Genomic DNA, 57,671 nt, shown 5'->3' with positions numbered 1-57,671 from the left:
ACCGGAAAGATTGGTGAAGATCCGGGCTACGATCCGCTACAGTTTATGCTTGATGAAGCGCATAAGCGGGGAATGAAAGTACACGCCTGGTTTAACCCCTACCGCGTATCAGTAAACACCAAACCAGCAACGGTGGCGCAGTTAAATGCGACGGTGACGTCAAATCCGGCGAGCGTGTTTGTGCTGCATCGCGACTGGGTGCGCATCTCTGGAGACCGTTTTGTTCTTGATCCCGGCATTCCTGACGTCCGGGACTGGATCACCAGTATCGTGGCGGAAGTGGTCACACGTTATCCCATCGATGGCGTACAGTTTGATGACTATTTCTATACCGAAACGCCTGGCTCCACGCTTAACGACAATTCCACCTTTGCCCGATATGGTCAGGCGTTTGCCTCAAAAGCGGACTGGCGGCGACACAATACGCAACTGCTGATTGAGCAGGTATCCCGCACGGTCAAAAACCTGAAACCGGATGTTGAATTTGGCGTCAGCCCCGCTGGCGTATGGCGTAACCGTTCGCATGATCCGGCAGGTTCGGATACGAGGGGCGCGGCGGCGTATGATGAATCCTATGCCGATACTCGCCGCTGGGTGCAACTGGGATTACTGGATTACATTGCGCCGCAGCTCTACTGGCCCTTTGCGCGTGACGCGGCCCGTTATGATGTGCTGGCGAAATGGTGGGCGGATGTGGTGAAACCCACGAATACCCATCTCTATATTGGCGTGGCGTTGTATAAAGTCGGCGAACCGTCAAAGAATGAGCCGGACTGGATGATTAATGGCGGCGTCCCGGAGCTTAAGAAGCAACTCGATCTGAATGAATCCGTCTCACAAATCAAAGGCACAATCCTGTTCAGAGAAAGCTATCTTGATCGACCGCAAACCCAGCAAGCGGTGAACTATCTGAAAAGCCGGTGGGGAAGCTAACCTCCCCACACCCTCTTGTTCCGTAAGACTGACTCAGCCGTCATCCCTTCAGGCGGCTGATATTCCCATCAATTTGCTTTTGGATATAGTTCAGCGTGTCGCCCGTGATTTGCCCCGGGTAGAGGTCGGTAGCAATTGCGCTGAACGTCGCCGCAACGTCGCAAATAGTCGCGATGATCTCCACGACTCTGGTGGCTGGCAATTCGGCTTCCTGTTCGCCCAGCGCCTGAAGATGCTTTCTTTCAATATCCAGTGCTTCACCCATCACATCCATCTGATGATAGCCGCCAGGCCCATCGCAATAGGTCACATCATAGGCGGGCGCCAGGGTCCATTGTCCATCTGTGGACATCAGATAAGCGAAGTTCTTAGGATGATCGTCCCGGTTGTTGAACACGACATTAAAGACCACTCGCTCGAAGGCAAGCGCTTTTTCCCGAATATCGTTGGTGCATATTTGCGTCGCACGTAAAAAACTTCGGTAGTCGAGCGAACCAGGCGTCTGGTAATTCGCGCCAGTGAAAGCGGCCAGACTTTGCATGGGCACACGCATCCCTTGTTCACGATCAAAACGGCGGGTGGCGAATGCCGCTTGCCCTTCCGGCAAGGCGAAATACGTAACGTCAGGCGTCTGGATGCCGCATTTGCGCAGACACGCTGAATAGACGGCTTCAATGGCGCAGACCTCGGCATGTTCCTGTCTGGCCGGGAATTTGACCAGCCAGCTTTCCGCGCCGGCTAACGGCGAGGTTGTGAATTTTGACGTGACAGTGTCACGATAGAGTAATGCTTTTGGCCGTGCCCCCTGTGGTGAACCGCCCATCTGCAATAATTTTTGCAGGAACTCCCCGCCTTCTCCGCTCAGAACCTCCTGCACCTCTGCGGCCAGCTGCACCAGCGGGATCTCTTCTTGCGAGGTAAGTTCGGCCTCAGCCTGTACCGGCTGGAATGTCATTGCCCCCATTGCGTTGCCGCCTACCCAGGTGAGCCGCTCCAGGGGGCCAATTCGGGCGGCATTGAGTCCTCTGCGTTTGAATAAGCGATCCATCAGCAGCATTCCCCAGCCATCAGGCAGAGCGTCGTAAACCGGCCCTGGAAGATGTAATTGATGAGCCGGAAAGTCCCTGCGTAATCGCGGCCCCTCAAGCGGTAATGTTAAGCGGGACAGCTCAAAACCTTTGCGAACGGCCTCGTCACTGTATTCAAAGGCGATGACTGGCCGACCGGTCAATGCCGTTGATGAGACCAGTTTGCCCCAGAGCCATCGTTCCCCCCATCCTTCATAGAAGACGTCTATCTGCTCAGGCATCGCTATTTTTCCTCTTCACCCGCTGACGCGTCGCGCTCTTCTCATAACGTAAGATATCATCCAGGCTATCAATTTTGGGCTTGAACAGCGCTTTCAACGCGTCGCCATAACCTAATACCACCGCCACTCTGACCAGATTCTCGAAGCCCACATTTTTGCCTGCTTCAAGGTTTGAAACCGTATTGACGCCAACCCCCGCCCGGGCGGCCACGTCAGCCTGAGTCATCTGTTTTGCCAGGCGTTCTTTGCGTAACCGGTCGCACAGCAGCGTAACAATCTCGGCTGGAGAACTAAGGGTTAAATCCATCATAGTGTCCCTTATCGCAATATTTCTGACGTAATACACAATATTATAGAGTTAATGTGCAACGAAGGCAAAAAGCATAAACCACTATATAATGGAGTTATTGGCTATTCATGGAGATAAAACACTAAATAATGGATTTAGTTATCTGACTGACACAAGCAGAACGTCTGCAATTTGCAGACGTTCTGTGAGGGAGAGAGAAAATTATGCCGCAGTGGGTTCAGGCAATCTGAATGAAGAGACCAGCAGCGCCAGTTGTTCAGCCTCCTCTTTCAGGACCTGGGTTCGCGCAGCGGCATCATCAATCAGCGACGCGTTCTGCTGAACCGTACTGTCCATTTCGGTTACTGCCAGCGTGACCTCAGAGACACCTTTACGCTGTTCTTCACCCGCCACGCGAATTTCACCCATCAGTTGTCTGACCTGACGCACGTTGCCGACCAACTCGCCAAGACGATCCCCGGCGTTATGGATCTGCTGACTGCTGCTGTCTACGTGTGAGACCGACTCATCGATTAACGCCTTGATCTCCTGCGCGGCAGTGGCGCTGCGTTGTGCCAGCGTGCGCACTTCAGAGGCGACGACGGCAAATCCGCGACCGGCATCGCCCGCTCGTGCGGCTTCCACCGCCGCATTCAGCGCGAGAATGTTGGTCTGAAACGCGATGCTGTCGATAACGGCGACAATTTCCACCATCCTGCCGGACGACGCGCTGACGTTATCCATCGTGGAAATCACGCCCTGCATGACATCGCCACAGCGGTTAGCCGTTTGCGCCGTGTTTTCGGAAAGCTCATCGGCTAACTGTGTATTCCCGGTATTTTGATGAACGGTCGCATTTAATTGCTCCATCGCCGACGCGCTTTCCTCCAGCGCCGCTGCCTGCTGCGTTACGCGGGAGGATAACTCCATATTACTGTCAGCCAGACTGACGGCGTTATTCGCAACCACCACGCTACTGCTGCGAACGGTAATCAGGATTGCGGATATTTTATCCACAAAGAGGTTAAAGGCCTGAGCAATATCGGAAATCTCATCTTTACCCCGGACGTCCAGGCGGCGAGTCAGATCGCCTTCGCCCTGGGCGATATCATCCAGCGCGCGACGCGTATCGTCCAGACGAGAGATAAGACGGCGCACCACCAGCCAGGAGCCCACCAGCAGAATGGCCATGATCGGAATCAGCACTTCCAGTACATCCTTCATCATCACTTTTGCCAGTCCGACAACGCGTTCTTCAGGCGTCACCAGCCCAACGATCCACCCGGTATCCGCCATCGGGAAAAGCATCACCCGGGAAGGCCCGTCCAGTATGCCGTCGTGTGCAAGGGGAATGGTGGCGACATCGGCCGAGGCATTCAGCGTTTTCAGCGATCCGGCTACCGGGGCGAGCCAGTCAGAGGCTTTGACCAGGTCAGTAAACGTTTTAAACTGCGCGTGATCGGCCTGCGGGAAATAGAGGATTTGCCCCTGTTTATCCACCACAAAGGCATAACCGCCTGTGCTGTTCCCCTGCTGTTGCATAAAGGTGGCGACGTTATCCAGTCGGATATCGGTTGTGGCGACGCCGGCAAATTTCCCTGCCAGTTGATAAGGAATGCTACAGGTCACCATGTTAACCCCGGAAATCGTATCCTGGTAAACATCAGACCAGACGCAGCTGTTCTGTGAGTGCCCTTTCGCCTGGAGGTACCAGCTTTCGTTATGATAACCGCTTCCACCGGCAACGTTGTAGTCGTCGGAAAAGATCAATTTCCCTTCTGCATCACGCGCCCAGAAGAAACTGCGTCGTTCAATGCCGGGCGTAAAGGCATCCGGCTCCGGCCAGATGCCGCCGCCGGTAATGATAGAATCATTCTGTTCGCCAATAAGATGCGGAACGACATGCTGGTATAGCGATTCGTCGTTTGGCAGCACTTCGGCAAGGCGCGACAGGCTTACCGTTTCACCTTCAATACGCGATAAAACAGTACCTAACTGGCGAGTCAGTCCTTGCCCTGTCTCCTCTATCAGGGCGGAGTTGATCTCAACAACGCGCGGCTGACCGCGCCAGAGCATAATGGCAACAATAACCAGCGTGGTCACTGCAAGCAGCGCAATCCCCCCAATCGTCAGACGGGTGGAAATGCGTGATGGATACCAGACCATACAAACCCCTTATGTAAACGACTCTCTTTTATTCAGTATCGGCACGCAAATTTATATCTTTATGTGGTTTTATGGTTCGTTAATAAATATTAATATGTCCTTAAATGTGACGTTGTCACTAATAACAAAATCCTGCACTTTCACCTGATTTAAATAGCGTGATAAGTTTATTTTGAATATTATTTTCAATGCGTTGTTTTAATCACTTACGCGCCAGGCCTTGTGTTCTCCTGGTTGTGCCGCACTTCATAAGTCAGGGGGTTTTACGCTTCACCGCCTTCATACGTTGCTACAAACCTGTCTGTTATAAAAGAATAATTAATATCGCGTTGTATTTTAATGCGTAAAATGAACAGATTACTTGCCTGATGAATATTTATTAAATCTACAAAAATAATACACTGTTCTTTCCGCTGATAAATAATGTGTCTCGCGCTTTTATATTTTTCTGCTATCCACGCTGGCGTTTGCCATTTTTGACCCTGCAATTTCTGGCATCACAATGTGATCCCTGCGACGGATTCGACACATTCATGCCCTCTCTGACGATCGCTGCACCAAAAGTGAACTAATCTGCACAAATGTTGATCATTCGTTAATTAAATATCACCTTAATTTAACAAAAAAAGACGGCGATGCCGTGGTTTCCAGGTTGGCATGCGTCCTGCATTGTTAATTCAGTAACAGCGGAACGCTCTCTGACAGCTCACTAACAGCGAGACGGTAATGACATCAAAACCTGAGTTATTTGCCCGAATTGAGAAGAGTTTTAGCCAGCATACGCCCAGCGAAAAGCGCGTTGCAGGCTGGCTGTTAGCGCACGCGGCGCAGATACCGTTTGAAACGGCAGACGGTATCGCCAGAGCGACAGGCACCAGCGGCATCACGGTTGGACGTTATTTACGGAAGCTTGGTTTTCGTAATCTTGAGGATGCGAAAGCCAGCCTGCGGGGACTGCCATCCGTGCCCTATCAGCCCTGGGGGATGAATGAACGCCTTGACTCCTGGCAACAGCAGCAGCGGCTGCCCGACAGAGCGCGTCAGTCGCTGTCGCTGGAAATTGATGCCATCACCCACGTCTATCAGCTGGCGCAAAGTGAAACGTTCTTGCGCATCGCTCAGCAACTGGCGCATGCGGAGGCCGTGTATGTTCTGGGGATTCAGTCCACGCGCGGCATTGCTAACGCCTTTTTCAGCCATCTGGAATACCTGCGGCCCAAAGTCAGTTATTCCGAAGGGCTATCCGGGAGCTGGGTTGAGTCGCTGAATTCCGGGTTCGCACGGCCATATGTGGTGATCACGGATACCCGCGCCTATTCCGCCGCTGCCCGTCAGTATTGTCGCGTTGCCAGCGAGCGGCGCATTCCGCTGGCGTTAATCACCGATGTCTGGTGTCCGTGGGCCAGAGACTACGCAATCGACTTATTGCAGGTAAAAACCGACACCGGGCACTTCTGGGATTCACTCGCTCCCGTGAGCTGCCTGTTCAACTTATTGCTGTCAGGCGTGGTGGATCAACTGGGCGATACGCTTGCTGAACGGCTGCGAACCAATCGCCAGCTGCAACAAGAGTTTGGTCAATTCGAACAATAAACAGGAAACGTGCTATGTCAGAAACCCCTGAACTGGTCGATCTGTCAGTGATTTTCCCCTCGCTGCATATCGATCTCAAATACGCCACCGCCGATAACCTCACCGGCGCGCCCATTTACCGGGAGGCCCGTTGCCTGTTGCATACGGATGCCGTCACCGCGCTGGCGAAAAGTATCAGCATCGCGCAGCTGGCAGGGTTGTCTCTGGTGGTATACGACGCCTATCGTCCGCAGCAGGCGCAGTCGGTTCTGTGGCATGTCTGTCCCGATCCGCAATACGTGGTGGATGTGGCCATCGGTTCAAACCATAGCCGTGGTACGGCAATTGACGTCACTCTGATGGATGAGCATGGCAACGTGCTTGATATGGGAGCCGGTTTTGATGAAATGCACGATCGCTCGCACTCGTATCACCCTTCTGTTCCACCCGCAGCGCAACGTAATCGATTGTTATTGAACGCTATTATGTTTGGTGGTGGTTTTGTCGGCATCAGCAGTGAATGGTGGCATTTCGAATTGCCGGACGCGGCCAGCTACCCCTTGCTCGACGACTGCATTGCCTGTTTCCCGGCATCACGCACAACAACACAACCCTCCCTGTAAATGATGGAGCACGGTCATGAAGACAACACACGCTTTAACTTCGCTGTTTCGTCCCGCCCTGATTGCCGTGGCACTGGCTGTTGCCCTGCCCGCCGCTCAGGCGGCTGTACCCAAAGATATGCTGGTGATTGGTAAAGCGGCCGATCCGCAAACGCTTGATCCTGCCGTCACTATTGATAACAACGACTGGACGGTGACCTACCCGTCTTATCAACGCCTTGTGCAGTACAAAACCGAGGGAGGTAAAGGTTCCACGGAGGTTGAAGGCGATCTGGCGAGCGACTGGAAGGCCTCTGACGATCAGAAAGAGTGGACGTTTACCCTTAATAAAGATGCCCGATTCGCTGATGGCTCGCCCGTTACGGCAGATGCGGTGCAACAATCTTTTGCGCGTCTGCTGAAAATTGGACAAGGCCCGGCAGAAGCCTTTCCAAAAGATTTGAAAGTCGAAGCCGTCGATGACTATACGGTGAAATTTACGCTGAGCCAGCCGTTTGCGCCCTTCCTGTACACGCTGGCGAATGACGGCGCCTCCATTATTAACCCGGCGGTTCTGAAAGAACATGCCGCAGATGATGCGCGCGGTTTTCTGGCGCAGAACACCGCAGGTTCCGGCCCGTTTATGCTGAAAAGCTGGCAGAAAGGACAGCAGCTGATTCTGGTGCCGAATCCGCATTATGCGGGAGCCAAACCTGCCTTTAAGCGCGTGTCGGTAAAAATCATTGGTGAGAGCGCTTCCCGCCGCCTGCAATTGTCGCGGGGAGACATCGACATTGCCGATGCTCTCCCGGTAGACCAGCTCAACGCGTTAAAACAGGAAGGGAAAGTCAACGTGGCGGATTACCCTTCGCTGCGCGTGACTTATCTCTATCTGAACAACAGTAAAGCGCCGCTGAATCAGGTGGATTTGCGCCGGGCCATTTCATGGTCAACGGACTATCAAGGCATGGTGACGGGTATCCTCAGCGGTAACGGCAAGCAGATGCGCGGCCCGATTCCTGAAGGTATGTGGGGCTATGACGCAAAGGCAATGCAGTACAGTTTTGATGAAGCGAAAGCCAAAGCCGCCTGGGAGCAAGTCGCGACCAAGCCCGATGGCCTGAGCTTCCTCTACTCTGATAACGATCCAAACTGGGAGCCGATTGCGCTTTCCACGCAGGCCAGTCTCAGCAAGCTGGGCATTAAGGTGAAGCTGGAAAAACTGGCGAATGCCACCATGCGCGACCGGATTGGCAAAGGTGATTACGACATTGCCATCGGCAACTGGAGCCCGGACTTCGCCGACCCGTACATGTTCATGAACTACTGGTTTGAGTCTGATAAGAAAGGCCTGCCGGGTAACCGTTCGTTTTATGAAAACGCCGGGGTCGATAAACTTCTGCGCAGCGCGCTGACCACCACCGATCAGGCGGCCAGAACGAAGGATTACCAGCAGGCGCAAACCATCGTGATTGATGAGGCCGCCTACGTCTATCTCTTCCAGAAAAACTACCAACTGGCGATGAACAAAGAGGTCAAAGGCTTTGTCTTCAACCCCATGCTGGAACAGGTCTTTAATATTGGCGCCATGAGTAAATAAGCCACGTTGATGCGGGGCCGTTATGGCTCCGCAAGGGGAAGCCTATGACGTTCTGGAGCATTTTACGCCAGCGATGCTGGGGACTTATTCTGGTGGTCGCCGGTGTTTGCGTAATTACGTTTATTATTTCTCACCTGATTCCTGGCGACCCTGCGCGACTGCTGGCCGGCGATCGCGCCAGCGATGAGATTGTCGAAAACATTCGCCAGCAGCTGGGGCTGGATCAGCCGCTGTATGTGCAATTTTTTCGCTATGTCAGCGACGTTTTTCACGGTGATCTGGGCACGTCTATACGCACTGGCCGCCCGGTAATGGAAGAGTTGCGCGTGTTTTTCCCCGCCACGCTTGAACTGGCCTTCTGTTCCCTGCTGCTGGCGTTGGTGATCGGGATCCCGCTGGGGATTTTATCCGCCGTATGGCGAAACCGCTGGCTGGACCATCTGGTGCGGCTGATGGCGATAACCGGCATCTCCACCCCGGCGTTCTGGCTGGGGCTGGGCGTTATTGTTCTGTTTTACGGACATCTGCAAATTCTGCCCGGCGGCGGAAGGCTTGATGACTGGCTGGACCCGCCCGCCCACGTTACCGGGTTCTACCTGATTGACGCGCTGCTGGAGGGAAATGGCGAGGTCTTTTTCAACGCGTTACAACACCTTATTTTACCGGCGCTGACTCTGGCGTTTGTCCACCTGGGAATTGTCGCCCGTCAGATTCGTTCCGCCATGCTGGAGCAACTCAGCGAGGACTACATTCGCACCGCGCGTGCCAGCGGTCTGCCTGGCTGGTACATCGTGCTCCGCTATGCCTTGCCTAACGCCCTGATTCCGTCGATTACCGTTCTGGGGCTGGCGCTGGGCGATTTGCTGTATGGCGCCGTGCTTACCGAGACGGTCTTTGCCTGGCCGGGAATGGGGGCCTGGGTGGTCACCTCTATTCAGGCGCTGGATTTTCCGGCGGTGATGGGATTCGCCGTAGTGGTCTCTTTGGCTTATGTGCTGGTAAACCTGGTCGTCGATTTACTCTATTTGTGGATCGATCCCCGAATCGGTCGCGGAGGTGCTGAATGATGTTAACGCAAGAGACGCCCGCCCCGTCGCAGACCGCCCGCCGCCGGATCGACTGGGCAAAACTCTTCTGGCTGATGAAAAGCAGCCCGCTGACGCTGACTGGCGGCGTGATTATCATCCTGATGTTGCTACTGATGGTGCTGTCGCCCTGGATAACGCCTTACGATCCCAATGCCATCGATTTGACCGCGCGCCTGCTTGCGCCCTCTGCGACGCACTGGTTCGGCACTGACGAAGTGGGACGCGATCTGTTCAGCCGCGTACTGGTCGGCAGCCAGCAATCCATTGTCGCCGGGCTGGTCGTCGTGGGGATTGCCGGTGGAATCGGCTCCTTGCTTGGCTGTCTTTCCGGCGTCATGGGCGGGCGCGCCGACGCCATTATTATGCGCCTGATGGATATTATGCTGTCGATTCCTTCGCTGGTGCTGACGATGGCGCTGGCCGCCGCGCTGGGGCCAAGCCTGTTTAACGCCATGATGGCGATCGCCATTGTCCGTATTCCTTTTTATGTGCGCCTGGCGCGAGGGCAAACGCTGGTCGTGCGCCAGTTTACCTATGTACAGGCTGCCCGAACGTATGGCGCTTCCCGCTGGCACCTTATCAGCTGGCATATCTTACGTAATTCGCTGCCGCCGCTTATCGTGCAGGCGTCGCTGGATATTGGCAGCGCGATCCTGATGGCCGCCACGCTGGGTTTTATTGGCCTTGGCGCACAACAGCCCACCGCTGAATGGGGCGCAATGGTGGCTATTGGTCGTAACTATGTCCTCGACCAGTGGTGGTATTGCGCCTTTCCTGGGGCGGCGATCCTGATTACCGCTGTCGGGTTTAACCTGTTTGGCGATGGTATTCGCGATCTGCTTGACCCTAAAGCCGGAGGAAAACAGTCATGACCCAACCCGTGCTGGAAATTGAGGATTTACACCTGAGCTTTCCGGGTTACAAAGCCGATGTTCACGCCCTTAACCACGTATCGTTGCGTATCGACCGGGGCGAAATCGTCGGCGTGGTCGGCGAGTCCGGGTCAGGTAAATCCGTCACCGCCATGCTGGCAATGCGGCTGCTGCCGGAAGGCAGCTATCACATTCATCAGGGCCGCGTATCGCTGCTGGGCGAGGACGTGCTGAATGCCAGCGAAAAGCAGATGCGTAAATGGCGCGGCGCGCGCGTGTCGATGATCTTCCAGGAGCCAATGACGGCGCTGAATCCCACCCGGCGCATTGGGCAACAAATGGTGGAAGTCATTCGCCATCATCAGGCGGTGAGCCGCCAGGCGGCGCGGGAGAAAGCCATCGCCCTGCTGGAAGAGATGCAAATTCCTGATGCGGCGCAGGTTATGGCGCGATTTCCGTTTGAGCTTTCCGGCGGGATGCGCCAGCGGGTGATGATCGCGCTGGCATTCTCCTGCGAGCCGGAGCTGATTATTGCTGACGAACCCACTACCGCGCTGGACGTCACGGTGCAGCTACAGGTTCTGCGTTTGCTGAAACTAAAAGCGCGAGCCAGCGGTACTGCGGTGCTGTTTATCAGCCATGACATGGCGGTGGTATCGCAGTTGTGCGATCGGCTGTATGTCATGTACGCCGGAAGCGTGATTGAGAGCGGCCCCACGCAGACGGTTATTCGCCGCCCCACGCATCCCTATTCCATTGGTTTGTTGAAATGCGCGCCGGAGCACGGCGAACCTCGCGCGCCGCTGCCCGCAATTCCAGGGACGGTGCCTAACCTGACCTGCCTGCCAACCGGATGCGCCTTCCGCGAACGCTGTTTTGCCGCCGGGACGCTGTGCGAGGCTGTCCCGGCGCTGGAGAATCATGGCGAACCTGAACAACAATCCGCCTGCTGGTATCCACAACAGGAGATGACGCATGTCTGACATATTGCTCTCGTTACGGGATGTCCATATCACCTTCCCCGCCCGTAAAAACTGGTTGGGCCGGGTGACGGAGCGCGTACATGCCCTGAACGGTATGGATTTGCAGATTCGCCAGGGAGAAACGCTTGGCATCGTGGGGGAATCCGGCTGCGGGAAAAGTACGCTGGCGCAACTGCTGATGGGAATGTTAAAACCCAGCCACGGCGAGTGCTCGCGGCCTGGCGTTGCGCGCACCGGCGCCAACAGCGGGATGCAGATGGTCTTTCAGGACCCGCTCTCTTCGCTGGACCCCCGATTACCCGTCTGGCGGATTATCACCGAGCCCGTCTGGCTCCAGAAGCATAACAGCGAACGCGAGCGGCGGACGCTGGCGGAAGAACTGGCCTTACAGGTTGGCATCCGGCCTGAGTACCTCGACAGGCTTCCCCATGCGTTTTCCGGCGGACAACGCCAGCGCATCGCCATTGCCCGCGCCTTATCGTCCGAGCCGGACGTTATCGTGCTTGATGAACCAACTTCCGCGCTGGATATCTCCGTGCAGGCGCAGATCCTTAATCTTCTGGTTGCGCTACAGACGCGCCGTAAACTGACGTATGTGTTGATTTCACACAACGTGTCGGTTGTGCGATACATGAGCGATCGGGTGGCGGTGATGTATCTCGGGCAAATTGTTGAACTGGGCGACGCGCAACAGGTGTTGACCACGCCTGCGCATCCCTATACCCGGCTGTTGCTGGATTCCGTGCCGAAAACGGGGGCGCCGCTGGCAGAAGACCTGGTGCTGCGCAAAACGGAATTACCGGGGAACCGCCACCTGCCGCAAGGGTGTTATTTTCGCGATCGCTGTCCGCTGGCAACCCGTGGCTGTGAAAAACCGCAGGCATTATTGACGCGGGGATCGGAGAGCGACGTTCGCTGCTGGCGAGCGGTGGAGTAAGAGCCAGACAATCGCCCGGTGGCGCTGTCGCTTACCGGGCCTACAGGGTGTTGTGGGGCCGACCCGACGCTCAATCACCGGGCCGTTGAGATTGATGCCGTTATGACGTCAACTGATAATCCAGCGTGATTTCCGCTTTCAGCACCTGCGAAACCGGGCATCCGGCTTTCGCTTTCTGAATAATGCCGTCAAAGGTGGACGCATCAATGCCGGGTACGGCCACTTCACTGTGCAACGCAATTTTCGTGATCGCAAAACCCGCGTCGACTTTATCCAGCGAGACATCGGCTGTCGTGTCGATTGACGATGGGGTAAAACCCGCCTCGCCCAGCATCAGCGAAAGCGCCATCGAGAAACAGGCCGCGTGGGCTGCGCCGATCAACTCTTCCGGGTTGGTTCCTTTTACGCCTTCAAAGCGTGTATTAAAGCCATAGGGTTGTTGATTCAACACGCCGCTTTCGGTCGATACCGTACCTTTTCCACCTTTAATATCGCCTTCCCAGTGTGCCTGACCTTTCTTATGGATTGTCATTCTTGCTCTCCTGTTGGCTCAAAACAGAAAGTATAGACCAACTCTGTTACACGCGTTCGGTCGCCTTCCCGGGAAAACCTGCTATGCTGTACCAGCAACCTAAGGGGTTACGTTTCTTTCGCAATTGCGAATTTGTCCTTAAAACTAGCAACAGGATTGAGGAGTTAAAATGAAATCGAACCGTCAGGCCCGTCATATTCTTGGACTGGACCATAAAATTTCCAACCAACGCAAGCTCGTGACCGAAGGCGACAAAGTCAGCGTGGTCAACAACCCTACTGGCAGAAAACGTCACGCTGACAGCCAAAAGTAAGCGCCCTGTTCTGATATGACGATAAACACCATTGCAACCGCAATGGTGTTTTTGCTTACAAAAGCCTGGATTCATTCACAATGCTTTATACTCTTTGCCCGACGCCCTGGTGAAAACCTAAGTACGCCCATAAAACAGCACCAGGAACGGATATTCGAAAAAGAGTGAGTGACATGGAAACCAAAATCAAGAAACAGCGTTCCCTTTATATTCCTTACGCTGGCCCTGTGCTGCTGGAATTTCCTCTCCTGAATAAAGGAAGCGCTTTCAGTATAGAAGAACGCCGTAACTTCAACCTGCTGGGGTTACTGCCGGAAGTGGTCGAATCGATTGAAGAACAGGCGGAGCGCGCCTGGATCCAGTATCAGGGATTCAAAACGGAAATCGATAAACATATCTATCTGCGCAACATTCAGGATACCAACGAAACCCTGTTCTACCGACTGGTGCAAAACCATCTCGATGAGATGATGCCGGTTATCTATACCCCAACGGTGGGCGCCGCCTGTGAGCGCTTCTCTGAGATCTACCGTCGCGCGCGCGGCGTGTTCATCTCTTATCAGAACCGCCACAACATGGACGATATCCTGCAAAACGTGCCTAACCACAATATCAAAGTGATTGTGGTGACGGACGGGGAACGCATCCTCGGTCTTGGCGACCAGGGCATTGGCGGAATGGGGATTCCAATCGGTAAACTGTCGCTGTACACCGCCTGTGGCGGCATCAGCCCGGCCTATACCCTACCGGTGGTGCTGGACGTCGGCACCAACAATCAGCAGTTGCTGAACGATCCGCTCTATATGGGCTGGCGTAACCCGCGCATCACCGATGACGAATACTATGAATTCGTCGATGAGTTTATTCAGGCGGTGAAACAGCGCTGGCCGGACGTCTTGCTGCAATTCGAAGATTTCGCGCAGAAAAACGCGATGCCGCTGCTTAATCGCTATCGCGATGAAATCTGCTCTTTCAACGATGATATTCAGGGAACGGCGGCCGTGACCGTCGGTACTCTGATTGCCGCCAGCCGTGCGGCGGGCAGCCAGTTGAGCGAGCAGAAAATCGTCTTCCTTGGCGCAGGTTCTGCCGGTTGCGGGATTGCTGAACAGATCATCGCGCAAACCCAACGCGAAGGACTCAGCGAAGAAGCCGCTCGCCAGAAAGTGTTTATGGTGGATCGCTTTGGTCTGTTGACGGACCAGATGCCTAACCTGCTCTCATTCCAGACGAAGCTGGTGCAAAAACGCGAGAACCTGCAACACTGGGACAGCGAAAGCGAAGTGCTCTCCCTGCTTGATGTCGTGCGCAACGTGAAGCCGGACATTCTGATCGGCGTGTCGGGGCAAACCGGGCTCTTTACTGAAGAGATCATTCGCGAGATGCACAAGCACTGCCCACGTCCGATCGTGATGCCGCTGTCTAACCCGACGTCCCGCGTTGAAGCCACGCCTCAGGACATCATCGCCTGGACCGAAGGCAATGCGCTGGTCGCGACCGGCAGTCCTTTCGCGCCGGTGGCCTGGAAAGATAAAATTTACCCTATTGCGCAATGTAATAACGCCTACATCTTCCCGGGGATCGGCCTGGGCGTGATTGCGTCCGGCGCGTCGCGTATTACCGACGAAATGCTGATGTCGGCAAGCGAAACGCTGGCGAAATACTCTCCGCTGGTGCTCAACGGCGAAGGTCTGGTATTGCCGGAGCTGAAAGATATTCAGACCGTGTCGCGAGCGATTGCCTTTGCCGTGGGTAAAATGGCGCAGCAACAGGGCGTGGCGGTAAAAACGTCCGCAGAAGCGCTACAGCAAGCCATCGACGAGAATTTCTGGCAAGCGGAATACCGCGATTACCGCCGTACCTCTATCTGAGTGTTTGCCCGGTGGCGCTACGCTTACCGGGCCTGTGTTTTATACGGTTGTCGGCCGGATAAGCGCAGCGCCATCCGGCATTCTGTTGGCAAAAAAAAAGCGCTACAGACGTAGCGCTTTTGTCTTTTGAAAGCGGGTTATTGTAATCCCTCTTTGCTTTCCTTTTTCGCTTCGACCTTCTCGACGTCGCGATACCAGCGCGGGTGGTGTTTCTTCGCCCAGCGGCGACTCACTTTACCTTCGATCATCCCTTTAATCGATCCTTTCACCCAGAATGCCATATACATATGGATGAGGATGGCGTGCATCAGGATGATGCCTGCCGCCGCATGGATCAGCAGGCTGTAACGCACGACCTGCATCGGGAAGAACTGCGCAAAGTACGGACGCCAGATAATCACGCCCGTCACCAGCAGCACGAAAATCATGCTCATGATCGACCAGAACATCATTTTCTGCCCGGCATTGTACTTACCGACATCGGCGACTTTGTGTTCATTGCCCTTCAGAACTTCCACAATATTTTTCAGCCACGGAAGATCTTTCTTGTCCGGGATGTTGTGGTGTACAAAGCGCACAAACATGAACATCAGTGCGACAAAAATCGCTACGCCGAAGAACGGGTGCAAAATACGCCCCATCTGCGGCGTCCCGAAGGTTTGCGTCAGCCATTGCAGCGTCGGGAAGAAAAACGCAATTCCCGACAGCGACACCAGGAAGAAGCAAATCACCACCGTCCAGTGACAGGCGCGATCGATAAATTTCGTGCGCACAATCATTTTCGACTTACTCATGATGGTCCTCCTCTTCATCGTCCACTTCCTTGTTCGGGCCAATACCAATGTAGTGATAGATAAGCCCGGCGAAGGTGGCGATAAACCCGGCGGCAGCCAGAGGTTTCAGCGCCCCTTTCCACAAGTTGATAGAGGTATCAATCTGTGGATCTTTCGGTAAGCCGTGATACAGCTCCGGCTGGTTCGCGTGATGCAGAACGTACATGACGTGCGTACCGCCCACACCTTGTGGGTTGTAAACACCGGCATGTTCGAAACCGCGCGCTTTGAGTTTCTCCACGCGCTGCTCCCCCATCTCCAGCATCTCTTTCTTGGTGCCGAAATGGATTGCCCCGGTCGGGCAAGTTTTCACGCAAGCCGGTTCCTGACCGATACTGACGCGATCCACACACAGCGTACATTTATAGACGCGGTTGTCCTCTTTATTGAGGCGCGGAACATTAAATGGACACCCGGCGATGCAGTAGCCGCAGCCAATACAATGTTCGGACTGGAAATCAACAATCCCGTTAGCGTACTGGATGATCGCGCCGGCAGACGGGCATGCTTTCAGGCAGCCCGGATCTTCACAGTGCATACAGCCGTCTTTACGAATCAGCCATTCCAGCTTGCCGTTCTGTTCGGTTTCGCTAAAACGCATCACCGTCCAGGATTTCGCGCTGAGATCGGCCGGGTTGTCATACACCCCGACGCAATGACCTACCTCGTCACGAATGTCATTCCACTCGGAACAAGCCACCTGGCAGGCTTTACAGCCTACGCAGGAGGAGACGTCGATCAGTTTTGCGACTTCCGCTTTATAATCACGCGCCTGGGGAGGCGGCGTGATCGGGTTTGTTGCAGACCGTTTGATGATGTCCTGCGTTTCCAAAGACATATGTTCGCCTCCCTTACGCCTTCTCGATGTTAACTAAAAACGCTTTATATTCCGGCGTTTGCGAGTTGGAATCACCGACATTTGGCGTCAGGGTGTTCGCGATATAGCCTTTACGCGCAACCCCTTCAAAGCCCCAGTGCAGCGGAATACCCACGGTTTCAACCTGCTGACCATTGACGTTCAGCGTTTGCAGACGTCGGGTCACCACGGCAACCGCCCGGATGAATCCACGTTTGCTGCTGACTTTCACTGCGTCGCCGTTGGCAATCCCTTTCGAGGCCGCCAGGTTTTCGCTGATTTCCACAAACTGCTCTGGCTGAGCAATCGCATTCAGCAATGCGTGCTTGGTCCAGGTGTGGAAATGTTCGGTCAGACGATAGGTTGTACCGACATACGGGAACTGATCTTTCTTGCCCATACGCCGCGCATCTTCTTCGTACAGACGAACGACCGGGCTGGAGATCACGTTCGGGTGCAGCGGGTTGGTGCCCAGCGGCGTTTCCATCGGCTCGTAGTGTTCCGGGAACGGCCCTTCCGCCAGCTTATCGATGGCGAACAGACGTCCCAACCCTTCCGGCTGCATGATAAACGGCCCGGTTGCGCTACCCGGTGCGGCGGTGTTGAAGTCCGGGATATCGTTCCCCGTCCACTTCGATCCGTTCCACTGAATCAGCATCCGTTTCGGGTCCCACGGTTTACCCTGTGGATCTGCCGAGGCGCGGTTATACAGTACGCGGCGGTTCAGCGGCCATGCCCATGCCCAACCCAACGTATTGCCGAGACCTGACGGGTCGGCGTTGTCACGGTTAGCCATCTGGTTGCCCTGTTCGGTCCAGCTGCCGGTATAAATCCAGCAGGAGGACGACGTCGTTCCGTCATCGCGTAACTGGGCAAAACTGCTCAGCAACTGGCCTTTCTTCGCCAGCAGGACGCCGTTGGCGTCATAGAGATCTTCCAGCGCGTAGCCGTTGTTCTCTTTCGCAATCTCTTCAGACTCAGGATGATCCGGCTGTTTGTAGTCCCAGCTCATCTTCAGTAGCGGTTCAACGCCTTTACCCCCTTCGCTGCGATACATCTCACGCAGACGGTGGTAAATACCGGCCAGAATTTGGCCGTCGTTGCGGGCTTCGCCCGGCGCATCCTGACCTTTCCAGTGCCACTGCAACCAGCGGCCAGAGTTGGCGATAGAGCCATCTTCTTCGGCAAAACAGGTTGACGGCAGACGGAAGACTTCAGTCTGGATCGACGCCGGATCAACGTTGTTAGACTCGCCGTGGTTCTGCCAGAACGTGGAGGTTTCCGTCACCAGCGGGTCAATGACCACCATGTACTTCAGCTTGCTCAGCGACTGCACCACTTTGTTTTTGTCCGGGAAGGACGCAACCGGGTTAAAGCCCTGACAGATGTAGCCGGTCACTTTACCGCTATCCATCATGTTGAAGTATTTAATGACGTCGTAGGCCTGATCCCACTTCGGCAGCCATTCAAAGCCCCAGTCATTCTCTTTCTGCGCCGCATCGCCGTAGAACGATTTCATCAGACTGACGAAGAACTTCGGATAGTTGCCCCAGTAGTTCACCTGGTCAGCCAGCGTGGCTTTCGGCGTGTTTGCGCTCAAATAGGTTTGCAGATCCGCCTGCTTCTCAGACGGCAGGGTCAGATAACCGCTCAGGCTGGTGGAAAGCAGACCTAAATCCGTTAACCCCTGGATGTTAGAGTGGCCGCGTAAGGCGTTGACGCCGCCGCCTGCCATCCCCATGTTGCCGAGCAGCAACTGGATCATCGCCATCGTACGGATGTTCTGCGCGCCAACGGTATGTTGCGTCCAGCCCAGCGCGTACAGGAAGGTAGTGGTACGATCGGCGGCGCTGGTGGAGGCCAGCACTTCACACACTTTCAGGAAATCGGCTTTTGGCGTACCGCAGATGTTTTCGACAACATCTGGCGTATAGCGGGAAACGTGTTGTTTCAGCAGATTCCATACGCAGCGCGGATGGCTCAGCGTCTCATCACGTTTTGCATAGCCGTTTTCGTCGAACTGATAGTTCCAGGATGACTTGTCATACTGGCGTTTTTTGGCGTCATAGCCGCTAAACAGACCATCATCGAAAGCAAAATCATCCCGCACCAGCAGGCTGGCGTTGGTGTAATGCTTAACGTATTCGGCATTGATTTTATTGTTTTCAATCAGATACAGCAGTACGCCGGACAGGAAGGTAATGTCCGTACCGGAGCGAATAGGCGCGTAAATATCCGCGACCGAGGCTGTACGTGTAAAACGTGGATCGACGACAATCAGCGTGGCGTCGTTGTTGTTTTTCGCTTCTATCGCCCAGCGGAATCCCACCGGATGTGCTTCAGCGGCGTTACCGCCCATCACCATAACGACGTTGGCGTTTTTGATATCAACCCAGTGGTTGGTCATCGCACCGCGACCAAATGTTGGAGCAAGACTTGCTACCGTTGGTCCGTGTCAGACGCGTGCCTGGTTGTCTACTGCCAGCATGCCGAGGGAACGCGCGAACTTCTGCGTCAACATGCCTGTTTCGTTACTGGTGGCGGAGGCGCAAAGCATCCCCGTGGAAAGCCAGCGGTTTACCGTTACGCCCTGTTCGTTCTTTTCAATAAAGTTGGCGTCACGGTCGGCTTTCATCAGCTTTGCGATGCGGGTGAACGCGTCATCCCAGCTAATGCGTTGCCATTTATCTGAACCTGGCGCGCGATACTCCGGGTAACGCAAGCGGTTTTCACTGTGTACATAGTCCAGCAAACCTGCGCCCTTCGGACACAATGCGCCACGGCTGACCGGATGATCCGGGTCCCCTTCGATGTGATAAATTGCTTCTTTTGCGTTTTTTGCTCCATCGCCCAGGCTATACATTAATAGCCCGCAACCTACGGAACAGTATGTGCAGGTGTTTCGGATCTCTTTAGCGCGTAACAGCTTATAATTTCGCGCTTGAGCCAGTGCCATTTTGGGTGCAAAACCCAGAGCAGCGACTGTTGTTCCCGCCATACCGCCCGCGCAGATTTTAAAAAATTGTCTGCGGCTGACGTCCATTGCTTTCCTCTTTTTTCCAGGGATGTAACTTCGCGAGGAAACTAACAGCAATATCCATAACTTTTTTGCGTCAAATCAATAACGAATCGGTTCCGCTACTAAATAGTTCTTTTTGTCGAGTTTATATACCACCAAAGGAGTATCAGAAAGACAATGAATTAGCGCGGGAAGGTGTAAAAGTGCTATAAATTTCAGCGATATTTTTTTGACCAGGAATGGGGATAAACGGAGAGAATGACGACACAAAAAGCAACGTTAATTGGACTTATTGCCATCGTACTCTGGAGCACGATGGTCGGGCTTATTCGTGGGGTAAGTGAAGGACTTGGGCCTGTTGGCGGCGCCGCCGCTATTTATTCGCTAAGCGGATTATTGCTCATCTTTACCGTTGGGTTCCCCAATATTCGTCGTTTTCCTGTTCGTTATTTAATCGCTGGCAGCGTACTGTTTGTCAGTTATGAAATATGTCTGGCGCTCTCGCTGGGATATGCAGCAACGCGTCACCAGGCAATTGAAGTCGGCATGGTCAACTATTTATGGCCCAGCCTGACGATTCTTTTTGCTATTTTGTTCAATGGACAAAAAACAACCTGGCTGGTTGTTCCAGGATTAATTGTCGCGTTAACCGGCGTCTGTTGGGTTTTAGGCGGTGAACATGGACTCCATGCTGATGAAATTATCAGCAATATTGCAACCAGCCCATTAAGCTATTTTCTCGCTTTTCTCGGCGCATTTATCTGGGCAACCTACTGTACCGTCACTAACAAATATGCCAGAGGGTTTAATGGCATTACGATATTTGTCCTCCTCACTGCTGCAAGTTTATGGGTACATTATTTTCTGACGCCGCAGCCGGAGATGATTTTTAGCACGCCTGTCGTTATCAAACTGTTTTCTGCTGCCCTGACGTTAGGATTTGCTTATGCAGCATGGAACGTGGGTATTTTGCATGGCAACGTCACGATTATGGCTGTGGGGTCCTATTTTACCCCGGTGCTGTCATCTGCGCTGGCCGCTGTCCTGTTAAGCGCGCCGCTGTCATTTTCATTCTGGCAAGGTGCGGTTATGGTGTGTGTGGGTTCCCTGCTTTGTTGGTTAGCGACGCGTCGCGCCTGAAGTCAGTGGTCGGGGCGGATTATCTTTCGAGTTCTGTGGCTGCCCCGACTCTCTTCCTGCTGTATTAATTTCGGTTAAATGAATATTGCGATCGGCATTATTTCTTCGAAAATTCTTATTTGCTTTTTTTCTGGCTTCTTGCCATATAGTTATTTAAATGAAAATTTGTTGTTGCTGATGAATGGCGAACGGAGTGTATAATACTTCATCACTTGTTTTGTTTTTGTTAAAATTATGATGTTCAATTGATAAAATAAAGCATTTTATGTTCATTTGTAACTGTATTTTCGTATATAGTCAGCAAGCGTGACTAGAGACAATAAAACCATCACCCGCAAAACAATTCCTTTTGAAAATATATTATCTCAGGATATACCCATCTAAAATTAATACCATGAGATCTATTATGTAGATCTGGATCACACAACTTCAAATAATTTGTAATCTTATGAAACTTATTATTGAATTAGTACCACGACGTCTATTAAAAATAGTCTGCCATTGACAAGCGGCCTCGTTTAGAAATGGTTTAGGAAACACGCTAAGAAAATTATAAGGATTAATTAAAATGAAACTTAAATTAGTTGCAGTGGCAGTGACTACCCTGTTGGCAGCAGGTGCGGTAAACGCAGCTGAGGTATATAACAAAGACGGCAACAAACTGGACCTGTACGGTAAAGTAACCGCTCTTCATTATTTCTCTGACGACAAGGGTGATGATGGCGATAAAACTTATGCGCGTCTGGGCTTCAAAGGCGAAACTCAGATCAACGACCAACTGACCGGTTTCGGCCAGTGGGAATATGAATTCAAAGGCAACAACGACGAGTCCAACGGCACCAAAGGCAACAAAACGCGTCTGGCGTTCGCTGGTCTGAAATTTGATCAGTTCGGTTCTCTGGACTACGGCCGTAACTACGGCGTCGTTTACGACATCGGCGCATGGACTGACGTTCTGCCTGAGTTCGGTGGCGATACCTGGACCCAGAGCGATGTGTTCATGACTGGCCGTACTACCGGCGTTGCAACCTACCGTAACACCGACTTCTTCGGTCTGGTTGAAGGTCTGAACTTCGCTGCTCAGTATCAGGGTAAAAACGAACGTAGTAACAGCGATAAAATCTACGGCGCTGACATCACTAAAGCGAATGGCGACGGTTTCGGTATCTCCTCTACCTATGAGTTCGACGGTTTCGGCGTGGGTGCATCTTATGCAAAATCTGACCGTACTGACGCGCAGGTGAATTCTGCTGCGAACGAACTGAACGCAGGCGGTAAAAACGCAGAGGTTTGGGCTGCTGGTCTGAAATACGATGCGAACAACATCTACCTGGCGACCACCTACTCTGAAACCCGCAATATGACTGCTTACGGCAGCGATCACATTGCGAACAAAGCGCAGAACTTCGAAGCTGTTGCTCAGTACCAGTTCGACTTCGGTCTGCGTCCGTCCATCGCTTACCTGAAATCCAAAGGTAAAGATATCGGTAGCTGGGGCGACCAGGATCTGGTTGAGTACATCGATGTGGGCGCGACCTACTACTTCAACAAAAACATGTCTACCTACGTTGATTACAAAATCAACCTGGTTGACGACAGCCGCTTCACCGAAGCAGCTGGCGTTAGCACTGACAACATCGTTGCTGTTGGTCTGACCTACCAGTTCTAATCTTTCCTGATTTGAACATAAGCCAGCCCATCATGGGCTGGCTTTTCTCCAGATGTTGATCCGGTCATAAGGAGTATGCCGTGCAAACGTTCACAGGACGTTGCCTCTGTGGGCAGAGTCATTTTACCGTTGACGTTGAAATGCTCGATGTTTATGCCTGTCACTGCACGCTGTGTCAAAAATGGTCTGGTGGTATTGCGATGTACCTGGAAGCCTGCGGTCGTCCGCTTATGGCTCCCCATTCACCAGAGCCCTCTCACTTCTCTTCTTCTTTGCGTGGCGAACGCTACTTCTGTTCAGGTTGTGGGTGTCCGCTGTGGTTCCGGCTGACGGAAAGCGACCGCTATTTTATGCCCTGGACGCTGTTGGAATTAACCGAAGATGAACGGCGTCGTCTGATCCTGGCAGCCGAAATCTATACCGAAACGCAACCTGCGTTCTGGCGGTTGACGGGGCAATACGCTCGCCTGAGCGGTAAAGAGATCGAAGCGATGGATTACCCCTGTCAATTAGCACATTAGGTTAGCCGCGTTTTACTTTTGCCAGACTAAACCACATCCCTACTGCTAACAGAATTAACATGCTTCCGGCACTGCTCAGCGCCACGCTGTGCGACCAGGTAAACGCCTGTCTGGCGGCGTCCAGTATCGCCTCACCAAGTGAAGGCGAGAGCGTATCCGCCAGCTGCACCGCTTCTCCCATTGACGACGATGCGCGTTCGATTTCCTCTGCGTTCAGGCCGGAAGGAAGCAGGATAGATGCGGAAAAGCTGCGGCTTAACAACAAGCCAAAGATCGCAATGCCAAGCCCGGCGCCCAGTTCATAGGCCATGGTTTCTATCGCCCCGGCCGCCGCCGCTTTTTCTGCGGGCGCAGCGGCCATAATGGCGGCAGTAGAGGCGAGCAACGCGCTGGCGGCGCTAAAACCCAGCAGCGCCATCAGGCACCAGGCCTGCCATTGCTGCGTGCTGAAATCCGTCATTGCCAGGCCATAAAAGCTCAGCGCGCTTAGCGCCATGCCGCCAGTCGCCACCGTTCGCAATCCCAGTCGTGAAACCAGCATCCCGGCAAGGGGGCCGCTGAATCCACTTGCGAGCATCACCGGCAGCATAAACAGCCCTGCTTCATACGGCGTTAAGCCATGAACAAACTGAAGCTCCTGCGCCATCAGCAACTCGAAGCCGACCAGCGTGATCATCGCCGTCATCGCCATCACAACGCCGCTCAGAATGATGCGATGCGTAAACAGACGCATATCGATCATCGGGCGCGCTGCGGCGAGCTGCGTGCGAATAAACATGCCCAACAACAGCGCGCCGATCATCAGCGTCAGGGCGATAACGCCGCTGGCCAGTTGCCCTTTCAGCGCGGTTTTCGCGCTGTATACCAGCAGCAGGATGGCGATAATCAGCATGACCGCATGGCTAAAGTTCAATGGCTGATCGCGGCGACCGGACTGGCGAGGCACAAAGCGCGCCGTTAACGCCATCACCGCCAGGACAATGGGCACATTGATCAGGAAGACCGATCCCCAGTAAAAGTGCTCCAGTAACATACCGCCGACCAGCGGGCCGAACGCGGCGCCGCCCGACCCTACGGCCGCCCAGACGCCAAGCGCCATATTACGGTGGCGGGCCTCAGAAAACGTAGCGCGGATACCGGCCAGCGTCGCCGGAACAATCATCGCCGCGCCGATAGCCAGAATCGCGCGGGTAGCAATCAGCCAACTGGCGCTGTGGGCGAACGCTGCCGCCAGCGACGCAAGACCGAATAAGCCTCCCCCCAGCAACAGCAGGCGTTTAAAGCCGATTCGATCGCCCAGCGCGCCCATCGGCAATACCATCCCTGCCATCACCAGAGAATAAATATCAATGATCCACAACAGCTCGTTGCCACTGGCGCCCAACGTCATGCTCAGCGTGGGTGCGGCAACGTGCAGCACCGTTGCATCAATCGCAACAGGGATGTAGACCAGTACAATAATCATTAACGTTAACCACTGACGAAACATAAAACGTCCTTTGAAAGCAAAAACTGAACACATGTTCAACTCTCGCGATCCTACGGAAAGTTGAACGCATGTCCAGCTTTTTGTTACACTGCGCCAACTGCGAAAATGGGAGAAAGCCATGAGTTATCTGAATCGGGATGAGCGCCGTGAGGTGATCCTGCAAGCGGCAATGCGCGTCGCGCTGGAAGAGGGATTGAGTGGCATGACGGTAAGGCGAATCGCGCAGGAAGCCGGCGTCGCGACCGGGCAACTCCACCACCATTTCAGCAGTTCTGGCGAGCTTAAATCTCAGGTATTCGTTCGTCTGATTCGCACCTTGCTGGATGCCAGCCTGGTGCCTGAGCACTGCACCTGGCGCATGCGGCTGCACGCCATGCTGGGGAGTGACGATGGCGGATTAGAGCCCTACATTAAACTCTGGCGGGAAGCGCAGATCCTGGCGGATAACGACCCGGAAATTAAAAGCGCCTACCTGCTGACCATGCAAATGTGGCATGAAGAAACGACCGCCATCATTGAAGGCGGTCAGGAGGCAGGAGAATTTTCATTGGCCTCAGCCGCCGCTGATGTCGCCTGGCGATTAATCGCATTAGCCTGCGGGCTGGACGGCATGTACGCCCTCGGTATGCCTGAAATGACCGACCCTGCCTACCAGCAGCATCTGGACCGCATGATTACGCTGGAGTTATTTCGCTGATGTTATACGTTAGTTAACAATGTATCTTTTGTATTTACATTTGGTAACACTTAAGCAACTTATTAACCGCCCTTCACTCCTCGTGGTCTCGCTTTTTTATCTATCCTTTCAATCAATATTCTTAAAAGTCTTCAATAAATTCTAAAAAGGGCCCGCGCGCCCTTCCTGGACTTATTTCTTTTTTTTCATGAACGACGTGTGCGTGTGAGGGCAATATGGCGCTACAAAATGAGAAAAATAATCGTTATCTTTTGAGTGACTGGAGGCCAGAACAACCCGCTTTCTGGGAAAACAAAGGTAAACACATTGCCCGAAGAAATCTTTGGATATCAGTGGCTTGTTTATTGCTCGCATTCTGCGTCTGGATGTTATTTAGTGCCGTCGCCGTTAATTTGAATAAAATTGGTTTTAATTTCACCACTGACCAGCTCTTTTTATTAACCGCTTTACCTTCGCTGTCCGGGGCTATATTACGCGTGCCCTACTCCTTTATGGTACCTATATTTGGCGGGCGTCGCTGGACGATTTTTAGCACAGTTATTCTGATTATTCCCTGTATCTGGCTCGGTTTTGCGGTGCAAAACACATCCACCCCTTTTGGAGTATTTATTATCATTGCGCTGCTGTGCGGTTTTGCTGGCGCTAACTTTGCCTCCAGTATGGGCAACATCAGTTTTTTCTTCCCGAAAGCAAAGCAAGGTAGCGCCCTCGGCGTGAACGGCGGTTTAGGCAACCTTGGCGTCAGCGTGATGCAACTTGTCGCCCCGCTGGTGATTTTCCTGCCCATGTTCACTTTTCTGGGCGTACAAGGTGTGCCGCAGCCCGATGGCTCGCTGCTTTCGCTGACGAACGCCGCGTGGATCTGGGTGCCGTTATTGCTTATCGCGACCCTCGCAGCCTGGACCGGGATGAATGATATCGCCAGTTCGAAAGCCTCTGTCGCTTCTCAACTGCCGGTGCTGAAACGCTTTCACCTTTGGCTGCTCAGCCTGCTCTATCTCGCCACCTTCGGTTCTTTTATCGGTTTCTCCGCAGGATTCGCCATGCTGGCGAAAACCCAGTTTCCCGACGTCAATATTCTGCAACTGGCCTTCTTTGGCCCGTTTATCGGCGCGCTTGCGCGTTCTGCGGGCGGCGTTATTTCTGACAGGTTCGGCGGCGTTCGCGTCACGCTGATTAACTTCGTTTTCATGGCGCTGTTTACCGCCCTGCTGTTTCTGACATTACCGGGCTCCGGCTCAGGAAGTTTTATCGCCTTCTATCTGGTGTTTATGGGGCTTTTCCTGACGGCGGGCCTGGGAAGCGGCTCGACCTTCCAGATGATTGCGGTCATTTTCCGCCAGATCACGATCTACAGAGTGAAACTGCGCGGCGGCTCAGATGCGCAGGCCCAGCGTGAAGCCGTGACCGATACGGCCGCTGCCCTCGGTTTTATCTCTGCGATTGGCGCAGTCGGCGGTTTCTTTATCCCTAAAGCTTTTGGTTCTTCTCTGGCGTTGACCGGCTCGCCGGTTGGCGCAATGAAAATCTTTCTGGTGTTTTACATCGTTTGCGTACTGGTGACCTGGCTGGTTTATGGTCGCCGTAAACCGGCAGCAACAAAAAAATAAAACATATTCATCACAGGTTCGGACGTAGGCCGGATAAGACGCCGGGCGTCGCCATCAGGCAATCGCACAGCGCCTTATCCGGCCTACAAGACCGCCTGACACATTATGGAGCAGGAGAAATGTCATGAGTAAACTGTTGGATCGCTTTCGCTATTTTAAGCAAAAAGGCGACACTTTTGCGGACGGTCACGGTCAGGTGATGCACACCAACCGGGACTGGGAGGACAGTTATCGTCAGCGCTGGCAGTTCGATAAAATCGTGCGCTCCACGCATGGCGTGAACTGCACCGGCTCCTGTAGCTGGAAAATCTACGTTAAAAATGGTCTGGTGACCTGGGAAACGCAGCAGACGGACTACCCCCGAACCCGCCCGGATCTGCCTAATCATGAACCGCGCGGCTGCCCACGCGGCGCCAGCTATTCCTGGTATCTCTATAGCGCTAACCGCCTGAAGTATCCGCTGGTGCGTAAACGCCTGATTGAACTGTGGCGTGACGCCCTTTCCCGCCAGCCTGATCCGGTACTAGCGTGGGAGTCGATCATGAACGATCCGCAAAAGTGCCAAAGCTACAAGCAGGTGCGTGGACGCGGTGGGTTTATTCGTTCTAACTGGAAAGAACTTAATCAGCTGATCGCGGCGGCCAACGTCTGGACCGTCAAAAACTATGGGCCTGACCGTGTCGCCGGGTTCTCGCCGATTCCGGCGATGTCGATGGTCTCCTACGCCGCCGGGACCCGTTATCTCTCGTTGCTCGGCGGAACCTGCCTGAGTTTCTATGACTGGTACTGCGATCTGCCGCCCGCATCGCCGATGACGTGGGGCGAGCAAACCGATGTCCCGGAATCCGCAGACTGGTACAACTCCAGCTATATCATCGCCTGGGGCTCTAACGTGCCGCAAACGCGCACGCCGGACGCACACTTCTTCACAGAAGTGCGTTACAAAGGCACCAAGACGATTGCCATTACGCCGGACTACTCAGAAGTCGCCAAGCTGTGCGACCAGTGGCTGGCGCCGAAGCAAGGTACTGACAGCGCGCTGGCGATGGCAATGGGCCACGTCATCCTCAAAGAATTTCATCTCGATAACCTCAGCGACTATTTCCTGAATTACTGTCGCCGCTATACCGACATGCCGATGCTGGTCATGCTTGAAGCGCGCGAAGACGGCAGCTATGTGCCGGGTCGCATGATGCGGGCGTCCGATCTGGTCGACGGGCTGGGTGAAACCAATAACCCGGAATGGAAAACCGTCGCTTATAACCGCGCGGGTGAACTGGTGGTGCCGAACGGCTCCATCGGCTTTCGCTGGGGCGAGAAAGGCAAGTGGAATCTTGAGCCGCTGGCGGCAGGCAACGAAACGGAACTGACCCTCTCCTTGCTGGGCCAGCATGATGATGTCGCTGGCGTAGCGTTCCCTTACTTTGGCGGTAATGAGAACCCGCATTTTCGCAGCGTGAAGCAAGAACCGGTTCTGGTGCGCCAGTTGCCGGTGAAGCGTCTTACCCTGGCCGATGGCAGCCTCTGCCCGGTCGTCAGCGTCTACGACCTGGTGCTGGCGAATTATGGCCTGGACCGTGGTCTGGATGACGATCACAGCGCCAAAGATTACGCGGAAATTAAGGCCTACACTCCCGCCTGGGGCGAACAGATTACCGGCGTACCGCGTCGTCACATCGAAACGATCGCCCGGGAATTTGCCGATACCGCGCATAAAACGCATGGCCGTTCCATGATCATCCTCGGTGCCGGTGTGAACCACTGGTATCACATGGATATGAACTATCGCGGGATGATTAACATCCTCGTGTTCTGCGGCTGCGTGGGGCAAAGCGGCGGCGGCTGGGCGCACTACGTGGGGCAGGAAAAGTTACGCCCGCAAACCGGCTGGCTGCCGCTGGCGTTTGCGCTGGACTGGAACCGCCCGCCGCGTCAGATGAACAGCACGTCGTTTTTCTATAATCACGCCAGCCAGTGGCGTTATGAAAAACTGACCGCGCAGGAACTGCTGTCGCCGCTGGCTGATTCCTCACGCTTTACCGGCCATTTAATTGATTTCAACGTGCGAGCTGAACGTATGGGCTGGCTGCCCTCCGCGCCTCAGCTCAATCTCAACCCGCTCACGCTGAAAAGCAAAGCGGAACAGGCCGGATTATCCCCTGCTGATTACACCGTACAGGCGCTGAAGTCGGGAGATATTCGTTTTGCCTGCGAGCAGCCGGACAGCGGTAAAAACCACCCGCGCAACCTCTTCGTCTGGCGCTCGAATTTGCTGGGTTCATCCGGCAAGGGGCATGAATACATGCTCAAATACCTGCTGGGCACCGAAAGTGGCATTCAGGGAGAGGCGCTGGGGTCCAGTGACGGCGTCAAACCGGAAGATGTGGAGTGGCAAACGGCCGCCATTGAAGGCAAGCTCGACCTGCTGGTGACGCTGGATTTCCGTATGTCCAGCACCTGCCTGTTCTCGGATATTGTGCTGCCGACCGCCACCTGGTATGAAAAAGACGACATGAATACCTCGGATATGCATCCGTTTATTCATCCGCTGTCTGCTGCCGTTGACCCGGCGTGGGAATCGAAAAGCGACTGGGAAATCTACAAAGGGATCGCCAAAGTGTTCTCCGACGTCTGCGTGGGGCATCTTGGCAAAGAAACCGATGTGGTGCTGCAACCGCTACAGCATGACTCCCCGGCGGAGCTGGCGCAGCCGTTTGATATTCTCGACTGGCGCAAAGGCGAATGCGATCTGATCCCCGGTAAAACCGCGCCGAACATCGCGGTGGTGGAACGCGACTATCCGGCGACGTATGAACGGTTCACCTCCCTCGGCCCGTTGATGGATACGCTGGGCAACGGCGGGAAAGGCATTTCCTGGAATACGGAAAACGAAGTCGATTTCCTCGGTAAACTCAATTACACCAAACGTGAAGGCCCGGCGAAAGGTCGCCCGCTGATTGACACCGCGCTGGACGCCTCTGAGGTCATCCTTGCGCTGGCGCCGGAAACCAACGGTCAGGTGGCAGTCAAAGCCTGGGAAGCGCTGGGCGCGATTACCGGGCGCGATCATACTCATCTGGCGCTGAACAAAGAAGACGAGAAAATCCGCTTCCGGGATATTCAGGCCCAGCCGCGCAAAATTATCTCCAGCCCGACCTGGTCCGGTCTTGAAAGCGAGCATGTCTCTTACAATGCCGGGTACACCAACGTCCATGAGCTGATCCCGTGGCGCACGCTGTCCGGTCGTCAGCAGCTCTATCAGGATCACGCCTGGATGCGCGCCTTCGGGGAAAGTCTGGTGGCCTACCGTCCGCCGATTGACACCCGTAGCGTCAGCGAAATGCGCGAAATCCCGCCGAACGGTTTCCCGGAAAAAGCGCTGAACTTCCTCACGCCACACCAGAAATGGGGCATTCACTCCACCTATAGCGAAAACCTGCTCATGCTGACGCTGTCGCGCGGCGGGCCGATTGTCTGGATCAGTGAAACTGATGCCCGTGAGCTCGGCATTGAGGATAACGACTGGATCGAGGCCTTCAACGCCAACGGCGCCCTCACCGCGCGTGCGGTGGTCAGCCAGCGCGTGCCGCCGGGTATGACCATGATGTACCACGCTCAGGAACGCATCATGAATATCCCGGGTTCTGAAGTCACGGGAATGCGCGGCGGGATTCACAACTCCGTTACGCGCGTCTGCCCGAAACCGACCCATATGATCGGCGGCTATGCGCAGCTGGCTTACAGCTTTAACTACTACGGTACGGTCGGATCGAACCGCGACGAGTTCATCATGATTAGAAAAATGAAAAATATTAACTGGCTGGATGATGAAGGTCGGGATCAGGTACAGGAGGCGAAAAAATGAAAATACGCTCACAGGTAGGCATGGTTCTCAACCTTGATAAGTGCATCGGCTGCCACACCTGCTCCGTCACCTGTAAAAACGTCTGGACCGGGCGTGAAGGTATGGAGTACGCGTGGTTTAACAACGTTGAGACAAAACCCGGTATCGGCTACCCGAAAAACTGGGAAGATCAGGAAGAGTGGCAAGGCGGCTGGGTTCGCGATGTCAACGGCAAGATAAGACCGCGTCTGGGCGGCAAGATGGGCGTTATCACCAAAATTTTCGCCAACCCGGTGATCCCGCAAATCGATGATTACTACGAACCGTTTACCTACGATTATCAGCATCTGCACAGCGCGCCGGAGAGCAAAAACCAGCCCACCGCCCGCCCGCGTTCGCTGATTGATGGCAAAAGGATGGATAAAATTGTCTGGGGGCCAAACTGGGAAGAATTGCTCGGCGGCGAATTTTCAAAACGTGCCCGCGATCGTAACTTCGAGAAGATGCAAAAGGAGATGTACGGCCAGTTCGAAAACACCTTCATGATGTATCTGCCGCGTCTGTGCGAACACTGCCTTAACCCAAGCTGTGTGGCGACCTGCCCGAGCGGCGCGATTTATAAGCGTGAAGAAGATGGTATTGTGCTAATCGACCAGGACAAATGTCGCGGCTGGCGTCTGTGCATCAGCGGTTGTCCGTACAAAAAAATCTACTTCAACTGGAAAAGCGGCAAATCAGAAAAATGTATTTTCTGTTATCCGCGTATCGAATCCGGTCAGCCGACCGTCTGCTCGGAAACCTGTGTTGGCCGTATTCGCTATCTCGGCGTGTTGTTGTATGACGCGGACCGCATTGAAGAAGCGGCCAGCACCGAACACGAAACCGATCTCTATGAGCGCCAGTGCGACGTGTTCCTTGACCCGAACGATCCGGCGGTGATTGAAGAAGCGCTGAAACAGGGTATTCCGCAAAACGTGATTGAGGCCGCTCAGCGTTCCCCGGTCTACAAAATGGCGATGGACTGGAAGCTGGCGCTGCCGTTACACCCGGAATACCGCACCCTGCCGATGGTCTGGTACGTGCCGCCGCTGTCGCCAATTCAGTCTTATGCCGATGCTGGCGGCCTGCCGCAAACCGAAGGTGTGCTTCCGGCGATCGAAAGCCTGCGTATTCCGGTGCAGTACCTTGCCAATATGCTAAGCGCAGGCGATACCGGCCCGGTGCTGCGCGCCCTGAAACGGATGATGGCGATGCGCCACTATATGCGTTCGCAGACGGTGGAAGGCGTTACGGACACCCGCGCTATTGAGGAAGTCGGCTTAAGTGTGGAACAGGTGGAAGAGATGTATCGCTACCTGGCGATCGCCAACTACGAAGACCGTTTCGTGATCCCAACCAGTCACCGCGAAATGGCGCGTGACGCCTTCCCTGAGCGTAACGGCTGCGGCTTCACCTTCGGCGATGGCTGCCACGGTTCCGACACCAAATTTAACTTGTTTAACAGCAGCCGCATTGACGCCATCAACATCACCGAAGTACGCGATAAGGCGGAGGGCGAATAATGCAGATCCTCAAGATTATCGGCTTGCTGATGGAGTACCCGGATGAGCTGTTGTGGGAGTGCCGTGACGACGCCATCGCGCTTATTCGCCATGACGCGCCAATGCTCACCGACTTCACCACTGAGCTGTTAAACGCCCCGCTGCTGGATAAGCAGGCGCAGTGGTGCGAAATCTTTGATCGTGGGCGCGCGACGTCGCTGTTGCTGTTTGAACACGTTCATGCGGAATCGCGCGATCGGGGCCAGGCGATGGTCGATCTGCTGGCCCAGTATGAAAAGGTGGGACTGCAACTTGACTGCCGCGAGTTACCCGACCATCTGCCGCTCTATCTGGAGTATTTGAGCGTGCTGCCGGAAGCAGAAGCGCGGGAGGGATTGCAGAACATCGCGCCGATCCTCGCGCTGCTGGGCGGGCGTTTAAAACAACGGGAAACGCCGTGGTATCAGCTGTTTGACGCCCTGCTGTCGCTGGCGGGTAGCCCACTTTCCAGTGACAGTGTCACGCAGCAGATCGACGGCGAGGCGCGTGACGATACGCGTCAGGCGCTGGATGCCGTCTGGGAAGAGGAACAGGTGAAGTTTATCGAAGATAACGCCACCGCCTGTGACAGTTCTCCGTTACAACACTATCAACGACGCTTTAGCCAGGACGTGGCGCCACAGTATGTCGACGTCAGCGCGGGAGGCCCGAAATGATACAGTACCTGAACGTCTTTTTTTACGACATCTACCCCTACCTCTGCGGCACGGTGTTTATTCTCGGCAGTTGGTTGCGCTATGACTACGGACAGTACACCTGGCGCGCCTCGTCCAGCCAGATGCTGGACAAACGCGGTATGGTGCTATGGTCAAACCTGTTCCATATCGGCATCCTGGGGATCTTCTTCGGCCATCTGTTCGGTATGCTAACGCCCCACTGGATGTACGCCTGGTTCCTGCCCATTGCGGTGAAACAGCAAATGGCGATGATTCTTGGCGGGGTCTGCGGTGTGCTGACGCTGGTCGGCGGCGCAGGTCTGCTGATTCGGCGTCTGTTTAATCAGCGCGTGCGCGCCAGCTCATCCACGGCGGATATTTTGATCCTCTGTATCCTGCTGATCCAGTGCATCCTCGGGCTGACGACAATACCGTTCTCCGCGCAACACCCGGACGGAAGTGAGATGCTGAAACTGGTCGGTTGGGCGCAGGCGGTTGTGACGTTCCAGGGCGGCGCTTCGGCGCATCTGGACGGCGTGGCGCCGATTTTCCGCGCGCATCTGGTGTTGGGAATGACCATCTTCCTGATTTTCCCGTTCACGCGTCTGGTGCATGTCTGGAGCGCGCCGTTTGAGTATTTCACTCGCCGCTACCAGATTGTCCGCTCACGTCGCTGACCCTATGCCCGGTGGCGCGATGCTTACCGGGCCTACAAAATACTCCCTGTAGGCCGGATAAGGCGTAAGCCGCCATCCGGCATATACCCGGAATCTCTTCTCTTGTAAAACGTAAGCCCCCTCTTTTTCCTGCCTGCCGTATATACATTACAAATTCATTAGACTCGCTATTTAACTTACTCATTCATCTAATACCCGTTACTCAAAATACAAATTGTTACTTCTTCAATCTTCGCCTGTTTGCTTCCGTTTTGCTCTAATTAATGAGATTACGGTCACTTTTTCATATCCACAGTAATTAATAGTATTATTCAATCGACGAGGACAACCCTATGCTTTTAGAAGAAAGACGTGCAAAAATATTAGCAATTCTTATTAAAAATGAACGCGTGCTGGTTAATAATTTAGCCGAATTATTCTCTGTATCAAAGGAAACAATTCGTCGCGACCTGTCTTATCTCGAAAAAAATCAGGCTATTGAACGATGCTATGGTGGCGCAATTCTTAATAAAAAGAATGTCATGGTCTCTTTCAGAAAAGAGATGCTTTCAAATATTAGTGATTTGTTAAAACATCAGGATGCAATAAAAGTTATGACTGAAGAAAAAAAAGGTAAGGTATGTGTTTTTGGATCTTTCAATGTAGATATTGTTTCCTATGTTGCAAGACTTCCACACCCAGGAGAAACTATTGTATCACAAAGTTGCTCATTTGGGCCTGGGGGAAAAGGCGCTAACCAGGCCATTGCAGCAAGTAATGCAATGTGCAAAGTTGATTTTATTACAAAAGTGGGTAACGATCAGCTAAGTTCACATGCTTATTCTCATTTAGAAGCATCAAACATAGACTCATTAACGATATATGTTTCAGACTCCGCACCTACAGGTAATGCATTAATATACGTTTCTGAATTAGATGGCGAAAATATGATTGCTATTAATCAAGGAGCTAATGTAACAATTACCGATGAGGAGATTATAAATTCACATAAAAACATATTAAATTCCAACATATTGCTGGTACAGCTTGAGAATAATCTTTCCGCAACCATCAACGCAATAAAGTATGCCAGAGAGAACGATGTTACGGTTATCTTAAACCCCGCCCCTTTTACTTCAGATGCGAAAATAATGTTACCGTTCGTCGATATAGTCACCCCAAACCAAACAGAAGCTACGCTTCTCAGCGGCATTAATATTACTGATATTGAAACAGCAAAAAAAGCCGCTGAACGAATCGCTCAAATGGGACCGCAATGCGTAATCGTGACGCTTGGGAATAAAGGTGCACTTTTATATGATAAGGGACAATTTTATATGATTCCTGCTTATCCGGCGATGGTCGTTGATACTACGGGTGCTGGTGATGCGTTCAATGGGGCGTTAGCTGCTTCCTTATCTAAAGGTGAAACAATAAAACATGCCTGTCATTATGCTGCTGCATTTTCTTCTCTGGCCGTAGAGCTAAATGGAGCATCAAATATGCCTGAACATAAAAATGTTCTCATTCGATTGAACGAATCAAGCTATTCAAAAATGTAACGAGAGAAAAACCATGACTAAAGTAATTATTGATACTGATATTGGCGTCGACGATGCTTTTGCGATCGCCTATGCAGCAGGATATTTAGATATTATTGGCATTACTACTGTTTTTGGTAATGTTCCGGTTGAACAGGCGGTTAAAAACGCAAAGCTTTTCTGCGAGAAGATCAATCTTGGAACAAAAATATATCGGGGATGCTCAAGACCTCTGGCTATTGAACCTGCTCCGCCAGGGACAAAAGTACATGGAGAAGATGGTCTTGGCGGCGTTTTTTCAAACCCGCATGATAGTCATGCAGAGGATGCAATTTCATTCATCATTGACAGTATCAAGTCTAACCCTGGAGAGATTACATTAATCCTTATTGGGCCATTAACAAACATTAGCGTTGCACTGAATCAAGCACCAGAAATCGCGGAGTTAGTTAAACAAGTTGTTATCATGGGGGGAGCATACGGTACTCATGGTCACTCCGGTAATTCGACACCATTTGCTGAGTTCAATTTCTGGAAAGATCCTCATGCTGCCGATCAGGTTCTTTCTTCGGCGCTGCCAGTAACCATCGTCCCTTTGGATGTTACGCATCAGGTATTAATTACAGGGAAAGAAATTCGTGATACTGGAAATGAATTATTTACAAGCATAGCCGATTTTTATCTGCAATATAGCCTCAAGGAAGAAGGTTTTGAAGGAATGGCACTACATGATTCCTTAGCCGTATCTTATCTTTTAAATCCTGAGTGGTTTGATACAGTTGAAAGTTCTCTACGCGTCGTTACCGAAGGTATCTGTATTGGTCAGTCGCTGCTGAAGCCTAAGTATAGAGCAACACGAGTTGATCCTTTTGCAAATTTGAAATCTCAACAAATTTGTCTTGATGTGGACGTTAATGAAGTGAAGAAACACTTCCTGAACGCACTTGCTAATAATTTTTAGTTTATCGAGTAACGGGGGCGTTATGAATTCAAATAACAATACCGCAGCAAAGTTTGGTTTAATTGGTGCGGTTATTTATGGTGTTAACTCGATTATTGGATCTGGTATATTTCTTTTGCCTGGAGAGTTATATAAATTAACGGGACCTGCTTCAATTATTATGATTCTCATCGATGTTTTTGTGGTGCTTTGTTTTGCACTCTGTTTTGCTGAGTGCTCTAAGTATTTTGACAAAAATGGTGGAGCATATCAGTACGCAAAATTTTCGATGGGAGATCTCGCTGGGTTTAATATTGGTGTGCTTGGTTGGCTTACTAATGTTATTGGTTGGGGCGTTATGGCGGTTGGCTTTGCTAAACTATTTCTTGCCTTTTTTCCCGAACTCCCACTGACAGTTTCGCAAACAGCACTACTTATCATCTGGGTGTTTGCTATCTCAAACTTATTTGGTATGAGGACGTCTAAAAATCTCACATTGGTTATTACTGTCATAAAACTCATTCCAATTATAGAATTCTGTTTTGTCTCGCTATTTTTTCTTAAGTCTGGAATTGAAAATGCCAACTTCACACCATTTGTTCAACTCCCGACAGATAAAAGCTTATTTGATGGTGTAAGCCAGAGCACACTGCTACTTTTTTATGCCTTTCTCGGATTTGAAGCACTACCCATAATTGCGGCTGAAATTAAATCTCCAGAGAAAAATGTCTCTCGTGCTATTCTTATTACTGTTTTCTTTGTATCACTAATTTATTTTCTCATTATCGCAGGCGCTGTTGCAATTTTAGGTAAAGACATTATTCATTATGACAGCCCTATTCAGCAGGCAGCCAAATTAACATTGGGTTCGGTAGGTGGAAGCATAATAGCTCTTGGCGCAATCATTTCAATTGCCGGGTTAAACATGTCATGCTCGATTATCACACCTCGCATTGCCAGTGCTATTGCTGATGATGGTATGCTGCCAGGTATTTTTGCAAGAAAAAATAATGCAGGAGCACCTGTATTTTCAACTTTAATCTCAGCGCTTATCGCATCTGTTATTGTTATGAGTGGAACATTTGCACAACTGGCTGAGTTGGCGGTTTTAATGTTTTTCTTGCAATATATTCCAACGCCGATAGCGACTATCATTATGAAGTACCGCAGGAAGAAAAATAATGAAGTAGAGAAAGAAGGATTTGTTCTGCCTCTTGGATATATCTTTCCAGTATTAGCGCTGGCAATTAGTTTTATCATCATCTGTAACTCACGACCTGTTAATATTATTTTTATGCTGTCGTCAATTATCTTATCTAGTGTCGTTTGGTTTATTTCTTTCAGAAGACAAAGTGTTCGCAGTGAGTAGTCTGTTACAGGCCGGATAAGATCCGGCCTGTAATTTTATTTCCCTGCCTCCGGGTGGGTATCAAACGCCGCCATGACGGCCGCTAATTCCGCCTCGGTAAACCCGTGCTTCGCATCATCGACTCCCAGCCCAAACTGCTCCTGCAATAGCGCGTAAAGCGACGCCACATCCGGCACATTACGCTGTTCTATCGCATGGCCTTCCTGATAATGGGTGAAATGGAAATTGGTCAACGTCAGCTTACCGCCATCCGGTAAATGGCGGCACATCAGCAGGTGATGGCGAAAATGCGACTGCGGCCAGTGCGCTGACCAGAAGTTGCCCATCACGTAATCGCTCTGCTGCTGAACTCCCAGATCGAAGCAATACATCGACTGCCAGTGATCGTGATGGCGGAACTGCAAAATCCAGTTATTCCCCTCTTGTCGCAAACGGTATTCGCCATGCGGCGTCTGTTGTTCACATTCTGCCTGCAAACGGATGGGCGCGGTCAATGTCTGCCCGCCAAATCCGACGTCGGCAATCCACGGCTCGCCTTGCAGTTCGACCAGTAACAGCCGGTGCGTACGTGGCGGCAAGCTGGTCGGGTTTGTTAGTACGACACGCCCCAGCAGGCTGCGCACGGTAAAGCCTGTCTCCCGTAAAGCACGCTCAAACAGCCCATTTTGTTCGAAGCAATAGCCGCCGCGACGGGCGGTCAGCAATTTTTCTTCCAGCGACAGATCGTCGAGCTGAATTTCGCGCGGCAGTAAGACATCCAGATTTTCAAACGGAATGGTGCTGTTATGCTGCAAATGCAGCGCTCGTAAAGTGTCAAGATTAGCTTCGGCAGCGCCCGACCAATTTATGCGGGCAAAATAGGCGGTCAAAAAAGACGTCATAAGGCATTCCTGTCTGTAGGGGTTCACGCAAAAAAGCTGATTCTACGCTGATGGCGGCAATCTGTTACCCTGCCGCCTGACGTAATATGTCACGGATGCGGTTCTCAACCTGGAGTATGATTGATTTTTGGCGGTATTACGTACAATAACGTGCGTTGCACATGTATCCTTTAGCCACTATTTTCAATAGTGTCGTTACGATAAGACGATAATCCCCCTGAACGAGGCATACCTATGAGTCGTTTTCGTCCTGTAGAGCTACATCATGCCAGCCGTCTGTTAAATCACGGCCCGACGGTTCTGATCACCAGCCGGGACGATCGCACGGAGCGGCGGAATGTTATGGCGGCGGCGTGGTCTATGCCCGTCGAGTTTGAGCCTCCCCGTCTTGCCATTGTGCTGGATAAAACTACCTGGTCGCGCGAGCTTATAGAACGCAGCGGTATGTTTGGCATTGTGATTCCCGGCGTAGCGGCAACGAACTGGACGTATGCGGTAGGCAGCGTCTCTGGCCGCGAAGAAGATAAATTCAACTGCTATGGCATCCCGGTGGTAAAAGGCCCGGTGCTCGGTTTACCCATGATCGAAGAGAAATGCCTCGCCTGGATGGAATGCCGACTGCTGCCCGCAACGTCGGCACAGGAAAAATATGACACGCTTTTTGGCGAAGTGGTTTCGGCGGCGGCGGATGAACGTGTTTTTATTGAAGGCCGCTGGCAGTTTGATGACGATAAACTGAATACCCTGCATCATTTAGGCGCGGGAACCTTCGTTACCTCGGGCAAAAAAATTACCGCGGGCTGAAGGCGAAATGCCCCCCGGCATCCCCGTTTATCATCCACTTTTCAGATAACGCTATGGCTCAGGATAACAGAAAAGCGAAACATACCATCTGGACCACTCGCGAGGATATGGTGAGACGAGGAATGGCTCTCAGCCTGCCGTGGTTTGCTTTTGTGAATATCAGTTTTGCGCTGATGATCTTTTTTCGTGACGCGTTATTCCACGATACCCACGCGCGCTATCTGGCAGAGATGCGTATTGTCCGCACTATTGATGACGCCGTTATCGGCATTATGCTGGTCTGTGCCCTGCTGTTGATTACCTCCCGGCGGCAATCCTGGCTGACGCAGGGATTATTAATCACCCTTAGCCTGTTCTGGTCCTGGTGCAGTTATTATTTCATCAGCCACTGGCAATTAACGTTCGCCTATCCTCTCTGCGCGGTGTTATTACTCAGCGCCGTGATCGCACTCTATTTTCATACGCCGAGCGTACTCGCTTTTCTGCTCCCGCTATGGCTGACCGTCCCCGTCGCCAGCGTTGTTTTGAATCAGAAAGTGAATATTCATTTCGCGGTGATCTGGGGCATTTTCTCGCTTATTTTGCTGGGCGGCCGTTTTATGCTGATTCGCTGGTTTGATGAAGCCTGGCGACAGAATCAACACAACAACCTGCTTATTTCGCGCCTGGATAACCTTGCGCATCGCGACGCGCTCACCGGTACGGCAAACCGGCGCGCAATGGAAAAACTGCTGCATAGCGCAACGGCGCAGCAAAATGCGTTTGCGCTGATCATGCTCGATGTCGATTTTTTTAAACGCTATAACGACGCCTACGGGCACCCGGCCGGTGATGCCTGCCTGAGTCAGGTCGCGGATATATTCGCTCAGTCGGTGCGCAGCCCGGAAGATGTGGTCGCCCGCTATGGCGGCGAAGAATTCGCTGTTATTTTGTTTGACGCGACGTTGCAAGATGCAGAGCGCGTGGCGGCGAGAATACAAAAAGCGCTGGAAGCGGCGGCGATCCCTCACCCGGCGTCAACGATAAGTGACAGTGTCACGGTAAGTCAGGGTATCGCCTGCTCAGAGAAAGGAAAAACCGCTGAACAGACGATAGCGGATGCCGATGCCGCGCTGTACCGGGCTAAAGAGGCCGGACGGAATCGTTGGGCGCGCTGACGACCATCATCGGCGCCGCCCGTGCTAAATGATGTCGTTATTTTTCAGCACCGTCTGGAGCGGTGGATGCTGGCAGACCGCATCGGCAATCGCGCTAATGTTCGGGGCGTTGTCCTGAAACCAGTCATGGCCCGGCCCCCAGGTGCGCATCACGCACAGATAACAGTCCAGTAGCGTTAGCTGCCCGCCAAAGGCGTAGGGTTCCGCTATCAGCCGATCGTTGAGCCACATATACAGCGCCTTACGGTATTCAAGGCAGCTTTTCTTCAACTGCTCCGGGGCATTTTGCACCCAGCGTTCAGGGTAATCAGCATACGTGAATGTGGGATAAACGTTCGCTACCAGCCAGATTAACAAACGCTGAAACTGCTGACGCTCGGCGTGTCCGACCGGCGGCGCGAGATCGGGACGGCGATCGAGGATCATCAGCGCAATGGCGGCGCTCTCCGTCATGATTTCTCCGTTTTCCAGCGCCAGCGTTGGAACCTGGCACTGCGGGTTGAGCTTCTGGAGCAGATCCCGCTGCGGCCCCTCGGCATCAAACCCCTTCACATCGATAAATTGATACGGAATCTCCGCCAGAGTCAGCATGACTTCGCTAATTGCCGAGCCCCAGCCGGGTACGCCATAAACTTTGATCATGCGGCCTCCACAACGTGTAAAACGCTAAGTGTAGTTGATTAGCCGTGCTGCTGGCTGAATCGTGACCACAGCGCGGCTGAGCTGACCACACGTAAAAGCACGACGTCTTAACGCTGCGTTTCCGGGTATGTTTTGCGTCGTTTAACAATTGCAGGTAGGATGCTCCGCCGATGGTTTTATCCCTACCACAGAATGATGGGAAAAACCGTTTCAGCGTTAGCCAGGCAATCGTTTGGTTAGCAAAAGGTGCGGCACAAAAAGTATCTCTTCTGTCCGACAGGTCAACAGGTAACACAATGAAAACACACAATACAAACGCGCTTGAACAACATGCCGCGAAACGACGCTGGTTGAACGCCCATGAAGAGGGTTATCACAAGGCGATGGGCAACCGACAGGTACAAATGATTGCCATTGGCGGCGCAATTGGCACCGGATTGTTTTTAGGGGCTGGCGCACGACTGCAAATGGCTGGCCCTGCCCTGGCGCTGGTTTATCTGGTATGCGGTATTTTCTCATTCTTTATTCTTCGCGCGCTCGGCGAGCTGGTTTTGCATCGCCCTTCCAGTGGCAGCTTCGTCTCCTACGCCCGTGAATTTTTAGGCGAGAAAGCGGCATACGTCGCAGGCTGGATGTACTTCATCAACTGGGCGATGACCGGGATCGTCGATATCACCGCAGTGGCGCTGTATATGCACTACTGGGGCGCATTCGGTGACGTTCCGCAATGGGTGTTTGCCCTGGGCGCGCTGGCGATCGTGGGCACAATGAACATGATTGGCGTGAAGTGGTTCGCCGAGATGGAGTTCTGGTTCGCGCTGGTAAAAGTGCTGGCGATTGTCCTGTTTCTGGTTGTCGGCACAATCTTTTTAGGAAGCGGCAAACCGCTGGATGGCAACACAACAGGCTTCCATCTGATCACCGATAACGGCGGTTTCTTCCCGCATGGCCTGTTGCCTGCTCTGGTACTGGTTCAGGGCGTTGTCTTCGCCTTCGCGTCGATTGAGCTTGTTGGTACGGCGGCCGGAGAGTGCAAAGATCCGCAAACGATGGTGCCAAAAGCGATCAACAGCGTGATCTGGCGTATTGGCCTGTTCTATGTCGGTTCTGTTGTCCTGTTGGTGTTGCTGCTGCCGTGGAACGCGTATCAGGCCGGTCAGAGTCCCTTCGTGACCTTCTTCTCAAAACTGGGCGTGCCTTACATCGGCAGCATTATGAACATTGTGGTGCTGACGGCGGCCCTCTCCAGTCTGAATTCAGGTCTGTACTGCACCGGCCGTATTTTACGTTCGATGTCGATGGGCGGTTCCGCGCCGAAATTTATGGCGAAAATGAGTCGTCAACAGGTGCCGTACGCCGGTATTCTGGCGACGCTGGGCGTGTATGTCATCGGGGTGCTGCTCAACTATCTGGTGCCTTCTCAGGTCTTTGAAATTGTCCTTAACTTCGCATCGCTGGGTATTATCGCCTCCTGGGGCTTCATCGTGGTGTGCCAGATGCGTTTGCGTAAGGCGATTAAAGAAGGCAAAGCGGCTGACGTCAGCTTTAAGTTACCGGGCGCGCCGTTTACCTCCTGGCTCACCCTGCTGTTCCTGCTAAGCGTTCTGGTACTGATGGCGTTTGATTACCCTAACGGCACCTATACCATCGCTTCACTTCCGCTGATTGCCATTCTGCTGGTCGCTGGCTGGTTTGGCGTGCGCAACCGCGTGGCGGAAATTCACCGTACCGCGCCGGTTGTGCAGCAGGAAGAGAGTAAGCAGGACATGGTATTACGAGAAGAGACGGCGAGTTAACACTGGCAGCCCGGTGGCGTGACGTTTATCGGGATGTTGTTACGCAGTAAAAAGGAGGGGCAAGCCCCTCCTTTTTACTTAATGCTTACAGCGTTATTTCACCGTTACAGCGCGATGCGGATAACATCATCTGGCTGAGTGGCTTCCTGCTCACGGGTTGATTTCTGCTTCACGCTCACGAACAGCGTTTGCCCGTCCGCAGACAGCGCCAGGCTATTCGGGAATGTCGGCGTGTCGTAAGTTTTCACAACCTTATAGCTTTTCGCGTCAATCACGCTCACTTTACCGGCCTGGCGGTGCGTCACATAGGCTTCGTTGCGGGTCGGGTTGAACAGCACGGCCAGTGATTCCGGCGCGGCTACTTTTGCCAGCACATTGCCATTACGGGTATCCACCACCAGAACTTCAGCCGCTTTGGAGTCGGTGATAAAAGCGCGATGGCCCGCGGTGTCGAGGCTCAGGTTGATAAAGAAGTGCTCTTTCCCGTCATCCAGCAATGTCTTGCGGCTCAGGATCTTGTTGTCCGCAGTATCGATGGTGATGAACTCGCCGTCTGCGTTAGTGGTGTAAAGACGCTTCGCTTTACTGTCAATGGCCAGACCCGTGCTCATTTTACCGGTATTCTGGATGGTCGTTTTCAGGGCGATTTTTTCACCGTCAACCACCCAAATCACGCTCTCTTTACCGATACCGCTGATATATACGGTGTTGGTCGCATCATCGCTGACCAGTTCGCGTGGTTGCAGCGGACGGACATCTTCGGAACGCTTGCGCTCATCCAGCACCAGACGCCCTTTTACATCACCTGTTTTGGCATCGATTGCCGTCAGCGCACTGTTTACGGTGTTACCAAACCACAGCGTTTGCGTCGCGTTGTTGATGGTCGCGCCAAACGGTTTGAGATCGTTATGGATGGCCTGCGTCACCTCAAGGGTAACCGGGTCGAGGCGATAAACCACCCCACCTTTGTCCGTTTTGCGGCTTTGCGAAGTAGCCAGCCACAGCGCATTTTCCTGCTGGCTATAGGCCATTTCATAAGCGCCCTTGCCGACGGCTTTACGCAGCATTTCTTCTGCCGCCTGCGTGCTAAATGAAGACGCGACCAGCAGTGAACCTAACAGTAAAGAACCACGCAGGCGCGGCGAAAACAGATGACGTAAATGCATGACGACTCCCTTTGATAAACACGTTTGTAGCTGCTTCACATGGCTTCGGCGAGTGAATCCGTGTCCCACTCGCTGTACGTAGATGCGAATAGTAATCATTATTTAGTGCAAAGTGGAGCGTTTCTTTGCAGGCAGTCTACAATTTCTTTAATTTTTTCATGTTCCATTAACGCATCGTGCTATTAAATTTTTCATATATTTACAAAGTAATTAAAGTATTCATCAAATTTCATTTGGCACGTTTACTCGTGATTGGTTTTTTTTCATGAAGATCATTACCGCTCGTCAGGCCGCATTTCCCGCCCTTTTATTCCCTTTCGTTTTCTCGCCGGTGAGCCAGGCGGCCACGGCTGAAGATGAACAAACGATGATTGTTAGCGCGACGCCGCAAACGGTGTCTGAACTGGACACGCCCGCCGCCGTCACCGTGGTTGAAGGGGAAGATATGCGACTGGCGACGCCGCGTATTAATCTGTCTGAATCCTTAAACGGCGTGCCCGGTTTGCAGGTGCAAAACCGTCAGAACTATGCGCAGGATTTACAGTTGTCAATTCGCGGATTTGGCTCCCGCTCTGCGTACGGCATTCGCGGTATTCGTCTGTATGTTGACGGCATCCCGGCCACCATGCCGGACGGACAAGGGCAGACGTCCAATATCGATCTGAGCAGCGTCCAGAATGTGGAAGTGCTGCGCGGCCCCTTCTCCGCGCTGTACGGCAACTCTTCCGGCGGCGTGATGAACGTGACGACGGAAACCGGACGCCAGCCGCCGACGATTGAAGCCAGCAGCTATTACGGCAGTTTCGGTAGCTGGCGCTATGGCATGAAAGCCACGGGGGCGATGGGTGACGGAACGCAGGCGGGTGACGTGGATTACACCGTCTCCACGACCCGATTCACCACCCACGGTTTTCGCGATCGCAGCAGCGCGCAAAAGAATCTGGCTAACGCAAAACTGGGGGTGCGTCTGGACGATGCCAGTAAGTTAAGCCTGATTTTCAATAGCGTAGACATTCACGCGAACGACCCCGGCGGCCTGACCGAATCCGAATGGAAAGCCAACCCGCAGCAGTCGCCGCGCGCCGAACAGTTCAACACGCGAAAGACCATCAAGCAGACTCAGGCAGGCCTGCGCTATGAGCGTCAGCTCAGCGAACACGACGATCTGAGCGTGATGATGTATGCCGGTGAACGTGAAACCACACAATACCAGTCCATACCGATGGCGCCGCAGCGGGATAACCCCGCGCATGCAGGCGGCGTAATCGTGCTTCAGCGGCATTATCAGGGTATCGACACCCGCTGGACGCACCGGGGCGAGCTGGGCGTACCTGTGACGTTCACCACCGGCCTGAACTATGAAAATATGAGCGAAAATCGCAAGGGTTACGAGAACTACCGCCTGAATAACGGCGTGCCGCAGTTTGGCGTAAAAGGCGATTTGCGTCGTAATGAGCGCAATCTGATGTGGAACGTCGATCCCTACCTGCAAACGCAGTGGCAACTGACCGAAAAACTTTCGCTTGATGCCGGCGTGCGGTACAGCTCAGTCTGGTTTGACTCTAACGATCATTACGTTACGCCTGGAAACAGAGATGACAGCGGCGAGGCCAGCTACCATCAATGGCTCCCTGCCGGGGCGCTCAAGTATGCGTTCACCGATGCATGGAACGTTTATCTGGCCGCAGGGCGCGGTTTTGAAACGCCGACCATCAATGAACTCTCCTATCGCCCGGACGGACAAAGCGGCCTGAACTTTGGCCTGAAACCCGCCACCAATGACACGGTGGAAATTGGCAGTAAAACGCGTATTGGCGATGGTTTACTGACGGCGGCGCTCTTCCAGACGGATACGGATGATGAAATTGTCGTCGCCACCAGCGGCGGCGGGCGCACTACATATAAAAACGCCGGTAAAACCCGCCGCCAGGGCGCGGAATTATCGTGGGATCAGCGTTTCGCCGGTAACTGGCGGGTAAACGCCTCCTGGACCTGGCTGGATGCGACCTACCGCAGCAACGTCTGCAAAAGTGGCGATTGCAACGGTAACCGCATGCCGGGCATTGCGCGTAATATGGGGTTCGCCTCGTTGGGATATGTACCGGATGAAGGCTGGTATGCCGGCACCGATGCCCGCTATATGGGGGACATTATGGCAGACGATCACAACACGGCAAAAGCGCCCTCGTATACCGTGGTTGGTCTGAACACCGGGTATAAGTTTAACTACAGCAACTTAACGGTCGATGTGTTTGGCCGGGTCGATAACCTGTTTGATAAAGAGTATGTCGGTTCGGTGATCGTCAACGAATCAAACGGACGCTATTACGAACCGGCGCCGGGGAGAAACTACGGCGTTGGCGTCAATCTGGCATGGCGTTTTGAGTAAGCGCCAGAGCTAAAAAAGCTTAAAAAATAGCGGGGAATCACCCCGCTATTTTTTAATGTCATGCAGCGTCAATTCTCAGGCATCATCCGCCAGGCGAATCACGACCTTGCCGAAGTTCTTCCCGGTCAGCAGACCGATAAACGCCCCCGGCGCTTTTTCCAGTCCGTCGGTGATCTGTTCGCGGTAGTGGATCTTCCCTTCCTTGACCCAGCGCCCCATCTCCTGCTGAAACTCATGAATCCGGTGCCCGTAGTCCTGACCAATAATAAACCCTTGCAGGCGGATGCGTTTTTTTAACAGCGTCGCCATTAATAGTGGCAGCCGGTCAGGTCCATCGGGGAGTTTTGTGGCGTTATACCCGCTCACCAGACCACACAACGGGATACGTGCCGAAGTATTCAACAGCGGCAGAACCGCATCAAACACCTTACCGCCGACATTTTCATAATACACATCAATCCCCTGCGGGCAGGCTTTCGCCAGTTGTTCCGCAAAATCCGCCGCGTGGTGATCGAGGCATATGTCAAAACCGAGAATCTCGGTCGCGTAGCGGCATTTTTCTGCGCCGCCTGCGACACCCACCACATGACAGCCCTTCAGTTTGCCGATTTGCCCGACGGTTGCGCCGACCGGCCCGGTGGCGGCCGCAACGACCAGCGTTTCCCCTGCTTTGGGCTGGCCGATATCCAGCAGTCCCATATAGGCGGTAAAGCCCGGCATCCCCAGCACGCCCAGCGCCCATGACGGATGCTCAGGGTTGTCACCGAGTTTCACCAGCCCTTTCCCGTCGGAAATATCATAATCCTGCCAGCCGCTGTAACTTAATACCCATTCTCCCGGACGGTAATCAGGGTGACTGGACTCCACGACCCGGCTGACCGTTCCGCCAACCATCACGCCGTCGATCTCCACCGGCGGTGAGTAGGACGGTTCGTCGCTCATTCTTCCGCGCATGTAGGGATCGAGGGACAGGAAAATTGTACGTAACAGCACTTGCCCTTCACCGGGCGTCGCCACGTCGTCCTCTTCCATGCGGAAGTTGCTCTCAACCGGCGCGCCATGCGGACGCGAAGCCAGAACCCAACGACGATTACGGTATGCTTGTTGGCCCATGATGTTCTCCTCTGCTTGTGGCATGAATCCCTCAATAGTAGCCGAACATTAATTACCCGCGTGGTTTAAGCGCACAACCAGGTAAACGCATGTTTCCTGTGTCTCATTGATAAAACGGCAGTCGTTTGGTGGCCCCAGCTCCAGGCAGTCGCCCGCTTTCATCTCATGGCGAACCCCGCCTTCGACAAAGACCAGCTCTCCCTGCTGTAGCCAGATAAGCTGTCTTGCCAGCGCGTAGGATGCCGCAGGCATCGGTACGTCACTCCCTGCCGGAAGCGAGATTTGTACGAGATCGATGGGCAGGTCGCTGCGCGGTGAAACGTGGCGGCGCAGGTAGTGCGTCTGCGGGTCGTGCCAGACGGGTTGATCGGCAAAACGCAGCAGCTTGCCCTCCTGCATTTCTGCCCGCGCGATCAGCGTTGACATGCTGATGCCAAACGCCCCGGAAAGCCGCCCCAGCAACGTGGCCGTCGGGCTGCTCTCTCCGCGTTCGATTTTGTGGATCATGGCGCGCGATACGCCTGCCCGCTCGGCAAGCTCCGTCAGCGACCAGCCCCGCGATTCACGCTCAATGCGAATTCTTGCACTGATCCGTTGATTTATGCTGTCTTCGATAGTATTCATATCGTAATACTATAGTGAACAACAACTGAGGTTCAACATGTCTATTCGATTTGCTGGCAAAGAAGACTGCGCCGCCATCGCCGAAATCTACAATCACGCGGTATTGCACACGGCGGCAATCTGGAACGATCAAACGGTCGATGTGGATAACCGCATCGCATGGTTTGATGCGCGTCAGCTATCAGGCTATCCGGTTCTGGTCAGTGAAGAGAATGGCGTCGTCACCGGGTACGCCTCCTTTGGCGACTGGCGTAACTTTGATGGTTTCCGCCATACGGTCGAACATTCCGTATATGTCCACCCGGATCATCAGGGGAAAGGCCTCGGACGGGCGCTTCTCAGCCGTCTGATCGAGGAAGCGCGCGCATGTGGCAAGCATGTGATGGTCGCCGGAATCGAGTCGCAAAATCAAGCATCGCTGCATCTGCACGAAACGCTGGGGTTCAGCATTACCGCCCAAATGCCGCAGGTTGGCACCAAATTCGGCCGCTGGCTGGATCTGACGTTTATGCAGCTTCAGCTTGACGATCGCTGCGACCCGGATGCGCGCGGATGAACCAGACGCTGACCCTCGCCTTTCTGATTGCCGCCGGTATTGGGCTGGTTGTGCAAAACACGCTTATGGTGCGCATTACACAGAACTCGTCAACGATTCTCATCGCCATGCTGCTGAACTCGCTGGTCGGGATTGTCCTGTTTGTCAGCATTTTGTGGTTTAAACAAGGCGCGGCGGGGTTTAGCGAGTTGGTTTCCAGCGTGCGCTGGTGGACGTTGATTCCCGGCTTGCTCGGATCGTTTTTTGTTTTCGCCAGTATTAGCGGGTATCAGTACGTTGGCGCGGCGACGACTATCGCGGTTCTGGTTGCCAGCCAGCTTATTGGCGGCCTGGTATTGGACATTTTGAGAAGTCATGGCGTGCCGTTACGTGCGCTGGCAGGCCCGGTTTGCGGCGCGGTGTTGTTGGTGATCGGCGCGTGGCTGGTCGCCAGACGTCAGTTTTGACTGCCGCTTCGCCGGATGGCGGCGTCGCGGCGTAAACGCTTTATCCGGCCTGTACATCCCTCACAGGCCGTGCTTATCAACGTCAGAGAATGCTACCACCTTTGGTAAGCTGTTCGCGACGCGCTTCCATATCTTCCTTGTACTGACGACCGTGATGCGCAATCGCCGTCCGTAGCCGCTGTTGCTGGGTGTAACGATCTTCCCGGCTCAGTTCGGCGTCATCGCTCAGCGCGATCAGCAGTTCGTTCATATGGGTAATGACGCTCTCTTTGATAGCGGCATCTACGCGCGCAGTGACCTCTTCCAGGTGCGACATAAACTCTCCTTAAACCATCAATTCAATTTAGCTTTTGAAAAATCACTGCCCATCAGGCTTACGCTGTATCCGGTTACGTTGCTGCGTGTGGCGTAGAACGTTTTGCCGTTTGCCAGCGCGATCCACGGCGCTTGCTGATAGAAAATGTCCTGCGCCTGCTGGTAGAGCTGCGCACGTTCTTCCGGCTTGCTCACCCGTTTCGCTTTCTGGACGAGATCATCATACCCTTTATCGCACCAGCGCGCGGCATTTGAGCCGGTTTTTATGCTGTTGCAGCCCAGCAGCACATCGGCAAAGTTATCTGGATCGCCATTGTCAGACATCCAGCCGAACAGCGCGGTATCGTGCTCGCCTTTACGCATCCCGGACAGATACTCTCCCCATTCGTAAGAGACGATTTTCGCCGTCACGCCGACTTTTGCCCAGTCGCTCTGGATCATTTCCGCAATGCGCCGGGAATTGGGGTTATAAGGGCGTTGCACCGGCATCGACCAGAGCGTTGCCTCAAACCCCTTCTCCAGCCCCGCCTGCTTCAGCAAATCTTTGGCTTTTTGCGGATCGTAGTCGTAATCCTTCAGGTTGTTATTAAAGCCCATCATATTTGGCGGAATGGGCGATTTCGCCACCGTACCGGAACCGAGGAACACCGCGTTGATAATGGCTTTTTTATCAGTGGCGTAATTTAACGCCTGGCGCACCAGTACGTTATCAAACGGTTTTTTCTCGGTATTAAAGGCCAGATAGCCGACGTTCAGCGCATCGACCGAATGCAGCGTTAACGCATTATTCTTTTTAATCTCGTCAAACTGTACGGGTGATGGCGCCGGAATAATCTGGCACTCGTTGGTTTGCAGTTTTGCCAGGCGCGTCTGGGCGTTCGGCGTAATCGAGAAAATAAGATGTCTGGTCGGCACTTCGCCATCCCAGTAGTTCGGGTTCGCCAGGTAGCGAATCTGTGAATCCTGCTTGTAGTGTTGCAGTACGTAAGGGCCAGTGCCGACAGGCCAGTTATCGACGTTTTCCGGTGTGCCTTTTTTCAGCATCGCATCGGCATACTCTGCGGAGAGAATGGAGGCGAAATCCATGCCCCAGTCAGCGAGGAATGCCGCATTGGGTTCGTTCAGCACAAACTGGACGTGATAATCGTCGACCTTTTTCACCTCTTTAATCAACTTATCGAGGCCGACATCATTGAAGTATTCGTAGCTGCCCTGCGACACATTATGGTACGGATGATCCGCATCCTTCTGGCGCAGCACCGAGAAAATAACGTCATCGGCATTAAAATCGCGCGTCGGTTTAAAGAATTTATTGCTGTTGAATTTCACGCCCTGACGCAGCGTAAACGTGTATGTTTTCCCGTCCGGGGAAATCGTCCAGTCGGTCGCCAGCGACGGCACCGGCGTATTTTTTACCGGATCGAAATTGATCAGTCGGTTGTACAGCACCTGCGAACTGGCCACGAATGACGGGCCGGAACTGGCGATTTGCGGGTTAAACGATTCGGGTGAGGCTTCAGAACAGTAGATGATGGTATCGGTATTGGCCGCGAATGCCGCCCCTGCCGGTAAAAGTGCGCTGAGCGCCAGCGCGAGCAACGTTTTCCCTGTAGACATCGTTATAAGCCTTTTCATTTGATTATAAAGAGAGTCATATGAGCATAGCTTACAAAAGCTGACAAATAACGAATCACTCTCAGGTTATTCCGTTCTGGTATTTTTCGCTGATGAATGCGTCCTGCGGCGTGAAATAATTTCCCTTAAGTCTTTTTGAAAACGTCAAGATTTTTCCCCCGGCGCTATGCCATGAAAATTAGCCCCTTTTTGCCTCTCTTCCGCCGTTTGCTTGTCTTTGTAATCCGTAAAGTAGATGCGTGAAGAAGTCTAAGGGACAACAACGTGGCAAAAACTCTCTTACGTAGCGGCAATCTGGACGACTATCAGGCCGTGGGCGGCGGCGGTCAGGCCGTATTTGATTCCGCATTGCAAATTCGTGAAACGCTTCGTCTGCGTAAACAGCAGGCAATGGTGGATTGTCTGGCGATCCCGCAAATTAATGACAGCGGCGATCGCGTCGACTGGTATTCCCCGGTCGAGGGAAAAGCCATCGCATGGAAGGCCGCAGAGGAAGAGGCGCGATTTCGGGCGCTGCGCTACCTGAGCAGCACGCTGGAAAACGCGGCGGCGCTGAGCCGCAAAAGTCTGCAATCCGGGAAAACTTCGTTGCAGCTGTTCGGTTCCCTGCTGGAAAAAGCGGTTCAGTTCCCTGGGGAAAACCACGTTTTTCTGGTTGATGGCAAACCGGTCATCACCTTCTGGGGGTTTGTGAATCTTAATGAAAACACCCGTGAGGACGTGCTTGACTGCCTGCGCGCCATTGATGTTCCGCCCGTCCTGCCGCCTGCCGCTGAACCCGAGCAGGAGGTCGAAGATGAGCCTCTGCCAGAGGTGACGTTTGCCCGTTCCGATGAGCCCTTACTGACGCCGGTGATAATTGAACGCCCCCAGGAACCCGAACCTGAACCGGTCGCCCCTGTTGTTGTCAGCGAACCGCAGGCGCCTTCGCCATCTCCAACCGCTCCCGTGAAGCCCTCTTCGCGTCTGCCGCTATGGAGCCTGCCGGTTGCCGCCGTGATTGTCGCCGCCGTTGCGGCGCCGCTGTTATGGAAACCGTCTGCCCCCGCCGCCGAAACCACGACGGTCAGTACGCCGGTTGTCGCCGCGAAAGTAGACAGTAAACCGTTGCCGAAGATGATTGCCCAACTGCCGCTGCATCAGGCGGAAGTGATTCCGCCGGTGAAAAAAGCGAAGCCCGCAGATGAACCGGTGGTGATCGCCGCCATCCCCAAAGATGCGCTGGTGATGGATGCCGGTCAGATAAAAGCGGGAGTCACGCGCTTTTTGAATGGAAACTGGCGCGTACTGATTGACGTTAAAGATCCGGTCAGCGGAAAAGCGCCTTCGCTGCGTTACCAGATCCAGAACAACAAAGGCACCGCCCGGGTGGTACACGGCGACAACATCGTCTGCCGGGCGGACATTTTCTCCGGCCTGCATCAGACCGGAGAGCTGATGATCAAGAGCCGTGGTCACGCACGTTGCACCGATGGTTCGCGCTACCCGATGCCGGAAATCACCTGTAAAGCCAGCACGAATGACGTTGCGGCTTGCTCAGCGCGTTATGACGCCCATGCAGAAGTCCCGTTGACGATCAAAAAGATAGGTGCCTGATTTTATGTTGGTGAATCTGTGTGATTACAAACAGAGCGTAACGCTCATCGCAAACAGCGGCGTACAATTCCTCGATTTCGGCCTGACGCCGCAGGAGTCTGCCCATCTTGGTCGTTTCGTGCGTAAAACGGCGAACGGCCCCCTGCTCCGGCTCGACTTTGATCTGACCAACGGGCGTTATACGGTACCGGGGCGCACGGGGGGGCAACCTGAAGTGGTCAAACCGGAAAGCACCCAGATGTTGCACTATTCGCTGGATGTGCTGGATGGCGTCTGGTTGCCGCTCCCTTTCCTGCGCTTTAACCCTCCCCGTACGTTTGTGGAAGGCCCCGACAACTGGGCGCGCGTACAGGTGCGTAAGCTGCCTGAACCCGACAGCGCGGGCCATACGCACCGCATTACCGTGGCGCTGGACAGCCAGTTGAGCGAGAACGCGCCGGCGGCGCTGGCGCCTAACGAAAACGACCTGCTCAATGGCACGCGGTTCGCGCTGGCCTGGCGCGATGATGAAATTGCCGATTTTCTTGACCAGACGTGGATTGACGGCTGGCTGCGCGAATCCTTCCTTCACCACGTCACCCAGGAGGAGAACCGTTCCGAGCAGGAGATTCAGCAGGCGCTGCGTAACTTTGAGTACCAGGCGCACTGGTTGAATCTGATGACGTTACTGGGGGAACAGCTTTCCGTACCAGAAGTGAAGCTGGTCACCCACACGCTCAGCACGCCTGCGATTCCGGTAGATCTGATTCTGGACGTCGGTAATACCCATACCTGCGGCGTATTGATTGAAGATCACGGCGACGCCAATGACGGTTTACGCCAGACGGCGGAATTACAGGTACGCTCCTTAAGTGAGCCGCAATGTCTTAACGATCCGCTGTTCACCAGCCGACTGGAGTTCTCCGAAGCGCGTTTCGGCAAACAGCATTTTTCGGTTGAAAGCGGCCGTGACGATGCCTTTATCTGGCCATCGATTGTGCGCGTGGGCGACGAAGCCCGCAAACTGGCTATGCAGCGTCTGGGAACGGAAGGCAGCAGCGGGATCTCCAGCCCGCGTCGTTATTTGTGGGATGAAACCCCGGTTTTACAGGACTGGCGCTTCAGCCAGATGAACAGCAAAACGCAGCGAGAACCGCTCGCCACCGCCTTCCCGCTGATGAATCTGATGAATGACGACGGACAACCGTTATTCAGCCTGCCGCCTGATGACCGGTTGCCGGTCTTTTCGCCGCAGTACAGCCGCAGCACGCTGATGACGCACATGCTGTGCGAAATTCTGTCGCAGGCGCTGGGGCAAATGAACAGCGTGGCGACGCGGTTACGCCTCGGTTTTCCGGCGTCGCCGCGTCAGTTGCGCACGCTGATTCTGACCCTGCCATCGGCAATGCCGAAACAGGAACGCGAAATTTTCCGCCAGCGTATGTTCGAAGCCATCGCACTGGTATGGAAAGCGATGGGCTGGCATCCGCAGGATGAGGATTTTTCCTCCCGTAAACAGCAGGAAAAGAGCGTTGTTCCGGTGCCGGACATTCAGATGGAATGGGATGAAGCCAGCTGCGGACAGCTGGTATGGCTGTATAACGAAGCGATTTCCCATTACGCCGGGCGCACGGAGACGTTCTTCAACGCCCTGGCTCGCCCGGACCGTTTGCCGGAACCGGGCGAAACCAAAGGTCGGGCGCTACGCGTGGCGTCTATCGACATTGGCGGCGGCACGACGGATATGGCGGTCGTCCACTACCAGCTTGATGACGGCGTCGGCGCGAACGTCAAGATCACCCCGCACTTACTGTTCCGTGAAGGGTTTAAAGTCGCGGGCGATGACATGCTGCTGGACGTCATCCAGAAATGCATATTGCCTGCGCTGCAAACCCGCTTGCAGCAGGCCGGCGTGACGGATGCCGCCGCCCTGCTGGCAACGCTGTTTGGAGATTCAGGCCGCATTGATACGCAGGCGATTTTGCGTCAACAAACGGCGCTACAGCTGTTTATGCCGCTGGGGCACGCCGTACTGGCCGCCTGGGAACAGAGCGACGTTAACGATCCGCTGGCGGGTCTACACGCGACCTTTGGCGAACTGCTGACTCAACGCCCTACGCGCAACGTGATGAATTACATCCAGCAGGCGATCGACCATGCGCTGCCTTCAGGCTCGCCGGCGTTCGATCTGCTGAGCGTGCCGTTGCAGGTGCAGTTCAGTCACTTACAGGAGGCATTACTGGCCGGTCAGTTTACCCTGACCTCGCCGCTGCATGCCGTTTGCGAAGCGATTTCTCATTACCGCTGCGACATTCTGCTGGTGACGGGCAGACCAACCTGCCTGCCCGGCGTGCAGGCGCTGATCCGCCATTTACAGCCGGTTCCCGTTAACCGCATCGTCTGGATGGACAAGTATCGCGTCCATGAATGGTATCCCTTCAGCCAACAGGGGCGGATTGGCAACCCGAAATCAACCGCCGCCGTGGGGGCGATGCTGTGCAGCCTGGCGCTGGATTTACGGCTGCCGCGCTTTAACTTTAAAGCCGCCGATATCGGCGCCTATTCCACCGTACGCTATCTCGGCGTTCTGGATAACACGGTCAATACCTTGCGCGATGAAAACGTCTGGTATCAGGAGATCGATCTCGATAAACCCGGCGCGAAGCTGGATACTCGTCTGCACTTCCCGCTTCGCGGCAATGTGACGCTCGGTTTCCGCCAACTGGCGAACAGCCGCTGGCCCGCGACCCCACTCTATACCCTGAGCATTAACTCAGCAGAGCTGGCGAAAACCATCGCCGGCGATGGCGTTCTTAATGTCCGGCTGCAACTGCGCGGCGGGAACAAAGAGACGGGGCCGGAATCGTTTGTGCTGAGTGACGCCTGGCTACAGGATGGAACGCCCGTCGCCGCGAATGCCCTGACCTTAAAACTGAATACCCTGGCCGACCGTCGTCATAGCGGCAGCCACTACTGGATCGACAGCGGGAGCGTGTACCTGAAATGAGCAAGACGTTAAACACCACACAGGCCGCCATGGCGTGGGTTAACCATACACGTCAGCACGCAGTACGCCTGGATGATGAAGCGGACGCCCTGCTGGCGCAGCTCACACTCGCCGCCGCCGGTGAATCGGCGCTGAACGCCGCGCAACAGGCAAGAGGCAGCATCGGTTTGTATGGCCATTCACAATCCTCAAAAGCGCATCTGCTTGGCGCGCTGTGTGGTAACGGTGAGGGAAAACTGAACATCGCCACACCGGATCGCTGCTTTGACTATTTTACCCATATCAACCCAGGCCATGCGCCAGCCAATATGGCGATCCGTTTTACGCAGGATGAAAGCGCGGCGGTTGATAGCGAATGGCCGCTACGTCTGCGGCTCATCAGTGAAGCTGAACTGGTACAACTGTTTATCGCCTGGGCCAGCGCCTCACCCGATAACCGGCAGGTCGAAAAATCCATTATTGAGACGCGGTTAGAAAAGTGGCAGGCGCTGCGTCAGCGTCAGCCGGTTCAGGGCGTGACCGCAGAGGACGTCGCCGCCATTGCCCGTTTCTGGCGCGCCTGCGTTCCTGTCGGGCAACAGCAAATCGACGATGCGCTCTGGCATCAGTTCGCCTCCCTGCTGCCCTCGGTGGATCTGACGACCCGCGCCAGCGCCTGGGCATTACTCTGGGGCGAACAGCCTGAGTTAACGCAACAGTGGCTAACGCTGGCGCGTACGCTGCAACAGACCGGCCATGCGCAGGAGTTAGCGGCGCCGTTGAGTCTGCTGGTCGATCATTTCGGCCTTCCGGCAGGAAGTTTTCTGACCCAGGGCGCGTTATCCGGCAACGACGCGCAGAGCGACGTCGTTGTACATCCTGTTGAGCACCATCAGTTACTCAATGCGGTGAGCCTCTCTCTGGATTCACTGGCTTTGCTGACGCGTGAACTGGTGCTTAGCGTTGAAAACACGGCGCTGGATAATGTCGATCTGCTGGATATTCCACTGGCGCCGGATGCGCACCCGCATCCACTCTGGCGGGCAAAACTCGGCTGGATGCTGGAACATTATCGCCAACATTTGCAGCCCGATGTGCTGGTCATTTGCAATGCCACCTCCGCCCGGTCGCAGACGCCCGCTGCCGCCCGCACGCTGCTGGGCTGGGTGAACGATACACAACCGCTGCGCGACGCCGCGCTACCGGGCGTGGTCTGGGCCATTACGCCGCAGGATGCGCGTTTCACAACGCAGCAGAATCTTGATGAAGCCGTGCAGCAGTTAATGGGGAAACCCGGCCTTCACTGGGGCACGCTTCAGGCGCTGGATAAACACAGCTTGCAGCGTCTGGTTGAATGGCTGTCACAGGCGACGGCACCGTTACAGCGCCAGGCGCGGCTGGCCTCCCTGTGTGAGCAGCATCAACAACGGCTTCATGACCTGCTGTTGAGCCATATCACCCCAAAAGACAGCGGCAGTAAGGCGACGGAATCCGTTATTCGCCAGCTTCAGGGGCAAGCCGCCCGGCATGGCGAGTTGCTCGACGGGCTTCTGCCGCCGATACACCATTTTGAGTCGCTTTTGCGTATCCAGCAGCCGCGCGAGGAGCAGGTCAGCGGCCTGTTTAATGAAGCGATCGATCTGTTTGCGGATGAGCCAGACGCTCCCCGCCCGGCAGAAAACAAAGAGACAGGGTATCTGGCCCACAAAATGTGGATTAACCATGTGCGCCAGTGGAGCCGAAATGAGAGCAACGCCCGTCGTTTAGGTCTGGAGTCGCATACGCTCAGGCTGGTCGTGGATATTCTGATTACCGCCAGCTATCGGCTTAATGTGCCTCAGCAGTTACAGCAGATTATGCAGCGTGAAGAGGTTTGCGGCGCGCAGCTGCATGCCGGGATCGGTAACTTTATCGCCTGGCTTGGCTACGAAAATGTGGCGGAGGACGCCCGACCCGCCAGCCGGTTCCAGAAAGGATCGGCGATCTTCAGCGCGCCTCGCCTGCAACCGATGGCCCGGCTCACCCAACTGGATGAACAGCCGGTACATGCCGCCAGTCGCTATGTGTATGACTGGCTG

General features: G+C 53.9%; 46 protein-coding genes (2 of these 46 cut by a window edge). 31 read left to right on the top strand and 15 right to left on the bottom strand.

What is annotated here, in order from left to right; genetic code table 11:
- Positions 1-933, top strand: partial view of a glycoside hydrolase family 10-like protein gene (locus OGV67_RS10595; protein WP_047463675.1) — the 3' portion only. It extends 390 nt beyond the left edge of the window; 933 of the gene's 1,323 nt are visible here — the last part of the coding sequence; its start codon lies beyond the left edge, outside the window; the stop codon is at positions 931-933.
- Between the two features lie 40 nt (positions 934-973).
- Here OGV67_RS10595 and OGV67_RS10590 read toward each other — a convergent pair whose 3' ends face one another.
- The 3 genes from OGV67_RS10590 to OGV67_RS10580 all read right to left on the bottom strand — a co-directional run bounded on the left by OGV67_RS10590 (position 974) and on the right by OGV67_RS10580 (position 4,697).
- Positions 974-2,242 (bottom strand): type II toxin-antitoxin system HipA family toxin, encoded by a 1,269-nt coding sequence (locus OGV67_RS10590; RefSeq protein ID WP_115614793.1) that lies wholly within the window; start codon positions 2,240-2,242, stop codon positions 974-976.
- On the bottom strand, positions 2,235-2,549 hold the full coding sequence (locus OGV67_RS10585) for a helix-turn-helix domain-containing protein (protein WP_047463672.1): 315 nt from the start codon (positions 2,547-2,549) through the stop codon (positions 2,235-2,237). The genes OGV67_RS10590 and OGV67_RS10585 overlap by 8 nt, the downstream gene beginning before the upstream one ends.
- A 204-nt stretch (positions 2,550-2,753) precedes the next feature.
- Positions 2,754-4,697, bottom strand: coding sequence for a methyl-accepting chemotaxis protein (locus tag OGV67_RS10580; protein ID WP_012132402.1), 1,944 nt, complete (start codon positions 4,695-4,697; stop codon positions 2,754-2,756).
- Between the two features lie 726 nt (positions 4,698-5,423).
- Between OGV67_RS10580 and OGV67_RS10575 the strand changes: the two genes are divergently transcribed.
- The 7 genes from OGV67_RS10575 to OGV67_RS10545 are packed head-to-tail and all read left to right on the top strand — an operon-like array spanning position 5,424 to position 12,351.
- Entirely contained in the window at positions 5,424-6,290 is an 867-nt protein-coding gene (locus OGV67_RS10575; RefSeq protein ID WP_286465492.1) for a MurR/RpiR family transcriptional regulator, read from the top strand.
- A 14-nt stretch (positions 6,291-6,304) separates the two neighbouring features.
- The gene (ddpX, locus tag OGV67_RS10570; RefSeq protein WP_049011702.1) at positions 6,305-6,892 is read left to right on the top strand and encodes a D-alanyl-D-alanine dipeptidase; all 588 of its coding nucleotides are present in this window, start codon (positions 6,305-6,307) and stop codon (positions 6,890-6,892) included.
- 16 nt (positions 6,893-6,908) lie between these two features.
- A complete protein-coding gene (locus OGV67_RS10565) occupies positions 6,909-8,471 on the top strand; it encodes an ABC transporter substrate-binding protein (protein ID WP_049011703.1) in 1,563 nt (520 codons plus the stop codon).
- A gap of 44 nt (positions 8,472-8,515) precedes the next feature.
- Entirely contained in the window at positions 8,516-9,538 is a 1,023-nt protein-coding gene (locus tag OGV67_RS10560) for an ABC transporter permease (protein ID WP_047463667.1), read from the top strand.
- Positions 9,535-10,431: a D,D-dipeptide ABC transporter permease gene (gene ddpC, locus OGV67_RS10555; RefSeq protein WP_115181639.1), complete on the top strand. Its 897-nt coding sequence runs from the start codon at positions 9,535-9,537 to the stop codon at positions 10,429-10,431. Before OGV67_RS10560 ends, ddpC begins: the two co-directional genes overlap by 4 nt.
- Complete coding sequence (locus OGV67_RS10550; RefSeq protein WP_047463664.1) at positions 10,428-11,414, top strand: ABC transporter ATP-binding protein; 987 nt, start codon at positions 10,428-10,430, stop codon at positions 11,412-11,414. The genes ddpC and OGV67_RS10550 overlap by 4 nt, the downstream gene beginning before the upstream one ends.
- Positions 11,407-12,351 (top strand): oligopeptide/dipeptide ABC transporter ATP-binding protein, encoded by a 945-nt coding sequence (locus OGV67_RS10545; RefSeq protein ID WP_047463662.1) that lies wholly within the window; start codon positions 11,407-11,409, stop codon positions 12,349-12,351. Before OGV67_RS10550 ends, OGV67_RS10545 begins: the two co-directional genes overlap by 8 nt.
- 100 nt (positions 12,352-12,451) lie before the next feature.
- Here OGV67_RS10545 and osmC read toward each other — a convergent pair whose 3' ends face one another.
- On the bottom strand, positions 12,452-12,883 hold the full coding sequence (gene osmC, locus OGV67_RS10540) for a peroxiredoxin OsmC (RefSeq protein ID WP_012132392.1): 432 nt from the start codon (positions 12,881-12,883) through the stop codon (positions 12,452-12,454).
- A gap of 169 nt (positions 12,884-13,052) precedes the next feature.
- On the opposite strand from osmC, the gene sra reads away from it, so the two are divergent.
- The gene (gene sra / locus OGV67_RS10535; protein ID WP_024130331.1) at positions 13,053-13,196 is read left to right on the top strand and encodes a stationary-phase-induced ribosome-associated protein; all 144 of its coding nucleotides are present in this window, start codon (positions 13,053-13,055) and stop codon (positions 13,194-13,196) included.
- Positions 13,197-13,369: 173 nt separating this feature from the next.
- On the top strand, positions 13,370-15,067 hold the full coding sequence (gene maeA, locus OGV67_RS10530) for a malate dehydrogenase (protein ID WP_012132390.1): 1,698 nt from the start codon (positions 13,370-13,372) through the stop codon (positions 15,065-15,067).
- 137 nt (positions 15,068-15,204) lie between these two features.
- Here the strand turns inward: maeA and fdnI are convergent, their stop codons facing one another.
- Genes fdnI through fdnG form a run of 3 tightly spaced genes read right to left on the bottom strand, consistent with a single transcriptional unit; the run spans position 15,205 to position 19,799 of the window.
- On the bottom strand, positions 15,205-15,861 hold the full coding sequence (fdnI, locus tag OGV67_RS10525; protein ID WP_012132388.1) for a formate dehydrogenase-N subunit gamma: 657 nt from the start codon (positions 15,859-15,861) through the stop codon (positions 15,205-15,207).
- Positions 15,854-16,738, bottom strand: a complete 885-nt coding sequence (fdxH, locus tag OGV67_RS10520; RefSeq protein ID WP_012132387.1) for a formate dehydrogenase subunit beta — start codon at positions 16,736-16,738, stop codon at positions 15,854-15,856. Before fdxH ends, fdnI begins: the two co-directional genes overlap by 8 nt.
- 13 nt (positions 16,739-16,751) lie before the next feature.
- On the bottom strand, positions 16,752-19,799 hold the full coding sequence (fdnG, locus tag OGV67_RS10515; RefSeq protein ID WP_286465489.1) for a formate dehydrogenase-N subunit alpha: 3,048 nt from the start codon (positions 19,797-19,799) through the stop codon (positions 16,752-16,754).
- Between the two features lie 234 nt (positions 19,800-20,033).
- On the opposite strand from fdnG, the gene yddG reads away from it, so the two are divergent.
- From yddG to OGV67_RS10500, 3 genes are all read left to right on the top strand, one after another.
- On the top strand, positions 20,034-20,915 hold the full coding sequence (yddG, locus tag OGV67_RS10510; protein WP_115614789.1) for an aromatic amino acid efflux DMT transporter YddG: 882 nt from the start codon (positions 20,034-20,036) through the stop codon (positions 20,913-20,915).
- Positions 20,916-21,483: 568 nt separating this feature from the next.
- Positions 21,484-22,584, top strand: coding sequence for a porin OmpC (ompC, locus tag OGV67_RS10505; RefSeq protein ID WP_047463657.1), 1,101 nt, complete (start codon positions 21,484-21,486; stop codon positions 22,582-22,584).
- Positions 22,585-22,664: 80 nt separating this feature from the next.
- Positions 22,665-23,105, top strand: coding sequence for a GFA family protein (locus tag OGV67_RS10500; protein WP_024130326.1), 441 nt, complete (start codon positions 22,665-22,667; stop codon positions 23,103-23,105).
- Position 23,106: 1 nt separating this feature from the next.
- Here the strand turns inward: OGV67_RS10500 and OGV67_RS10495 are convergent, their stop codons facing one another.
- Complete coding sequence (locus OGV67_RS10495) at positions 23,107-24,594, bottom strand: MFS transporter (protein WP_115614788.1); 1,488 nt, start codon at positions 24,592-24,594, stop codon at positions 23,107-23,109.
- A 118-nt stretch (positions 24,595-24,712) separates the two neighbouring features.
- On the opposite strand from OGV67_RS10495, the gene OGV67_RS10490 reads away from it, so the two are divergent.
- The 9 genes from OGV67_RS10490 to OGV67_RS10450 all read left to right on the top strand — a co-directional run bounded on the left by OGV67_RS10490 (position 24,713) and on the right by OGV67_RS10450 (position 37,508).
- Positions 24,713-25,291 carry a TetR family transcriptional regulator gene (locus tag OGV67_RS10490; protein WP_058669179.1) on the top strand — a complete coding sequence of 193 codons (579 nt, stop codon included), beginning with the start codon at positions 24,713-24,715 and terminating at the stop codon, positions 25,289-25,291.
- 215 nt (positions 25,292-25,506) lie between these two features.
- On the top strand, positions 25,507-26,901 hold the full coding sequence (locus tag OGV67_RS10485; protein ID WP_115614787.1) for a NarK family nitrate/nitrite MFS transporter: 1,395 nt from the start codon (positions 25,507-25,509) through the stop codon (positions 26,899-26,901).
- A gap of 124 nt (positions 26,902-27,025) precedes the next feature.
- The gene (locus OGV67_RS10480) at positions 27,026-30,766 is read left to right on the top strand and encodes a nitrate reductase subunit alpha (RefSeq protein ID WP_115614786.1); all 3,741 of its coding nucleotides are present in this window, start codon (positions 27,026-27,028) and stop codon (positions 30,764-30,766) included.
- Entirely contained in the window at positions 30,763-32,307 is a 1,545-nt protein-coding gene (gene narH, locus OGV67_RS10475) for a nitrate reductase subunit beta (RefSeq protein ID WP_012132376.1), read from the top strand. The genes OGV67_RS10480 and narH overlap by 4 nt, the downstream gene beginning before the upstream one ends.
- Positions 32,307-33,002, top strand: coding sequence for a nitrate reductase molybdenum cofactor assembly chaperone (gene narW / locus OGV67_RS10470; protein WP_115614785.1), 696 nt, complete (start codon positions 32,307-32,309; stop codon positions 33,000-33,002). Before narH ends, narW begins: the two co-directional genes overlap by 1 nt.
- Entirely contained in the window at positions 32,999-33,679 is a 681-nt protein-coding gene (gene narI, locus OGV67_RS10465) for a respiratory nitrate reductase subunit gamma (RefSeq protein ID WP_012132374.1), read from the top strand. Before narW ends, narI begins: the two co-directional genes overlap by 4 nt.
- A gap of 332 nt (positions 33,680-34,011) precedes the next feature.
- Entirely contained in the window at positions 34,012-35,220 is a 1,209-nt protein-coding gene (rbsK, locus tag OGV67_RS10460) for a ribokinase (protein ID WP_115614784.1), read from the top strand.
- Between the two features lie 13 nt (positions 35,221-35,233).
- On the top strand, positions 35,234-36,160 hold the full coding sequence (locus OGV67_RS10455; protein ID WP_115181632.1) for a nucleoside hydrolase: 927 nt from the start codon (positions 35,234-35,236) through the stop codon (positions 36,158-36,160).
- Positions 36,161-36,182: 22 nt separating this feature from the next.
- Positions 36,183-37,508 carry an APC family permease gene (locus OGV67_RS10450; protein ID WP_115614783.1) on the top strand — a complete coding sequence of 442 codons (1,326 nt, stop codon included), beginning with the start codon at positions 36,183-36,185 and terminating at the stop codon, positions 37,506-37,508.
- A 35-nt stretch (positions 37,509-37,543) separates the two neighbouring features.
- Here the strand turns inward: OGV67_RS10450 and nhoA are convergent, their stop codons facing one another.
- Positions 37,544-38,389 (bottom strand): N-hydroxyarylamine O-acetyltransferase, encoded by an 846-nt coding sequence (gene nhoA, locus OGV67_RS10445; protein ID WP_110494254.1) that lies wholly within the window; start codon positions 38,387-38,389, stop codon positions 37,544-37,546.
- 234 nt (positions 38,390-38,623) lie between these two features.
- Between nhoA and OGV67_RS10440 the strand changes: the two genes are divergently transcribed.
- Positions 38,624-39,193, top strand: coding sequence for a flavin reductase family protein (locus OGV67_RS10440; RefSeq protein WP_049009885.1), 570 nt, complete (start codon positions 38,624-38,626; stop codon positions 39,191-39,193).
- A 107-nt stretch (positions 39,194-39,300) separates the two neighbouring features.
- On the top strand, positions 39,301-40,350 hold the full coding sequence (locus OGV67_RS10435; protein WP_181899702.1) for a GGDEF domain-containing protein: 1,050 nt from the start codon (positions 39,301-39,303) through the stop codon (positions 40,348-40,350).
- A gap of 24 nt (positions 40,351-40,374) precedes the next feature.
- Here the strand turns inward: OGV67_RS10435 and OGV67_RS10430 are convergent, their stop codons facing one another.
- Entirely contained in the window at positions 40,375-40,992 is a 618-nt protein-coding gene (locus tag OGV67_RS10430; protein WP_286465479.1) for a glutathione S-transferase family protein, read from the bottom strand.
- 296 nt (positions 40,993-41,288) lie between these two features.
- On the opposite strand from OGV67_RS10430, the gene ansP reads away from it, so the two are divergent.
- Positions 41,289-42,788, top strand: a complete 1,500-nt coding sequence (ansP, locus tag OGV67_RS10425; RefSeq protein WP_115614780.1) for an L-asparagine permease — start codon at positions 41,289-41,291, stop codon at positions 42,786-42,788.
- 104 nt (positions 42,789-42,892) lie between these two features.
- Here ansP and yncE read toward each other — a convergent pair whose 3' ends face one another.
- On the bottom strand, positions 42,893-43,954 hold the full coding sequence (gene yncE / locus OGV67_RS10420) for a 7-bladed beta-propeller protein YncE (protein WP_049009875.1): 1,062 nt from the start codon (positions 43,952-43,954) through the stop codon (positions 42,893-42,895).
- Positions 43,955-44,219: 265 nt separating this feature from the next.
- On the opposite strand from yncE, the gene pqqU reads away from it, so the two are divergent.
- The gene (gene pqqU, locus OGV67_RS10415; RefSeq protein ID WP_115614779.1) at positions 44,220-46,343 is read left to right on the top strand and encodes a TonB-dependent receptor PqqU; all 2,124 of its coding nucleotides are present in this window, start codon (positions 44,220-44,222) and stop codon (positions 46,341-46,343) included.
- A gap of 75 nt (positions 46,344-46,418) precedes the next feature.
- Here pqqU and curA read toward each other — a convergent pair whose 3' ends face one another.
- Positions 46,419-47,456: an NADPH-dependent curcumin/dihydrocurcumin reductase gene (gene curA, locus OGV67_RS10410; RefSeq protein WP_049008493.1), complete on the bottom strand. Its 1,038-nt coding sequence runs from the start codon at positions 47,454-47,456 to the stop codon at positions 46,419-46,421.
- Between the two features lie 48 nt (positions 47,457-47,504).
- Entirely contained in the window at positions 47,505-48,080 is a 576-nt protein-coding gene (locus OGV67_RS10405; protein WP_012132365.1) for a helix-turn-helix domain-containing protein, read from the bottom strand.
- Between the two features lie 37 nt (positions 48,081-48,117).
- Here OGV67_RS10405 and OGV67_RS10400 point away from each other — a divergent pair, with 37 nt between their 5' ends.
- Positions 48,118-48,636 (top strand): GNAT family N-acetyltransferase, encoded by a 519-nt coding sequence (locus OGV67_RS10400; RefSeq protein ID WP_115614778.1) that lies wholly within the window; start codon positions 48,118-48,120, stop codon positions 48,634-48,636.
- Positions 48,633-49,082 carry a DMT family transporter gene (locus OGV67_RS10395; protein ID WP_104868649.1) on the top strand — a complete coding sequence of 150 codons (450 nt, stop codon included), beginning with the start codon at positions 48,633-48,635 and terminating at the stop codon, positions 49,080-49,082. Before OGV67_RS10400 ends, OGV67_RS10395 begins: the two co-directional genes overlap by 4 nt.
- A gap of 82 nt (positions 49,083-49,164) precedes the next feature.
- Here OGV67_RS10395 and OGV67_RS10390 read toward each other — a convergent pair whose 3' ends face one another.
- Together OGV67_RS10390 and OGV67_RS10385 are read right to left on the bottom strand one after the other, a co-directional pair.
- Complete coding sequence (locus OGV67_RS10390; protein ID WP_104868648.1) at positions 49,165-49,398, bottom strand: YdcY family protein; 234 nt, start codon at positions 49,396-49,398, stop codon at positions 49,165-49,167.
- 17 nt (positions 49,399-49,415) lie between these two features.
- Complete coding sequence (locus OGV67_RS10385) at positions 49,416-51,014, bottom strand: ABC transporter substrate-binding protein (protein ID WP_024130321.1); 1,599 nt, start codon at positions 51,012-51,014, stop codon at positions 49,416-49,418.
- 282 nt (positions 51,015-51,296) lie between these two features.
- Between OGV67_RS10385 and OGV67_RS10380 the strand changes: the two genes are divergently transcribed.
- The 3 genes in view from OGV67_RS10380 to OGV67_RS10370 are tightly spaced (at most 4 nt apart) and all read left to right on the top strand, a layout consistent with a single transcriptional unit that may run on beyond the window.
- Positions 51,297-52,628 (top strand): SrfA family protein, encoded by a 1,332-nt coding sequence (locus OGV67_RS10380; RefSeq protein WP_115614777.1) that lies wholly within the window; start codon positions 51,297-51,299, stop codon positions 52,626-52,628.
- Between the two features lie 4 nt (positions 52,629-52,632).
- Positions 52,633-55,614: a virulence factor SrfB gene (locus OGV67_RS10375; protein ID WP_071258344.1), complete on the top strand. Its 2,982-nt coding sequence runs from the start codon at positions 52,633-52,635 to the stop codon at positions 55,612-55,614.
- Positions 55,611-57,671, top strand: partial view of a virulence factor SrfC family protein gene (locus tag OGV67_RS10370; RefSeq protein WP_115614776.1) — the 5' portion only. The gene runs 102 nt beyond the window's last position; 2,061 of the gene's 2,163 nt are visible here — the first part of the coding sequence; the start codon lies at positions 55,611-55,613; its stop codon lies off the right edge, out of view. The genes OGV67_RS10375 and OGV67_RS10370 overlap by 4 nt, the downstream gene beginning before the upstream one ends.

The sequence above is a fragment of the Citrobacter sp. CK188 genome, from assembly GCF_030333525.1.
Taxonomy (GTDB): Bacteria; Pseudomonadota; Gammaproteobacteria; order Enterobacterales; family Enterobacteriaceae; genus Citrobacter_B; species Citrobacter_B koseri.
Note: the sequence above shows the minus strand (reverse complement) of the source record. Positions and strands in the feature narration are given on the sequence as shown.

Coding starts and splice junctions, on each gene's coding strand:
- OGV67_RS10590 (WP_115614793.1), bottom strand. CDS start 2,242: ATGCCTGAGCAGATAGACGTCTTCTATGAAGGATGGGGGGAACGATGG.
- OGV67_RS10585 (WP_047463672.1), bottom strand. CDS start 2,549: ATGGATTTAACCCTTAGTTCTCCAGCCGAGATTGTTACGCTGCTGTGC.
- OGV67_RS10580 (WP_012132402.1), bottom strand. CDS start 4,697: ATGGTCTGGTATCCATCACGCATTTCCACCCGTCTGACGATTGGGGGG.
- OGV67_RS10575 (WP_286465492.1), top strand. CDS start 5,424: ATGACATCAAAACCTGAGTTATTTGCCCGAATTGAGAAGAGTTTTAGC.
- ddpX (WP_049011702.1), top strand. CDS start 6,305: ATGTCAGAAACCCCTGAACTGGTCGATCTGTCAGTGATTTTCCCCTCG.
- OGV67_RS10565 (WP_049011703.1), top strand. CDS start 6,909: ATGAAGACAACACACGCTTTAACTTCGCTGTTTCGTCCCGCCCTGATT.
- OGV67_RS10560 (WP_047463667.1), top strand. CDS start 8,516: ATGACGTTCTGGAGCATTTTACGCCAGCGATGCTGGGGACTTATTCTG.
- ddpC (WP_115181639.1), top strand. CDS start 9,535: ATGATGTTAACGCAAGAGACGCCCGCCCCGTCGCAGACCGCCCGCCGC.
- OGV67_RS10550 (WP_047463664.1), top strand. CDS start 10,428: ATGACCCAACCCGTGCTGGAAATTGAGGATTTACACCTGAGCTTTCCG.
- OGV67_RS10545 (WP_047463662.1), top strand. CDS start 11,407: ATGTCTGACATATTGCTCTCGTTACGGGATGTCCATATCACCTTCCCC.
- osmC (WP_012132392.1), bottom strand. CDS start 12,883: ATGACAATCCATAAGAAAGGTCAGGCACACTGGGAAGGCGATATTAAA.
- sra (WP_024130331.1), top strand. CDS start 13,053: ATGAAATCGAACCGTCAGGCCCGTCATATTCTTGGACTGGACCATAAA.
- maeA (WP_012132390.1), top strand. CDS start 13,370: ATGGAAACCAAAATCAAGAAACAGCGTTCCCTTTATATTCCTTACGCT.
- fdnI (WP_012132388.1), bottom strand. CDS start 15,861: ATGAGTAAGTCGAAAATGATTGTGCGCACGAAATTTATCGATCGCGCC.
- fdxH (WP_012132387.1), bottom strand. CDS start 16,738: ATGTCTTTGGAAACGCAGGACATCATCAAACGGTCTGCAACAAACCCG.
- yddG (WP_115614789.1), top strand. CDS start 20,034: ATGACGACACAAAAAGCAACGTTAATTGGACTTATTGCCATCGTACTC.
- ompC (WP_047463657.1), top strand. CDS start 21,484: ATGAAACTTAAATTAGTTGCAGTGGCAGTGACTACCCTGTTGGCAGCA.
- OGV67_RS10495 (WP_115614788.1), bottom strand. CDS start 24,594: ATGTTTCGTCAGTGGTTAACGTTAATGATTATTGTACTGGTCTACATC.
- OGV67_RS10490 (WP_058669179.1), top strand. CDS start 24,713: ATGAGTTATCTGAATCGGGATGAGCGCCGTGAGGTGATCCTGCAAGCG.
- OGV67_RS10485 (WP_115614787.1), top strand. CDS start 25,507: ATGGCGCTACAAAATGAGAAAAATAATCGTTATCTTTTGAGTGACTGG.
- OGV67_RS10480 (WP_115614786.1), top strand. CDS start 27,026: ATGAGTAAACTGTTGGATCGCTTTCGCTATTTTAAGCAAAAAGGCGAC.
- narH (WP_012132376.1), top strand. CDS start 30,763: ATGAAAATACGCTCACAGGTAGGCATGGTTCTCAACCTTGATAAGTGC.
- narW (WP_115614785.1), top strand. CDS start 32,307: ATGCAGATCCTCAAGATTATCGGCTTGCTGATGGAGTACCCGGATGAG.
- narI (WP_012132374.1), top strand. CDS start 32,999: ATGATACAGTACCTGAACGTCTTTTTTTACGACATCTACCCCTACCTC.
- rbsK (WP_115614784.1), top strand. CDS start 34,012: ATGCTTTTAGAAGAAAGACGTGCAAAAATATTAGCAATTCTTATTAAA.
- OGV67_RS10455 (WP_115181632.1), top strand. CDS start 35,234: ATGACTAAAGTAATTATTGATACTGATATTGGCGTCGACGATGCTTTT.
- OGV67_RS10450 (WP_115614783.1), top strand. CDS start 36,183: ATGAATTCAAATAACAATACCGCAGCAAAGTTTGGTTTAATTGGTGCG.
- nhoA (WP_110494254.1), bottom strand. CDS start 38,389: ATGACGTCTTTTTTGACCGCCTATTTTGCCCGCATAAATTGGTCGGGC.
- OGV67_RS10440 (WP_049009885.1), top strand. CDS start 38,624: ATGAGTCGTTTTCGTCCTGTAGAGCTACATCATGCCAGCCGTCTGTTA.
- OGV67_RS10435 (WP_181899702.1), top strand. CDS start 39,301: ATGGTGAGACGAGGAATGGCTCTCAGCCTGCCGTGGTTTGCTTTTGTG.
- OGV67_RS10430 (WP_286465479.1), bottom strand. CDS start 40,992: ATGATCAAAGTTTATGGCGTACCCGGCTGGGGCTCGGCAATTAGCGAA.
- ansP (WP_115614780.1), top strand. CDS start 41,289: ATGAAAACACACAATACAAACGCGCTTGAACAACATGCCGCGAAACGA.
- yncE (WP_049009875.1), bottom strand. CDS start 43,954: ATGCATTTACGTCATCTGTTTTCGCCGCGCCTGCGTGGTTCTTTACTG.
- pqqU (WP_115614779.1), top strand. CDS start 44,220: ATGAAGATCATTACCGCTCGTCAGGCCGCATTTCCCGCCCTTTTATTC.
- curA (WP_049008493.1), bottom strand. CDS start 47,456: ATGGGCCAACAAGCATACCGTAATCGTCGTTGGGTTCTGGCTTCGCGT.
- OGV67_RS10405 (WP_012132365.1), bottom strand. CDS start 48,080: ATGAATACTATCGAAGACAGCATAAATCAACGGATCAGTGCAAGAATT.
- OGV67_RS10400 (WP_115614778.1), top strand. CDS start 48,118: ATGTCTATTCGATTTGCTGGCAAAGAAGACTGCGCCGCCATCGCCGAA.
- OGV67_RS10395 (WP_104868649.1), top strand. CDS start 48,633: ATGAACCAGACGCTGACCCTCGCCTTTCTGATTGCCGCCGGTATTGGG.
- OGV67_RS10390 (WP_104868648.1), bottom strand. CDS start 49,398: ATGTCGCACCTGGAAGAGGTCACTGCGCGCGTAGATGCCGCTATCAAA.
- OGV67_RS10385 (WP_024130321.1), bottom strand. CDS start 51,014: ATGTCTACAGGGAAAACGTTGCTCGCGCTGGCGCTCAGCGCACTTTTA.
- OGV67_RS10375 (WP_071258344.1), top strand. CDS start 52,633: ATGTTGGTGAATCTGTGTGATTACAAACAGAGCGTAACGCTCATCGCA.